This window comes from Micromonospora yongxingensis, assembly GCF_052601155.1.
This window is the reverse complement of the sequence record NZ_JBQXEO010000012.1, coordinates 1-56532: the sequence shown is the minus strand read 5'-3', so window position 1 is coordinate 56532 and position 56532 is coordinate 1. Positions and strand designations below refer to the sequence as shown.

The window sequence follows — 56532 nt, the reverse complement described above, 5'->3', positions numbered from 1 at the left end:
CAGTACGCCGAGTTCGGCGCGATGCTGCGCGGTCACCTCTCCGCCCGGTTCGGCCGTGAGGTGCTGTTCCTGCACGGCGGGCTCGGCAAGGCCGAGCGGGACGCCATGGTGCAGCGGTTCCAGTCCGGGGACGGGCCGTCGCTGTTCGTGCTCTCGCTCAAGGCCGGCGGCACCGGGCTCACCCTGACCGCCGCCAACCACGTGGTGCACGTGGACCGCTGGTGGAACCCGGCGGTGGAGGACCAGGCCACCGACCGGGCGTTCCGGATCGGGCAGCGCAGACGGGTGCAGGTACGCAAGTTCGTCTGCGCCGGCACGGTGGAGGAGAAGGTGGCCGCACTGATCGCCGACAAGCGCAACCTCGCCGAGCGGGTGGTCGGCACCGGCGAGCAGTGGATCACCGAGCTGTCCACCGGGCAGCTGCGTGAGCTGTTCACCCTGGAGGCCGGGGCGGTGGTGGAGTGAGTCAGCCGACCGGTGACCGGTTCGCCGACTACGGCCGGCCCCGCCGGGTCGACGGCGGTCTGCGGGCGCGCAGCGCCCGGGGCGCGATCGGGCGGTCCTGGTGGTCCCGGCGCTTCCTGGAGGTGCTGGAGTCGTTCGCCCTGGGCACCCGGCTGACCCGTGGCCGCTCGTACGCGCGGGCCGGGCAGGTGCTCCGGCTCGACATCGCACCGGGACTGGTCAGCGCCGTGGTCCAGGGGTCGCGGCCGCAGCCGTACCAGGTCTCCATCGCGCTGGCGCCGTTCCCGGCCGAGCTCTGGTCCCGGATCGAGGCGGAGCTGGCCGGGCAGGCGTTCTTCAGCGCCCGACTGCTCGCCGGGGACCTCCCCGACGAGCTGGAGGAGCTGTTCGTCGCCGCCGGCGCGCCGCTCTTCCCGGCCGGCGTGGACGAGCTGACCCAGCGGTGCAGCTGCCCCGATTTCGCGGTGCCGTGCAAGCACCTCGCGGCCACCTTCTACCTGCTGGCCGAGGCGTTCGACGCGGACCCGTTCGAGCTGCTGCACTGGCGTGGCCGGTCCCGCGCGGAGCTGCTCGACCGGCTCCGCGCCCGGCGTGCCGAGGCCACCGGCGGACCGGTCACCACATCACCAGACGAATCCGACCTGGTGTCCGATCAGGACGGAGACGGGTCCGAACTGGATCCCGTTCCGCCCCCGGCCGGCGCGGCCCGCGCGCTCGCCGGGCTGTCGGCGACCCCGCTGGCGGAGACGGCGGACCGGTTCTGGCTGCCGCCGGTGCCCCTGCCCGACCGGCCACCCCGGCTGGCGACCGGGCCGGACCTGCTGCTGCGCCAGCTCGGCCCGCCAGCGCCGGCCATCGGCGGGCCGGGACTGCTGGAACGGCTGCGCCGGGCGTACCGGGCGCTCGGCCCGGACGACCGGTGAGCCGTCACGTCCAACGGCGGCGGAACCGCCACATGATGGCCGCGTTCGCCACCAGCACCACCGCGCAGATCGCGCCGGCGAGCCGGCCGGCGAACACGGTCATCGCCGGCAGCGACGCCCACAGCACGATGGTCAACAACATCAGGTACCGGCCCCTGCGGGCCCGGACCCGGTGGTCCAGCCGCTTGAAGAAAGCCGGGTCACTCTCCCGGAGCTGACGGGTGATCTGGTCGAACCTGCGCTGATCCTCTTTGCTGAGCATGGCGCTGCCTTCCCCTCACGCGTTCAGCGGTTCGGCGGCATACCCGCTGCGGTGGCGGCTCACGCTCACGCTGTTGTTACTTTTCCTCGACTCCGAGACCACCTCACGTCCGGCTTATCCGAACCTTAAGTTTCGCTGTGGTGGTGAACGGCGCGGAAAGTGTCGCGTACGGCGGCGCGGTCCGATCCGTACCCGACTGCCGTACGTCCGCCCTGCTGGGAAGGTCCGACCCCGATCCCGCTGTGCGACCCGCCGCCAACGCGGCGCTGAGGGCTGTCTTAAGTGCCCTCACGAGGGCGTTCAGCCCGCCTTGAAGGCACCTGAGGGCTTGGTTACCTTGCCGTAGCAACCCCCTCAGGCAACAGTCGCCGCACCTGCCGCACCTGCCCGGTCGCAGCTTCCGGCGCTCATCAGAAATCGGGATTGGTACATGGCCGACCAGAATGTGCCACCACGTCGACCGCGGGACGACCGCGGCTGGGACGGACGCCAGCACCACACCTCGGACGCGTACGGCGACCACAGCGCGTCCGCGTCCTACGGGTACGACTCGCCACACACCTACCAGGCCGACTACCCGGCGCAGGATGACCCGCGCGGGCAGTACGCCGACGGGTACGCCCACGCCGGGCACCCCGCCCCCGCCCCGCGCGGGCCGCAGTGGGTCGGCCCGGAGGGCCTGGGGCGCCCGGCCCCGGCCCGGCCTGCCGGCGCCGGACTGCCCACCTTGGACGATGACGGCGAGCCGGACCGCAAGGTCGGCCGGCGCAAGGCCATGGTGGCGCTCGGCGGCACCGCCGCCGTCGTCGCCGGTGGCGCGGCGCTCGCCATGACCCCGCAGTTCCGCGGCCTCTTCGGCGACGAGGCGGTGGCCGGCGACGCGACCGGCAGCACCGTCACCGACGGCACCGCGGCCCGGCCCAGCGGCCAGCAGCCCAGCACGGTGCGCACCTACACCGAGCAGAACGAGAGCTACATGGGCTCCCGGGCCGGTGAGGCGCTGAAGAAGAACGCTCCGGTCGGTGGCCGTACCTTCTCCGGCCCCGCCGCGGCCGCGGCGGAGACCAAGGTGACCGTCAAGACGGTGCTGGCCAAGGACCCGATCCTGCACCTGGCCCGGCGGGCCACCTTCGGTGCGACGCCCGGCGTGGTCGCCGACATCAAGAAGCAGGGCATCGACGGCTGGATCCGCGCCCAGCTCGACCCGGACAAGCTGGAGCCGAGCAAGGCCGAGCTGAAGCTCGCCGAGCTGCCCACCCAGAAGCTCACCGTGCAGCAGTTGCGCGACCAGCGGGACAAGCTCAACGACCAGGGCGCCCAGCCGGAGCGGGAGATGGTCGACGCCACCATCGCGCGGCAGATCTGGTCCAAGCGCCAGCTGTTCGAGGTGATGGTCGACTTCTGGAACGACTTCCTGCACGTCGCCGCGGACTTCGACGGCGGCGAGGTGTACCGCAACTCGTTCGACAAGGACGTGGTGCGGGCGCACGCGCTCGGCAGCTACCCGGAGATGCTGGTCGCCGCGAACAAGCACCCCGCACTGCTGATCTACCTGAACCAGAAGGACTCCCGCAAGGACGCCATCAACGAGAACCTCGCCCGGGAGAACCTGGAGCTGTACTCGGTCGGTGTGGACGGCGGTTACAAGGAGCCGGACGTGCGCCAGGCGGCCATGCTCCAGACCGGCCGTGGCGTCGAGGACGGCAAGTACGTCTTCAAGCCCGAGCAGCACTACGTCGGCAAGGTGAAGATCCTCGGGTTCACGCACGCGAACAACTCGGCGGACCCGAAGAAGGCCGAAGCGGCGATCGACGCGTACATCACCTACATCGCGCTGCACCCGTCGACCGCGAAGTACGTGGCGCAGAGCCTGGCGACCCGGTTCGTCTCGGACACGCCGCCGAAGTCCCTCGTGGACCGGCTGGCCAAGACGTACACCACCAACAACGGCCTGATCAAGCCGGTGTTGATGACGCTGTTCAGCTCCTCGGAGTTCTGGGCGGCGGTGGGCCAGAAGGTGCGCCGGCCGATGGAGTACCTGGTGGCCACGTACCGCACCCTGGGCGTCTCGCCGGATCCGTCGCCGACGCACAACAACGGTGACAACAAGCGCACCCCGTACGCCCGGGGCCTGCGGCAGATCCACGACAAGCTGCGCGAGCTGGGCCACTACCCGATGGGCCAGCCCACCCCGGACGGCTACCCGGACGTGTACGTCGCCTGGACCTCGGCCGGCACCATGGTCAACGGCTGGAACGAGGCCGGTGAGCTCGTCGCCGGCTACCGCACGGTCTTCACGTACACGGCGCCGGAGAAGCTGGTCGCCAAGCCGCCGGCCACCGCCGGGGCGTACGTGGACGCGCTCTCGCTGCGCCTGGTCGGCCAGAAGCTCAGCGCCCGCGAGAAGGGCCTGATCCTCGGCGTGGCCGGTGTGCCGGCGACCGCCAAGGTCGACGCCACGTTCAACGGGGCCATCACCGCCGTCGCGCGGGCGATCCTCGCTTCCCCCCAGCACCACCTCCGGTGAGGCACCCGATGGAGAAGACTGTGTACAACTCTTTCCCCCTGCACCCCGAATGCCCCGACCTGCGGCGGCTGGCGGACAACCCGGCCGAGGCGCTGCTGCGCGCGGAGGCCGACCTCGTCGCCGCCGAGAACGCCGCCGAGGCCGACCGCTACCGCACCCTGGAGAACCTGGAGGAGGCCCAGCAGGACGGTCGCGGAGTCACCCGACGGACCTTCGTCGCCGGTGCCGCCGCCACCGCCACCGCGCTGGCGACCGCCCAGTTCGTCACCACCTCGGCGTCGTTCGCGGCGACGAAGACCGGCACCCTGATCCACGTCTTCCTCTACGGCGGGCTGGACGGGCTGAGCCTGATCGCGCCGGACAACGACCCGGTGCTCGCCAAGGCCCGCCCCGACCTGCTGCTCGGCAACGACTCGCTGGCCCTGGGCCGCGGCTTCAAGCTGACCAGCGCCTTCAAGCCGTTGGAGAAGTGGCTCGGCGCAGGCCAGTTGGGCTTCATCCCGGCGGTCTCGGACGAGCGGCTGTCCCGCAGCCACTTCCAGGCCGCGGACGCCTGCAACCTGGGCGGGCTGCCCAACGAGACCGGCGGCCGGGGCTGGCTGGACGGCCTCGTCGACAACCTCGGCAAGGGCACGGCGTTCCGCAGCGTCGGCATCGGCAGCACCCTGCCCCGCTCACTGGTCGGCAACAACGGCGCGCTCTCGCTGAACAACGTCGGCTCGCTGCGGCTCAACGGCGACGAGCGGTTCCGGGCCGCCACCGAGAAGGCCATCAAGGGGCTCTTCACCGGGATCAACCACCCGGTCGAGGAGGCCGTGCAGGAGGGCATGGGCGCGCTGGCCACCGCCCAGAAGCTCGCCGCCAAGCCGTACCAGCCGGCCGAGGGCGTCACCTACGAGGGCGTCGGCAACGCTTTCAAGCAGCTCGCCCAGCTGATCAAGGGCGGCGCCAACGTCCGGGTCGCCACCGTCGGCATGGGCGGCTACGACACCCACGAGAACCAGGGCACCCGCGAGGGCGGCCAGTTGCACCGCCGGCTGAACGAGCTGGCCAGCGCCATGGCCGCGTTCTTCACCGACCTCGGCCCGCAGGCCGCCGACGTGACGATCATGGTCTCCAGCGAGTTCGGGCGCCGGGTCGGCTCCAACAGCGGCGGCACCGACCACGGGCACGGCGGCGTGGTCACCCTGCTCTCCGGCAAGAAGCTTGCCGGCTCCCTGCTCGGTACCTGGAACGGCCTGGACAAGCTCGACTCCGGTGACGTGCCGGAGTACAACAACATGTTCAACGTCTACGGCGCGGTGGCGCAGGGCCGGTTCGGGCTCACCAACGCGGAGGTGGACAAGGTCTTCCCCCGCCAGAAGTACGCCCCGATGAAGCTGTACGCGTGACGCGTCCGCACACCCACGCCGCCGGCCGCCGTACCGGGACCACGTCCCGGCACGGCGGCCGGACGGCTGAACCCGTACCCCCGCAGATCCCGGCCCGACGCGGACCCGGCGGCCGGCGGCTGCTGGCCGCGCTGCTCCTGGTCGGCCTGCTCGCCAGCGTGCTGCCGTGGTGGCTGGGCACCCCCGCCGGCTCACTCAGGACCACCGCGGCCACCGTGACCGCCGCCGGCCGGATCACCGGTCTGGTCGCCGGTTACCTGCTGCTGGTGCAGGTGCTGATGATGAGCCGGCTTCCGGTGCTGGAACGGTGGATCGGCGGCGAGCAACTGGGCCGCTGGCACCGCGACGTCGGGGCGACCCTGCTGGTCGCCGTGCTGGCGCACCTGTCGCTGATCCTGGTCGGTTACGCGGACCTGCGTAACCACTCCGTCCTCGCCGAGGTCGGCACGCTGCTCGGCGACTACGAGGACATGCTCTCGGCGTTCGTCGCGACCGGCATCATGATGCTGGTCGGGTTCAGCAGCGTGCGGGCGATCCGGCGGGCGCTGCCCTACGAGCTGTGGCACCTGCTGCACCGGTCGAGCTACCTGGTGCTGCTGCTCGGTTTCGGGCACCAGTTCAGCCACGGCGCACAGCTGTACAAGCCCGGCCCGGTACGCACCGGGTGGATCGCCCTCTACCTGCTGGTGGTCGCCGCCCTGCTCTGGGGCCGGGTGATCGCGCCGCTGGCGTTCAACCTGCGGCACCGGCTGCGGGTCGCCGACGTGGTCGCGGAGAGCCCGGACACCATCTCCATCTATCTCACCGGGGAACGGCTGGACCGGCTGGAGATGCTCGGCGGGCAGCACTTCCGCTGGCGCTTCCTCACCCGGGGCTGCTGGTGGCAGTCGCACCCGTTCTCCGTCTCCGCCGCGGCCAACGGCCGCTGGCTGCGCCTCACCGTGAAGGTGGTCGGCGCGCACACCGCCGACCTGCGCGACCTGGATCCCGGCATTCGGGTCTGGGCGCAGGGTCCGTCGGGGACGTTCACCGCCGCGCACCGGCTGCGTGACCGGGCGCTGTTGATCGCCGGCGGCAGCGGCATCACCCCGATCCGCGCCATGCTGGAGGAGCTGCCGCCGGGCGCCGCTCTGATCTACCGCGCCCGTACCCCGGCCGACGTCCTGCTCAGCCGCGAGCTGGACTGGCTGGCCCAGGCGCGGGACACCTCGATCTGGTACGTCATCGGCTCCCGCGACGACCCCGGCCCCCGCCAACTGATGAGCCCCGACGGCCTGCTCCAGCTCGTGCCCGACATGACCCACCGCGACGTCTACCTGTGCGGGCCGCCCGGGCTGGTCGAGCAGTCGGTGCGCGCGCTGCGCCGGGCCGGCGTGCCCCGCCGGCAGATCCACCTGGCCACCTTCGAGTTGTAGGAAGGGCAATCCATGCGTCGCGCGTTCCTCGCGATCACCGGTCTGGCCGCCAGCACCACCGCGCTGGTGGTGCTCAAGGGCTCACCGGGGACCTCTCAGGTCGCCCAGGACCTGCCGGCCGCCCAGCCGGTCAGTCCCACCCCGCAGGGCGTCGACCCGAGCGTCGCCCCGGACGCCGGCCCGGCCGGCGCGACCCCGAAGCCGTCGGTGAGCGCCGGCGCGCCGTCGTCGCCGAAGCCGAGCAGGAGCACGGCCCGCCCGTCCGGCACCCGCACCACCGCGAAGGCCCCCACCGCACCGCGGACAACCACCAAGGCGCCCCAGCCGACCACCCGCCGGGTCACCGGCCCGGGCGTGGACAACGAGTACGGGTACGTGCAGGTGCAGATCGTCGTCTCCGGCAACCGGATCGTCGAGGCCGTCGCGCTGTCGCTGCCCAGCGGAGGCGAGTCCGACATCCACAGCGGCGACGTCCGGGACAGGTACAACGGCACCGGCGGCGAGGTGGTGCAGAAGCAGAGCGCGAACCTCAACACCGTCTCCGGCGCCACCGAGACCAGCAACTCCTACAAGCAGTCGCTGCGGGGCGCGATCGAGCAGGCGTTCTGACGTGCCGGCGGCGATGACCCGACCCGGGCTGTGCCGGGTCGAGCAGATCATGGGTACGGCCATCACCCTGGACCTCGCCGACGACCTGCCGCCGGAGCGCCTGCGTGAGCTGGCCGACCAGGTGTTCGCCTGGATGCGCGAGGTGGACGGGCGGTTCAGCACGTACCGGGCCGACAGCGAGGTGAGCCGCTTCGACCGGGGCGAGGTGCTGCTCTCCGAGGCGTCGGCGGACCTGCGGTTCGTGCTGGAGGCCTGCGCCGACCTGTGGGGTGCCACGGACGGTTTCTTCGACGCGTACGCCACCGGCCGGCTCGACCCGTCCGGGTTCGTGAAGGGCTGGGCGGCGCAGGTCGCCTCGGACCGCCTCCTCGCCGCCGGCGCGGCGAACCACTGCGTGAACGCCGGCGGCGACGTGCGGGTGCGGGGCTTCTCCCCGTCGGGCGAGCCGTGGCGGATCGGCATCCGGCATCCGTGGGACCCGATGGCGACCTGCCTGGTGGTCGCCGGGACCGACCTGGCCGTGGCCACGTCCGGGGTGTACGAGCGGGGCCGGCACGTGCTCGACCCGCGCCGGGGCGCGCCGGCCGGGGGACTGCGCTCGGTGACCGTGGTCGGGACCGACCTCGGGGTGTCCGACGCCTACGCCACCGCGGCCCTGGCCATGGGGGCCGCCGGGATCGGCTGGCTGGACCGCCTCCGCGACCACACCCACGCCGTCATCACCGACGACGCCCGCCAGTTCCTGTCCACCAGCCTGCCCCTGACGGACTAGCGGAGCGGGCGGTGGGTGCCGGCGGGACGGGAGCCCGTCGGGCGGGGACGGCCGGGTCGGGAGCCGGACGGGCGGGTGCCGGCCCACCGGTGCCGTGGGTGGCTGCGCCGGGGCGGCTCGGTGCCGCCGGGATGAGGCGCTCTGTCGTCGGTGGACATCGTTCCCCCGTTCGTGGCGCGCGTTCGCGCCGTCCCCCTGTCAACGAGCACCGACGCCCCGGCGACGCTGTCGGCGAGCGGATCGAATCGCCCGGCGCGGCCGGTTCACCTGCCCCGCCGGGGCAGCGGCAGGTGGCCAGGGAGCAGCTCGGGGGCGAGCGTCACGCCGGTGGCGCGCAGCGCCTCGATCAGGGTGTTCTGCACGAGGTAGGAATCCGGAAGTTGCCAGCGGGCCTGTTCCGGGGCGACCGCCCAGCGGACCGGCCCCTCCGGCAGCCGGGTGGGCGGCGCGGGGATCCACGATCCCGGCCCGTGCCGGACGACGTGGAAGCAGTGCTCCAACTCCGGCCGGAGCGGATCGCCCGGGCGCACCAGGAACATCCACCGCCCGGTGGGGGTGGCCAGCACCGGCCCGCGTACGCCGGTGCCGGCCGGGTGGGTCCGCACCGCGTCGAGCACGTGCCGGCCGAGGTGGGCGGGCACCTCCAGCACGTCGAAGGACCGGCCGGTGGGCAGCAGCACCCCGTGTGGGCGGCTCCGCCACCAGGTGGCCACCCGGGCCGGGTCGGCGCTGGCGGCCAGCTCCCAGTTCTCCAGGGCGGGATGGCAGCCCACGGTGGGGCAGCCGGCCCGGCCGCAGACGAACCGGCTGCGGGCCAGGCAGGCGCCCGGCGTGACCTCCCAGCCGTGTGCGGCGTACCGCACGGCGACCCGGCGGAGCCGCACTCGTTCCAACGGCGACAGTTCGGCGACGCGCGGTCCGACGTTCCCCCACATGTGTGCCATCTCCCATCGTCGGGCCCGGCGAACGCCAGGTCGCATGTCGAGCACCGTCACTGCCGTAACCCACGATCGTTGAGGTTGACGAACGGCTCGTGCAACTTGCACGAAAAGTACGAGGACTGGCTGTACGGCTGACGCACTGGCTGTGCGACCAGCGAAAACCTGAAGATGAACGAGTATCGCCGCGCCCGCGGACATCGTTCCGGCCCGATGGGCCGGGGCGGCAGGGGGAGGGATGGGGAGATGGACGAGCTACCCATAGGGCGGCGAGTGGCCTACTGGCGGGGGCGACGCAAGATGTCGCAGCAGGTCTTCGCGGACCGGTTGGGCAAGTCGAAGAGCTGGGTGGACAAGGTCGAGCGGGGCGTCCGTCGGTTGGACAAGTTCTCGGTCCTCTACGAGATCGCCGACATCCTCCAGGTGGACGTGCAGCTGCTGATGGGCAAGGACCCGGAGCGGCGCACCGACGCGCTGAACTGCATCGACCAGGTCGAGGTGCAGGAGATCCGGGCGGCGCTGGAGCGGTACGACTCGATGAGCGCGTACTTCGACGCCGCGCCGTACCCGCCGCCGCTGGACGACATGCGCAAGGCCGTCAACCACGCCTGGCTCACCTACCAGTACGGCCGCTACGGGATGCTCACCCGCGCGCTGCCGAAGCTGCTGCGCGACGCCCAGGCGGCCGACGCCGGCTACGCCGGTGAGCAGGCCCCGGAGGCCGCTCACCTGCTCGGGCAGGTCTACCAGATCGCCTCCTCGGTGCTGCGCAAGCTCGGCGAGTGCGAGCTGGCCTGGCTGGCCGCGGACCGGTCGATGGCGGTGGCCCAGCGGGCCGACGACCCGCTGCTGGCCGGCATCGCCACCACCCGCGTCTGCAACGCCCTGGTCGCGATGGGTCGGGCCCGTCCGGCGCTGGAGCTGAACGTCAGCATCGCCAACCGGCTCGCACCCGGGGGCGGCAACGACGCCACCCCGGCCCGGCTCTCCGTCTACGGCATGCTGCTGCTCCAGGGCGCGATGGCCGCTTCCCGGATCGGTGACTCGGCCACCGTCGACGACCTGATCAACGGCGCCGAGGAGGCCGCCACCCTGCTCGGCGGCGACCAGAACCACTACTGGACCTCGTTCGGCCCGACCAACGTCGAGCTGCACCGGGCCGCCGCCGCGGTGGAGCTGGGCGACGGGGGAAGGGCCGTGGAGGTGCACCAGCTGCGCATCGTGGAGCCCTCCTTCAACGCGTTGCTGCCCGAGCGTCGCGCGCACCACCTGCTCGACATCGCCCGTGGCTTCGCCCAGATCGGTGACGTGGCGAACGCCGGCGAGATGCTGCTGCGCGGCGACCGGCTCGCCCCGTCCGAGATCCGCTGCCGGCCGATCGCCCACGAGGTGATGTCGGACATCCTGCGTCGCACACGTGGTGCGCCGCCTTCTCCGGTAGCGGAGTTGGCTGAGCACATGGGAGTAGGGGTATGAGCGCGGAGCCGGTCTGATGACCGGTCCGCAACACATCAGCGGGCACCGTGAGGTGCTCTATGTCATCGCCTGCGGTTCGCCGCTGGCCCGGCACGTCGGGCGCCTGGTCGACCTGGCCCAGCAGGACGGGTGGGAGGTCTGCGTGGTCGTCACACCGGACGGCGCCAAGTTCGTCGACAAGCCCGCCCTGGCCCGGCAGACCGGCCACCCGGTGCGGACGCACTACAAGAACCCGGGTGACCCGGACGTGCTGCCGCCCGCCGACGCCATGATCGTCTGCCCGGCCACCGTGAACACGGTGAACAAGTGGGCGGCCGGGATCGCCGACACCCTGGCGCTCGGGCTGCTGGTCGAGGCGCAGGGCAAGGGGCTTCCGATCGTGGCGGTGCCGTACACCAACGCCGCGATGGCCGCCCACCCGGCGTTCCGGGCCGGCATCGCCCGGTTGAGCGAGTGGGGTGTCACGGTGCTCTTCGGTGACCACGTGGTCGCCCTGCACCCGCCGGGAACCGGCGAGCAACACCTGCACTCGTTCCCCTGGCCGATGCCGCTGGCCACGCTGCGCGCCGCCTCCTGGAGCGCCGCCTAGCGGTCGGATCGCCCGCCCGCCGCGCCACCTGACCGGCGCGGCCGGGCCGGGCGTCGCCGCCCGACGGCTCCCGCGCCGGTAAGCTGGCCCGCCGTGAGCGTATGCGCATCCACCCCCACGGTGACCGACGTGGTGGCCGAGCTGGAACGGCGCTACCCGCCGGTCTGGGCGGAGGAGTGGGACCGGGTGGGCCTGGTGCTCGGCGAGCCGACCGCCCCGGTCCGCCGGGTGCTCTGCGTGGTCGACGTGGTGCCGGAGACGGTCGCCGAGGCGCTGGCGGCCGACGCCGACATGATCGTCGCGCATCACCCGCTGCTGCTGCGCGGGGTCTCCTCGGTCGCCCCGACGACGTTCAAGGGGCGGATCGTCCACCAGCTCATCCGGGCCGGGGTGGCGCTCTACGTGGCGCACACCAACGCCGACGTGGCGTCCCCGGGGGTCTCCGACGCCCTCGCCGCCCGGTTCGGGCTCACCGGCCTGCGCCCGCTGCACCGGCCCGCGCCCTCCTCGCCCGCGTACGGCGACGACCGGGGCATCGGTCGCATCGGCGAGCTGCCCCGCCCGATGACCCTCGCCGAGCTGACCCGGCACGCCGCCGCCGTGCTCCCCGTCACGTCCTGGGGAGTTCGCGCCGCGGGGGATCCCGGGCGTATGGTTCGTACCCTCGCCGTCAGCGGAGGGTCGGGGGACAGCTTCCTCGGCGCCGCGACCGCCGCCGGGGTGGACGCGTTCCTCACCGCCGATCTGCGGCACCACCCGGCAAGCGAGCACCTCGCCGCCGATGGGCCCGCCCTGATCGACGCCGCCCACTGGGCGACCGAACGACCGTGGCTGGACGATCTGGCAGCTCTCCTGCGGGAGGCGCCGGGCGTCGAGACGCTGGTGTCCGACCTGGACACCGACCCGTGGACCGTACACGCCGCCGCACCCGTTGTGGACGACAAGGAGCCCGACCGTGAAGGCTGACCCCCAGGTGCAGCGCCGCCTGCTCGACCTCCAGGCGATCGACACCAACCTCGCCCAGCTCGCCCACCGCCGGCGTTCGCTGCCCGAGCGGGCCGAGCTGGAGGCGCTGGCCCGGGAGCTGTCGTCGCTGGAGGACGAGCGGGTCCGCGCCCAGGTGGCGGTCGACGACCTGGACCGGGACATCGCCCGCCTGGAGAAGGACGTCGAGCAGGTCCGGGCCCGCAAGGAGAAGGACCAGAACCGGCTGGCCGCCGGCACCGGCCCGGCCCGGGAGCTGGAGGCACTCCAGCACGAGCTGGTCTCGCTGAACCGGCGCCAGGGCGACCTGGAGGACGCCGAGCTGGAGCTGATGGAGCAGCGGGAGACCGCGCAGGGCGTGCTGGACGGCGTGGAGCAGCGGCTGGCCGACACCCGGGAGAAGCGGGCCGCCACCGAGCAGCGCCGGGACGACGCGCTGGCCGAGATCGCCAAGGAGGAGGAGTTCAAGCGGGGGGCCCGTCAGCCGCTCGCCGCCGACCTCCCGGCCGAGCTGGTCACCCTCTACGAGAAGATCCGCCAGGACACGGGTCTGGGTGCCGCGCTGCTCACCGCCGGCCGGTGCGGCGGCTGCCGGTTGGAGCTCTCCGGGGCCGACCTGGCCCGGATCCGCAAGGCCGCCCCGGACGACGTGATCCGCTGCGAGGACTGCCGACGGATCATGGTCCGTACCAACGAGTCGGGCCTGTAGGTCGTGGCGCCGCGCGTGGTCGTCGTCGAGGCCGACGGCGGGTCCCGGGGCAACCCCGGCCCGGCCGGCTACGGCGCGGTGGTGCGTGACCCGGGGACCGGCGAGGTGCTCGCCGAGCGCTCCGAGTCGCTCGGTACGGCGACCAACAACGTCGCCGAGTACCAGGGGCTGATCGCCGGGCTGGCGGCCGCCGCGGAGCTGGGTGTCGCCGAGGTGGACGTCCGGATGGACTCCAAGCTGGTGGTCGAGCAGATGTGCGGCCGGTGGCAGATCAAGCATCCCGGTCTGCGACCGCTCGCCGCCCAGGCGGCCGGGCTGGTGGGTCGGTTCGCCGCGGTCCGGTTCACCTGGATCCCGCGTGAGCAGAACCGGCACGCCGACGCGCTGGCCAACGCCGCCATGGACGCCGCCGCCGGCCGGCCCGCGACGCCCACCACCGCCCGACCCGCCGCGGCGACGCCCGCCACCGCCCCGATCGTCGGCAGCGACCCGGCGACCGCGCCGGCGTCCTGGGAGCCGCGACCGAGCTTCACCGCCACCCGGCTGATCCTGGTCCGGCACGGCGAGACGCCGTACACCGAGCAGCGCCGCTACTCCGGGCGCGGCGACGTGCCGCTCTCCGAGCGCGGCCGGGCCCAGGCCCAGGCCACCGCCGCCCGGGTGGCCGCGCTGGCCCCGTCCGTCGCGGCCGTGCTCAGCTCACCGCTGTCCCGGTGTACGCAGACCGCGGCGGCGATCGCCGGAGCGCTCGGCGACGTGCCGGTCCGCACCGAGGACGACCTGATCGAGTGCGACTTCGGTGACTGGGAGGGGCGCACGTTCGCCGAGGTGCGCGCGCAGTGGCCGGGGGAGATGGACGCCTGGCTCGCGTCGCCCCGGGTCGCCCCGCCGGGTGGCGAGTCGTTCACCCACGTCGCCGAGCGCTGCCAGCGGGTCATCGCCGGGCTGCTCACGGCGTACCCCGGTGAGACCGTGGTGGTCGTCTCGCACGTCTCGCCGATCAAGCTGGTGCTGCGCGACGCGCTCGCCGCCGGTGACGGTTTCCTGCACCGGCTCTTCCTGGACGCGGCCGGCATCTCGGTGCTCGACCTGTGGCCCGACGGCGGCGTCGCGGTGCGCACGGTCAACGACACCGCGCACCTCGCCAAGATCGACTAATTCCCATCTGTCGGGAGGGTTTTAGCTCGGCGGCACCAACCGGTGAGGAACTGTTGACAGTGGATGGCGCCCGATTCACGATCGGTTTCGTGCGAAGCGTTCACCTGACGAAGCGGGGTCACATCGACCTCCTGCGCGTCGCCAGCGCCGCCTGTCGACGCTCCATCTGACGCCGGGTTTCCTTCCTTCCTCGCACGCTGCAGGCGCGATCCCACCACCGTTGGTCTCCGGCCCCGCGGCGCGTCCGCCTGCGCGTACCTCCCCGACAGGAGTCCTGTCCATGTTGTCCGCAAGACGTCCACCCCGGCTCACCGTGACCGTATTGAGCGCCGCGCTGCTCGCCACCGTGGCCCTCACCGGGCCGGCGTCCGCCACCGCGCTACCTACAGTGCCGCCGCGTGCCGTCGACATCTCCGACATCCGCGGCTACCCCCGGCAGAGCACCCTCCCGCTCTGGCCGGACAACCCGGCCGACGCGTCCATCCCGATCGGCGTCCTCCCGTACGACGAGATCGCGCCGAAGCTGAACGCCCTCCAGCGGGCCAGCGACCGGGTCTCCGCCCGGGTCGCCGGAAGGTCCGCCGGCGGCTACGACCTGTACGCGGTCACCGTGACCGCGCCGGAGAGCCGCACCGAGGCCCGGCAGCAGGAGACCTGGAAGCGGCTCATCGAGGACGAACCGGCCCGGGCGCAGCGGGACCGGAAGCTGCTCGCCGGCTACAAGACCCCGCTCTTCGTCAACGCCAACATCCACGGCAACGAGTGGGAGGGCACCGACGCCGCGCTGCGGGTCATCGAGGACCTCGCCACCAACCGCAGCCCCGAGGTGGCCGCGCTGCTGAGGCGCAACCGGCTTGTCTTCAACATCACGTCCAACCCGGACGGGCGGGTGGCCGGCACCCGGGCCAACGCGGCGGGCTACGACCTGAACCGCGACCTGACCATCGTCGCGCAACCCGAGACCAACCTCATCCGCGACCTGATCATCGACACCAAGCCGATCATCACGCTGGACCTGCACGGGTACGTCAACCCGACCCTGCTGCACCCCAGCACCCCGCCGCACAACGTCAACAACGAGTACGACCTGTACATCAAGCACGGCCTGCCGAACGCGCTGGCGATCGAGGAGGGCCTGCGCGGCCTCGGGTACGCCGAGACCCAGCGGGCGCGGATCCCGTTCCGCGACGACGAGCCGGGCGTGTGGGACGACTTCCCGCCGATCTACGTGCCGTCGTTCGCCATGCTGCAGAGCAGCATCCCGTACACCATCGAGGCGCCGCTGAACCCGCGCGGCAGCACGCTCACTCCCGCCGAGCGGGTCCGTCGCTCCGGCATCAACACCGACGTGCACGAGGTGGCGATCCGCACCTCGCTGCGCTACATCCAGGACCACCGGGCCGAGGTGCTGCACGACCAGGCCGAGGTCTACCGCCGGGGCCTGGCCGGTGAGCCGCTGCGCGACATCCCCGACGGCTACGTGCCGGGCTGGGGGCCGGAGGACAACTACAACACCACCTTCCCCCGGTCCTACGTCATCCCGACCGGCACCGGGCAGCGCTCCGAGCCGGCTGCGGCTCGCCTGGTCGACCTGCTGATCGGCAGCGGTGGCCGCGTGTGGCGGGCGAAGAAGGCGTTCACCGCCGGTGGCAAGAGCTACCGGGCCGGCTCGTACGTCGTCGACATGCACCAGCCGAAGCGCGGCCTGGTCAACTCACTGCTCGAACCGGGCGCGGACATCACCGACCGGGTGGGCGACCTGTACGCCGGCCCGGCCGCCTGGAGTCAGGGGCTGACCTGGGGCGCCACCGTCGACGTCCTGTGGAACACCCTGCCCGGGGTACACCTGGAGCGGACCTACGACGGGCGGGCCGAGGGCACGCTGCCCGCCGGCCGGTCCGACCTGCGCCTGGATCTGCGGGACGCCGCCGATCTGCTCGCGGTCAACTCGCTGCTGGCCAAGGGCGTCGCCGTCTACCGGCTCGAGGACGGGTCGGTGGTCGTCCCCGGCACCCCGGCCAACCGTAAGCTGGCCGGCGCCGAGGTGAAGGCCCGCGCGGTCAGCTTCGAACCGGCGCCCAGGGGCTGGCGGGGCACCCCGCTGGACCGGGTCGTGGTCGGCTACATCGGCACGGTCGAGGAGCGGGACACCCTCGCCGACCTGGGCTTCGAGGCGCGGGCGGTGACCGCCGCGACGCTGGCGGGCACGCTGACCGAGGACGTCGACGTGCTGCTGGTCGCCGACAACGTCGACCTGGCGAACCTGACCGCCGAGAACCGGGCCGCCCTCGAGGGTTTCCTCGCCCGGGGCGGCGGAGTGGTCGGCCTGGGCACCGCCGGGGCGTCCTTCAGCAACGCCGCCGCGCTGCTCACCGTGACCGCCACCGCGGCGGCGAGCCTGGCCAGCGGGGTGGCCAACATCGTGAACAACGGGGGCCCCGTCACCACGTCGGCCATCCCGCACACGTTTATCAGCCAGCCCGTCTGGTTCACGCACCTGGGCGCCAACGTCGAGGTCGAGCAGTCGTACGCCGCTGACCCGCTGCTCTCCGGCTGGTGGGCCACCGACGGTGCCAATGGACAGGCTGCGGCGGCCAACCAGGCCAGCATCGTGCGGGGTGTCTCCGTCGCCGGAAACGGCGTGGTGCTGTTCGGCACCGACCCGACGTTCCGCCTGCACCCCAAGGGTCTTCAGTCGCAGCTTGGCCGTGCCGTGCTCTGGGCGACCCGGCGGTGACCCCGACCGGCTGAGCCGACGACCGGCGATGTGGGGCCCGGGTGCCGACCGCACCCGGGCCCCACGCCGTCGCCGGGCCCGTCCCGTCGTCCGTCACCGGGCACGCCGGCCGATGCCGCTCGGCGCACTACGGATGCCGTTCGGCGCAGCGCCCTCGACTGGTTGAGCGTGACGGCGCTCACAGGGTCGTAGCCTCCGGCCGTTACATGGCTAGCTACGACTTCCCGGAGGTGTGTCAGATGGCTGCACCCGAACCGGAGGCGACCACCACGGCGCCAGTCAGGGCGAAGGACCACAGCCCCTGGAACTGGTTGCTCTTCATCCCCATCGTGGTGCCGCTGATCCCGGCTTTCTTCAACGGCGACTCACCCCGGATCTTCGGGTTTCCTCGGTACTACTGGCTGCAGTTGGCGTGGATCCTGCTCGGCGTCTCCACCACGACGCTGGTCTACCAGTTGACGAAGAAGCGGGGTGAGCGCTGATGTGGCGCGATCATCTCACCGAGATCATCGTCTTCTCGCTGCTGTTCCTGCTGGTCAGCGTGATGGGCTTCGTGGCCGCCCGCTGGCGTGCGCCGAAGGACATGGCGCACCTCGACGAGTGGGGCCTGGGCGGGCGTAACTTCGGCGGCTGGATCACCTGGTTCCTGGTCGGCGGTGACCTCTACACCGCGTACACCTTCGTGGCGGTGCCGGCACTGATGTTCGGGGCCGGGGCGGCCGGGTTCTTCGCCGTGCCGTACACGATCGTCGTCTACCCGCTGGTCTTCCTGGTGCTGATCCGGCTCTGGTCGGTCTCGCACCGGCACGGCTTCGTCACCCCGGCCGACTTCGTCCGCACCCGGTTCGACTCGCCGGTGCTGGCGCTGCTGGTCGCGATCACCGGCATCGTGGCCACGATGCCCTACATCGCGCTGCAACTGGTCGGCATCGAGGCGGTCCTCAAGACCATGGGCGTGACCGGGGAGAGCACCCTCGCCCGGCACCTGCCGATCATCATCGCGTTCGCCATCCTGGCCGCGTACACCTACCAGTCCGGGCTCCGCGCGCCGGCGTTGATCGCGTTCGTCAAGGACAGCCTGATCTACGTCGTGATCCTGGTGGCCGTCATCTACCTGCCCTACAAGCTCGGTGGGTGGGGCGACATCTTCGACGCGGCGGACGCCAAGTTCCAGGCGTCACCGAACCCGAACGACGGTGTCCTGCTCAACGGCAACAACCAGCTCCAGTACGTCACGCTGGCGTTCGGTTCGGCGTTGGCGCTGTTCCTGTACCCGCACAGCATCACCGGTGTGCTGGCCAGCCGGAACCGGAACGTGATCAAGCGGAACATGTCGGCGCTGCCGGCGTACAGCCTGCTGCTCGGCCTGATCGCGCTGCTCGGCTACATGGCCATCGCGGCCGGGGTGAAGCCGCTGCCGGGTGCGTCGGCGGGCAGTGTGGACAACAACACCATCGTGCCGTTGCTCTTCGACCAGCAGTTCCCGGACTGGTTCGCCGGGGTCGCGTACGCGGCCATCGGCATCGGGGCGCTGGTGCCCGCGGCGATCATGTCGATCGCGGCGGCGAACCTGTTCACCCGCAACATCTACAAGGAGTACCTGAAGCGGGACGCCAGCCCGGCGCAGGAGGCGAACGTCTCGAAGATCACCTCGCTGGTGGTCAAGGTCGGCGCGGTGGCCTGCATCGTGTTCCTGGACCCGCAGTTCTCCATCGACCTGCAGCTCATCGGCGGCGTGATCATCCTCCAGACGCTGCCGGCGGTGGCGTTGGGTCTCTACACGCGCTGGTTCCACCGGACCGCGCTGGTCGTCGGCTGGGTCGCCGGCATGGGGCTCGGCATGTGGATGCTCTACCAGGTGGCCAGCCCGACCCGGAAGCACTTCGGCGGCTCGGCCTTCCCGCTGGAGAAGTTCGGCTTCGACACGCCCAAGACGATCTACGTCGGCATCGTGGCGGTGCTGGTCAACCTGGCGGTCGCGGCGCTGCTGACGCTGGTCCTGCGGGCCGCCAAGGCCGACGAGGGTGTCGACGGCACCGTCGGAGACGACTACTTCGCCGACGAGGGCGACCCCCGGGTCACCCCGGGCACCGAGCGCGACGCCGACTCGGCCCGCGAACCGGTCGCCTAGCGCACAGGAAGGGCCGCTTCTCGACGCGTGGCGTCGGGAGGCGGCCCTTCGGTGTCAGGGAGGTTCATCTTCCCCGGTTGCGGGACACCAGGGCCTCGTTGAGGCGGTGCAACATCCGCGCCAGGGTCTCCCGGTCCTCGGCGGGCCAGTCGGCGAGCATGTCGCCGTAGAGGCGGGTCCGCGCGGCCCGCACCGCCGCCATCCGTTGCAGGCCCGCCGCGGTGGGGGAGATGACCGTGCCCCGCCCGTCGGACGGGTCGGGGGCGCGGGTGATCAGACCGTCGCGCTGGAGCGCGGACACCTGCCGGGTCACGGTCGAGCCGTCCAGGTTGAGCCGGGCGGCGAGCGCGGAGACGTTCTGCGGGCCGGCGGCGTCCAGGTGCCGCAGGATCACGTACGCCGCCCGGTCGAGCACCCGGTGCTCGGCGGTGCCGGTGGCCCGCCGGGTCGCCTCGCCGAAGCGCATCAGCAGGGCCACCTCGGTCTCGATCCGGCCGAGCGTGACCTCGTGGTCGTCGGCGTCGGCATCGGTGTCCCGGTAGGGGTCGTCGCTCATAGCTGTATGATACAAGGTAAGTACCTGTACGATACAGCTAATTGGGGGAGTCGGAGTGGATCGGCGTTCCGAACCGAACCGCAGTGCCATCTACGCCACCACACTGGTGGCCTTCCTCGCGATCGCCGGCATCGCCGTCGTCGACCCGATCCTGCCGGCCATCGGCGACGCCATCGGGGTCACCGCCTGGCAGGTCGAGCTGCTGTTCACCGCGTACATCGCGGTGATGGCCCTCGGCATGATCCCGGCGACGCTGGCCAGCGGGCGGTTCGGCTTCAAGCCGGTGCTGATCACCGGCGTCTCCGTGGTCGGCGTGGCCGCGATCCTCGCCTCGTTCAGCGACAGCATCGTGCAGCTGTCCGTGCTGCGCGGCGTCTGGGGACTGGGCAACGCGATGTTCTTCGCCACCGCCATGGTGGTGCTGGTCAACCTCGCCGTCGACCGGGAGTGGGTGGTCGGCCTCTTCGAGACCGCCCTCGGTCTCGGCTTCGCCGTCGGCCCGCTGATCGGCGGCCTGCTCGGCGAGGTCAGCTGGCGACTGCCGTTCTTCGTGTGCGGCGTCTTCATGGTCCTGGCGCTCGGCGTGGCCGCCCGCAAGCTGCGCGAGCCGACCAACCGGCAGGCCCCGGTGCGGGTCCGCCAGATCTTCGCCACCTACCGCCGCCCGGCGTTCATCGCGCTCTGCGTGGTGACCGGCACGTACAACTTCGTCTTCTTCGTGGTGCTCGGCTACACGCCGCTCTTCCTCGGCCTGGACGTCATCCCGCTGGGGCTGGCCTTCACCGGCTGGGGCCTCGGCCTGGCCGCCGGCATCCTGGTGGTCGGCCACCGGCTGGCCCACCGGATCGGCGCGGTGCAGACCGTCGGCGTGGCCATCGCCGGCCTGCTGGTCTGCATGGTCCTCTTCGCCACCTCGACCAGCACCGCCGAGGCGCTGGTGGTGCTGGTGCTCTCCGGGCTCTGCATGGGGCTCGCCAACGCCAACCTCACCGACCTGGCGCTCGGCCTCGGCTCCAGCGACCGCCGGGTGGCCACCGGCGCGTTCAACCTGGTCCGCTGGGGCGCCGCCGCGCCGGCACCGATCATCTCCGGCAAGCTCGCCGAGCACTCGCTGTCGCTGCCGTACTGGGTCGGCTTCGGCGTCCTCGCCGTCGGCGTGCTGGTCTACCTCGCCTTCGCGCACCTGATGGCCGCCGGCTACGGAGAGCGGGTGCTCTGGTCCCGCTGGAACCGGGCCGCCGCCGGCACCGAGCACGCGCCGGAAGAGCCGGTCGGCGAGGCGTACTGACCGCCGTCCCCCACCGTCAAGATCCGCGCACTTTCGGGGAACCTGCTGCCTCGGCTCCTGTCGAGGCAGCACTTTCCCGGAAGCTGCGCGGGTCTTGGCGTCGGAGTGGCGGTCGACGGGGCGGGGCGGCGTTGGGCCGAGGTCAGGTGAGGGCGCGCCAGAGCAGGTAGAGCCCGATCACCGTCCCGAACACCACGATCATCGTCTTGAGCAGCACCGGTGGCAGCCTGCGGACCAGCCGGGCGCCGGCGTACCCCCCGATCAGGGTCGCCGGGGCGACCACCGCGACTGCGGCCCAGTTCACCGGGCCGAACAGGGCGAACACCACCAGCGTGGTGAAGCCCACCACCGCGGAGAGCAGATTCTTGATCGCGCTGACCCGGGCGAGCGTCGCGTCCAGCACCAGGGCCAACCCGGCGACCAGCATCACTCCGAGCGCCGCGCCGAAGTACCCCCCGTACACCGCGCCGAGCGCCACCATCGTCTGCACCGCGACCGTGCGCTGACGCGGCGACAGGTCCCGGGGGTGACCGACCAGCCGGCGCAGCGGGTCCTGGAAGGCGAGCACCGCGGTCGCGCCGAGCACCAGAAATGGCACGACCAGCTCGAACGCGCGGGCCGGGGTGGCCAGCAGCAGCAACGCCCCGAGGATCGTGCCGACGACCGTCGTGGGCACCAGCGTCGCCAGCGCCCGGCCACGCGGCAGATCGACCCGGCTGCCCGCCACGCTGGCCGCGTACCCGGGGAACACCGCGACGGAGTTGCTGACGTTCGCCGGCACCGGGGGCAGCCCCACCGCGATCATCGCCGGAAAGGTGATCAGCGAACCGCCACCGGCCACCGCGTTGATCGTGCCAGCGGCGAGACCGGCGGCGAGCAGCAGCGCGGCGTGGGAGAGATCCATAGCCTGACGAGGTTAGCCCCCACCCGGTCGGGCGGGTACGCCGGACTCCCGCCGCCGATCCACCCCGACCGCCCTCTGACCTGCACGATCGTGCCCAGGCGGGGTGGCAATACCGGCGGGCCGCCCGTCGTTAGGATGAGAGCGCGACGGACGAGTCGACCGGGCGGCCGCGTCGGCGGGCTCTGGCCCGCCGCCGAGGAACGTCCGGACTCCACAGGGCAGGGTGGTTGTTAACGGCAACCCGGGGCGACCCGCGGGAAAGTGCCACAGAAAACAGACCGCCGACCCCAACGGGGACGGTAAGGGTGAAACGGTGGGGTAAGAGCCCACCAGCACCCCGGGTGACCGGGGTGGCTCGGTAAACCCCACCCGGAGCAAGGCCAAGTAAGGGCCGTCACCGCAAGATGACGACCCCGCGCAGACGCTTGAGGGCTGCCCGCCCGATGTCTGCGGGTAGGCCGCTGGAGCCTGCCGGCAACGGTAGGCCGAGATGGATGGCCGCCGCCGGCGCTGACCCCTCGGGGTACGCGCCGCGCACAGAATCCGGCGTACAGGTCGACTCGTCCGTCGCCCATCTGCTGCTTCTGGTTGTCCGTGCTCAGGGTGATGCGCCGGACCGTCGGTGAATGCGCGGACGTCAGCCGAGGGGAATGGGAAGAGGCACTTCCCCCTTGATCGCCTTCTCGGCCAACTCGAAGCGCCGGGGGTGGAGGATGTTGCCGTGTAGTGGGTGGCCGGGAACGTTGATGCACCGTTGGCCCGGCACGGCCTCACAGACCGGACATTGGAGGAACAGTCCGCCGTTTGGCACCAGTTCGACGCCCTGAGCCAGGGCTGCCCTGCCAATCTTGACAATGGCCCTGTACAGATCGTAGTCCTGGTGTTTCCTGGCGGCAGTGGCTATCTCCTGCATCCCTTCCCAGAACCGTTCGGCGGCATTCGGCTCGTCTATGTCGATGTGCACGGTCGCGCATCCCCGCCTTCCGGACTGCCAAACCGCCCGCAAACCCACTCGCGGGCAGGTTTGCTGAAGGGGGACTCGGGCACACGGCCGGGATCGCAGCAGGGCTGAAGTGCAAGGAAATCCGTCGGAGGCAGCGATGCGCCACCCACCACCCCGCCGCCGCGACAACCCGGCCGAGGCGAGAGTGACGATAGAGCGCGGGATCGCGGACGTCTTCAACGTCTACCGTGACTTCCACAACCTGCCCCGCTTCCTGGGCGACGTCATGGCCAGTGAACAGATCGGGCCGACGACGTTCCGATGGACGATTCGGGGACCACTCGGCGTCAGACTGCGCTCCACGGTACGGCTCACCGAGGAGCGCACGAACCAGTTGCTCCGGTACGAGACCACCGCCGTGCCTGGGATGAGGACTCAGTGGACAGTCCGGTTCGCGCCTGGACCTGACCCGGGCCGGACCGAGGTTCACGAGGTGCTGAAGACACCCTTCGGAAGGCTGGGCCGCATCGCGCTGACCCTGGCCGGTAAGCCGCCCGCGGGCGAGGTGGCGGCGAACCTGCGCAGGCTGAAACAACTCCTGGAAACGGGAGAAGTAACCGACACCGAGCACGCGGTCGCTGGAAAGTTCGAGCGGAGATCCGTCGGACCATCGCGACCCTGAGGGACCAGGGCCGTTGCGACCCAATGCCCCTGTACGGGCGCCGGGAATGGGATTGTCCGGGTCTTGCACTGGCCCTTCTCGCAGGGCGCGGTACGCGGACTGCTCGTATGCCCGCGGTCAAGGGGCGAGGCGTTCTAGGCTTCGACATATGGCGGCGGCGCGCCTGTGAACTGGCGGACAAGGCCGGGCGGCGCCTCGAACCGAAGTGACCCTCGCGAGGCACGAGTCGGGCCGTCCCGTTTGTGCAGTCAAGAGAGCAGAAATGCCCGCTCGACCTCCAGTGAACTCAGATGAGAGGGAGCACGCATGGCTGTCAAGACCGAAGCGCGCCCAGGCACCGCGGAGATCCGGCCGTTCACAATAGAAGTGCCGGAATCGGATCTGAAGGCGTTGCGGGCGCGTATCGCGGCCACCCGTTGGCCCGAGAAGGAAACCGTCCCGGATCAGTCGCAGGGCGTACCGCTCGCGACGATGCAGGCGCTCGCACGTTACTGGGAGAAGGACTACGACTGGCGCAAGGTCGAGGCGAGACTGAACGCCCTGCCGCAGTTCATCACCCAGATCGACGGGCTGGACATCCACTTCATCCACGTCCGTTCGAAGCACGAAGACGCCCTGCCGCTCCTCATCACGCACGGATGGCCCGGCTCGGTGATCGAACAGCTGAAGATCATCGACCCGCTCACGAATCCCACCGCCCATGGCGCGAGTGCCTCGGACGCCTTCCATCTGGTGATCCCGTCGATGCCCGGCTATGGCTTCTCGGGCAAGCCGAGCATGCCCGGCTGGGACCCGCAACACATCGCGACCGCCTGGATCGAGTTGATGAAGCGCCTGGGCTACACGCGGTACGTGGCGCAGGGCGGCGACTGGGGTGCGCTCATCACCGAGTTGATGGGTGTGCAGGCGCCCCAGGAACTGATCGGCATTCACACCAACATGCCCGGCGTGTACCCACCCGACATCGACGCGCTGCTCCAGTCCGGGATCACCGGTGCGAACACCCCGCTCGACTCGCTGCCGTCCAATCTCTCCGACGAGGAGAGGCGTGCGTGCGAGCAGGCGGACTTCTTCTGGAAGCACTCCGGCTACGCCATCGAGATGGGGCGTGCCCAGACGCTGACCGGGTTGGCGGATTCGCCCGTCGCCCTGGCGGCGTACATGCTCGACCATGACGTGGCCAGCCTGAAGCTCATCACCGAGTCGGTCGCCGGGCAGCCCCGAGGCATCACGCCGGAGGACCTCCTCGACAACATCACGCTCTACTGGCTGACGAACACCGGGGTCTCCGCGGCCCGTCTGTACGCGGAGAACCAGCTCTCCTTCTTCGCAACCAAGGGGGTCACCATCCCGGTCGCCGTGAGCGTGTTCCCCGACGAGCTGTACCAGGCTCCGAAGAGTTGGGCCGAGCAGGCGTATCCCAATCTCATCCACTACAACAGGCTCGACAGGGGCGGGCACTTCGCGGCCTGGGAACAGCCGCAGATCTTCACGGAGGAGATGCGTGCCGCCTTCCGGTCGCTCCGCTAGATGACCGTGTCCGGCCGTCCGCACCTGCCCACGTTCGACGGGGCGACCGAGTGGCTCAACTCCGAGCCGCTCGGCCCCGCCGAGCTGCGCGGCCGCGTCGTCCTCGTGAACTTCTGGACGCTGACCTGCATCAACTGGCTGCGCCAGGAGCCGTACGTCCGCGCGTGGTCGCAGGCATACCGCGACGACGGGCTGGTCGTCGTCGGAGTCCACACGCCGGAGTTCTCGTTCGAGCACGAGACCGGCTGGGTGCGACAGGCGATCACGGCGCGCGGGATCGACTACCCGGTCGCGGTCGACAACGACTACGGGGTCTGGAGCGCCTTCGACAACCACTACTGGCCTGCGCTCTACTTCGTCGACACGGACGGCGTCATCCGCGACAACCACTTCGGCGAGGGGCGCTACGAGCAGTCCGAGCGCGTCATCCAGCAACTGCTCGGCATCGAGCGCGACCTCGTCGGGGTCGAAGGGCGCGGCGTGGAGGCCGAGGCTGACTGGGCTCACCTGCGTACGCCCGAGACGTACCTCGGTTTCCAGCGCGGCGAACACTTCGCGTCGCCGAACGGCGCCGCGCTCGACGAGCGCCGCGCCTACGAGGTCCCCGAGAGCCTGGCCCTCAACCAGTGGGCCCTCGCGGGGGAGTGGACGATCGGCTCCGAGAACGCCGTGCTGGGCCAGGCCGGCGGGAGCATCGCCTTCCGGTTCCACGCACGCGACGCGCATCTCGTGCTGTCTCCCGGAGCTGGTGAGGCGATCCCGTTCCGGGTGCTCCTCGACGGCGAACCTCCGGGCCCGTCACACGGCGTAGACGTCGACGAGGACGGCAACGGTCTGCTCCGGGAAGGTCGCCTCCACCAGCTCGTACGCCAGCACGACACGGTCCGCGAACGGACCCTGGAGATCACGTTCGGCGAACCCGGCGCCGAGGCGTACGCGTTGACGTTCGGCTGAGCCGACCCGCTGACGCGGTGGACGGCCGTGTCCCGCGACGCCCGTCCCACCACCCGCCGGTGACCGATAGCATCGCCTGCTGTGACAGCACCTGAGATCACGGTCGCCACCCCAGCGGACCGTGACGCGGTTGTCGGCTCTCTGGTCGCCGCGTTCGCCACCGATCCCGTCCTGCGTTACCTGTTCCCGGCCGAGGAGACCTATCCGCGGTACGCCGCCGCCTTCTTCGGGTACCTCTTCGACAAGCGGGTGCACAGGGAGACGATCTGGACGGTCGGGCGCGGCGCCTCGGTCGCCATCTGGGAACCCCCGGCAGCCTCTCCCGAATCGCGCGAGGCCCCCCTTGCCGCTCATCTCCCCGCCGACGTGCTGGCCCGCGTCGTCGCCTACGACGAGGCCGTGCACGCCGCACTGCCGGACGCCCCCTTCTGGTACCTCGGTGTCCTGGGCACCCACCCGGACAACGCCGGTCGTCGGTGGGGCCGCGCCGTCATGGGTGCCGGGCTGCGCCGCGCCGCGGCGGACGGTCTGCCGGCGATCCTCGAAACCAGCAACCCCGCCAACGTCGAGCTGTACCGCCGCGCCGGCTGGGAGGTGGCGGACTCCTTCTCCGAGCCGCTGCCCACCTGGATCATGCAACAGTCGGCGCGCTGACCGTCCTCCGTCCGCTCGACTACCCTTCGGTCGCCTCTGAGGCGGCGAAGAGGCGCCCGTAGATCTCGTCGATGACGGCGTTCTTCGCCAGGCTGTAGTCGCCGGGTCGGTGCGCGGTGTCCCGCGCGAGGCGCCGCTTGGTCGTGGCGTACAGCTCGCGGTCGTCGGGATGCGACCGCAGCCAGTCGCGGAAGAGCCGGTGCCGGACGGGTTCGGGCGCGTCGTGCGGCCAGACGTGCACGTTGACGTCCTCGGCGGCGCTGAGGAACATCCGGTGCCCGTGCCACCACGGTTCCCGAAGGACGAGCCGGTACCCGATCCGCTCCAGGGCGGGGAGATAGCGGGACTCGTCGGTCGTGTCCTCGATGAGGAGGTCGATGTCGATGACGGGCTTGGCCGCCAGGCCCGGCACGGATGTGGACCCGACGTGCTCCACACCGATGATCAGACCACCCAGCGCCCCGGTCAGCGACGAGCGAGCGGCAACGAACCGGTCCGCCCAGACCGGGTCGTAGTCCTCGATGACGATGGACCGCCACGTCCGTGGAGGCTCGCCGACCAGAGCGGCGGCCATCTGCTCGGTGGTGCCGTGAAAGCGCCGCACGACGTCCTGCGGGTACCCGGCCACGTAACCTCCCACAAAATCAAAGTCCGCCAGAGTACGACACCCGAGGCCGGGCGGGACACTAGAGCGGGGCACGCCAGCGGAGTCGGTTGTCGCTGGAGGTCGTTCGGCACACCATCAGCTTGCCCGAGCTGGTCCGGCCGAGTGCGCCAGCGGGTTTGCAGAACGCCCCCGGGCGTACCCCGGTGCGCACGATCGGCTCCGCGGGCTCGGTGGTCCGAGGCGTGCCGGTGGTGAGCTTCGGCGTCGGCTTGGGGCTGCTCCGGGTCGGGGTCGGCCTCGGGCTGGTCCGGGTGGGGTTCGGCTGCGGCGATGGGCTCGCCGTGCGCGTCGGCACGAGAGGGCTGGGCGACGGAACGTCCGGTTCGGTGGCGGACGACGGCTCCTCGACCAGTTGCCCACGGGCGGTGGTCGCCGTCGCGGCGGGTCGATCGTCGCCGGAGTTGGTCAGGGTGGCGACGATGCCGCCTCCGCAGCAGCAGAGGACGGCCAGGCCGAGGAATCCGATGAGGACCTTCCGGCCTCGGCTGACGGGCTTGCGACCATCCGTCGGTGCGCCGTCCGCCCCGGGCGCGGGCATCGTGGACGCTGGCTGGCCGTACGGCGGCAGCACGGGAAGCTGTTGGGTCGGTGGCTCCGACGGCGGCTGCCGGGCCTGCTGCCACGGGTCCTGCGGCGGGGGATACGTCACCCGTGCGAGTCTGCCGGCACCGCTTGGACGCTCATACCGGTCGATCAGTCGGTCCGCGGAGGGCCGTTCCGGCGGGCCGCCACCCCCGGAGACCGACCCGACCGTTGCGGGCACCGGTTGTCGGGTGGGCGACCTGCCCCGCCGCCTAGCGTGATTGTTCGAGAGGGAAGGAGACCCGGGTGCTGGAGCGGCTCAACGAGGCGATGGCGCACATCGAGCGTCACCTCGACCAACGAATCGAGGTGGCCGACCTGGCGCGGATCGCGCTGACGTCGGAGTACCACTTCCGGCGGTTGTTCTCCGCGCTGGCCGGCATCCCGCTGTCGGAGTACATCCGGCGGCGTCGGCTCACCGTCGCCGGCGCGGACGTGCTTGCGGGGGAGCGGACGCTGCTCGACATCGCGGTGCACTACGGCTACGGCTCGGCGGAGGCGTTCGCCCGGGCGTTCCACGGCGTGCACGGCGTGGGGCCCGGCGAGGCCAGGCGTACGGGCGCCGCGCTGCGCTCCCAGCCCCGGATGTCCTTCCGACTGACCGTCGAAGGGAGCGGCAGCATGGAGTATCGAATCGTCGACAAGGACGCGTTCGCCCTGGTGGGGCGCAGGGCGCGGGTTCCGCTGGTGCACGAGGGGATGAACCCGGCGATCGTCGCGTTCATCCGCGGCATCGACCGGGAGACGGTGGAACGGATCGAGGCGCTCTCGGACCAGGAGCCGGCCGGGATCGTCAACGTCAGCGACAACCTCGCCGACAGTCGTGCGGAGGGCACCGAGCTGGACTACTGGCACGGGGTCGTGACCGGTGCCACGGCGCCGGCTGACCTGGACGCACTGCCTGTGCAGGCCGGGACGTGGGCGGTGTTCACGACGTCCGGCGCGTTCCCGCAGGCGGTGCAGTTCCTGTGGCGGGACGTGTTCACCCAGTGGTTCCCGTCCAACCCGTACCGCAGCCGGCCCGGCCCGGAGATCTCGCGGGTGCGCGTGTCGCCGGACGGCGGCCACGCGGACGCGGAGCTGTGGATCCCCGTCGAACGGGTCCCCACCCCTATGTAGAGTTCCGATACAGTGGTCGGATGCGGATCACCATTCCGGTCGCCAAGGTGCTGGCGGCGTTGCTCGCCGAGCCCGACGCGGAGCGGTACGGGCTGGACCTGATGCGAATGACGGGCCTGCCCAGCGGCACCCTCTATCCGGTGCTGCACCGCCTGCGGGCGGCCGGTTGGTTGGCCGCCGACTGGGAGGCCATCGATCCGGTGGCGGCGGGCCGACCAGCCCGCCGCTACTACCGGCTCACCGCCGAAGGGGTGGCCGAAGCCCGTCGGACGCTCGCCGACCTGCGCGCCGCCATTCCCGACGGTCGTCCCTCCTGGGGCGGCGCCGGTCCCAGCGAGGCGCCGGCATGGTGACCCGCCGGGCCGCCGAGATGTTGCTGGCGATCGCCGCGCGACGCTGGCCGGCCGACCTCCGCGACGATCTGCACCGCGAGTGGGACGCCGAGGTGCACGTGCTCGCCGCGAGCGGGCGCCGAACGAGGATGCTGGGCTTCGCCGTGAGTCTCGCCGTCAGCCGGGCGGGCTCCCCGCTGGTCGATCGCGCCCTGATGCACCGACGGGCCCGCCGTACGGCAGCGGCGTTGCTGCTGGCCCCGCTCGCCTGCATCGGGATCGTGGTCGTCAGCGCGGTCCTGATGAACGTGGTCTTCAACTGGCTGCTGCTGCCGCAGGTGCAGTTGCCGCTCTGGTCGGCCCTGACCGCCGGGCTGGCGGTGCTGCTGGCGGTCTCGGCCACCCGCTGGGCACGGCACACCGTGCTCGGCGGCCCGCTGCGCATCGCCCTCGGCGTGGTGCTGCCCATCGGCGCGGCCCTGGCCCTGGCCGGATACGTCCTTCCCGCCGACGGCCTGGCCCGCACCGTGCCCGGTCTGCTGCTCTGGCTGGCCGGCCTGACGCTGGTTCTCTGGGCGGTGGCGGCCCTCGCCGCGCGGGGACGCGTCCGGGCGGCCTGGTGGCTCGGACTCCTCGGCGCACTCGTCGTCGCCGACCTCGCCGTGATCCTCTTCGTGGTCGGAAACATCCCCGGCTCCGGTGCCGTGGCGGCGGGATCACCGCCGGACACCGTCGACCGGATCTCGGCGCCGCTGTGGCTCTTCGCCTGCTGGACCGACTGGAACTTCGGCCTGCCCCGGCCCACACGGTGGGAGATCTTCCTGATCACCGACCAGCTGCTGGTGGAGCCCATGCTCTACCTGGCCTGCACGCCGTACGCGCTCGCGTACACCATCCGGGCGGCCCGGTCGGAACCCACCGCGCCGGTCGCCCTCGCGCCGGCCCCCTCACCGGTCTGACCCGCGGGCTCAGGCGGGCACGTCGTCCCAGGTGGTGCCCGGCGGCAGGAAACCAGCCGTCTGGTTGTCGCGCAGCGCGTAGGCGATGACCAGCAGGGCGTGGGCGTCCAGCTCGGGCAGCCGGTCCATCGGGAACCACCGCACGGCCAGCGACTCGTCGTCGTTGACCCGGGCGGTCCCGGCGACCACCCGGCACAGGAAGCCCAGGTTGAGGTATTCGCAGCGGTCCCCGTTGGGGTAGGTGTGCGGGTGCGAGACGGCGCTGGACAGCCGCACCGGCGCCACGTCCAGACCCGTCTCCTCCCGCACCTCGCGCACGAGCGCGGCGGCCGGCTGCTCGCCCGGCTCGACGAACCCGCTGATCACCGACCAGCGCCCGTCGTCGGCGCGCTGACCGAGCAGCAGCTCACCGGCGTCGTTGCGGACCACCGCGCTGACGCTGGGCAGCCAGAGCAGGTCGTGACCGACGTGCTTGCGCATCCGCAGGATGTAGTCCGGTACCGCCATCCGGCGATCATAGGCCGCGACCCCGCGGCCGCCGCTGTGGCGCGACGGCACGTCCGGCGTCAGGCCGACCAGCTGACGGTACGGCGGAAGCGCTCGTACTCCCGGGCCAGTTCGGCGTCGATGCGCTCCAGCCGGGCCTCGGTGAGCACCACCGCCGGGTCCTGCCACGGCCGGCCGGCGAGCATCCGGCGGCGCAGCCCGGTCGGCGGGTGGGCGGCGAACAGCGACGCCTCGTCGCGGACGGACAGTTGGCGCAGCAGCGGCAGCCGATCGGCGCTCGCCGCGCGAGCCTCGGCCAGCGCGGAACGCCACCGGTCCGGGCCGTGTCCCGCCCTGGTCTCCCGGCGCACCGCGAGTGCCAGCGATTCGCCCGCGAGCAGGGCGTCGAGGACGTTGGTCGCGCCCGTCGTGCCGGCCGCCTTGGCGGCCAGTTCGTCGGCGAGGTACTCGGCGCGCTGGCTGTCCCGCAACGCCACGCTCACCAGCAGCAGGTGGGCGACGAACAGCGCCCGGGACATCATCCACTGGAACGCACGGCCGATCGCGTCGCCCAGCATCTCCACCAACCCGGCTCCGACACTGGTGCGCACCGGTCGGAACAGGTCGGCCGCCGAGCCGAGCATGGTGAACGCGGGCTGGGTGAGCAGCCCTCGGCGCGGGTCGCCGTTGACGAAGTGGCCGAGTTCGTGGCCGAGCAACGCCACCCGCTCGCCGGCGGTGAGCGAGCCCCACAGCGGCAGCCCGAGACCCAGCACCTTCCGGCGCCGCAACCCGACCACGGTCGCGTACGCGTTGATGTCGTCGTCGACGCCGACCACGTCCGGCACCGGTGCCCCGATCGCCGCCGCCACCTCGCCGATCAGCGCGAACAGCTCCGGTGCCCGGTCCGGGGAGAGCACCTCCAACTCGGGGTCGAGCCGGCCGAACCGGGGCCGCAGCGCGACCGCCAGACCGACCATCGCCACCCCGGGCAGGATCGCCAGGTTGGGAAAGGGGAAGGCCACGATCAACCACACACCGGTGACCGCGAGCGCGAGCACCGCGGCGACCAGCACCAGTGACGCCACCGCCGTCAGCGTCCGGGCACCGCTGGAACCATTGGCACCCAGCGGCCGCCCGACCAACCGGGTGAACTGCTGCCCGGTCGCCCGGAACGCCATCCGGTAGGTCCACCGGTCGACCCAGGTCCAGCCGAACTCGCGTGCACGCCGCACCGGGTCGTACGTGTCCAGATTCCACTCGCAGCGGGGGCACCAGGGCACCGCGTCGCGTACGGACGCCGTGCTGGCCCCACACCCCGGGCACGCCCCCGTGCCGGTCACCGTGTTGATCACGGGGACCGATCCTGCCCCAGCCGCGTGTACGCGGGAACTGGCCGTTCAGCCGACGACCGGCGGCGCGAAGTGTCCCGGCCTGCGCATCTTTTCGCTGTTCCGGCCCGGGGCGCCGGGACCGGCTCTACTGTGGAGAAGGTCGGCGACTTGCGTGATCCGGTGGCGGCTGGTCAGTTCGCGGTGCACAGTGATTCCCATGAGCGACAGCGGACGTGGTGGGCAGTTCTACTGGTGCATCCGGCACCACCGGGTCGAGACGGACGCCGACGTGTGCCCGGCGAAGCACGTCCTCGGCCCGTACGACTCGGCGGCCGACGCGGAGAACGCCCTGCAGCGCGTGCAGGAGCGTAACGAGGCGTGGGAGGCCGAGGACGCCCGTTGGGCCGGGGAGGACAGGTAGACGGCGCGGGACGGCCCGTGCCGAGGTACTCCGTGCTCCGCGAGGAGACACGCGAGAGCACGTCCCCAAGGAGGGAACCGAGATGGCCGAAGCACAGCAGGCCACCACCCGCCCGGCCGCCCGACGTACCACCGCGAAGAAGACCGCCGCGGCGGAGCGGAACACGGGAGCGAGCCGGACCACCCCCGTGCGCAAGTCCACCGCGGGTGCGGCGGCGGCGAAGGCACCGGCCAGGAAGGCAGCCGGCGGGGCGGGGCGTGCCCCGGCCAAGAAGACCACCACGGCCGCGAAGGCCCCCGCGAAGAAGGCCACGACCAAGGCCTCCACCGCCGCCAAGAAGGCCCCGGCGAAGACCTCGGCCACCACCCGCAAGACGACCGCCGCCGCGAAGCGGACCCCGGCGTCCGCGGCGAAGAAGACCACCGGCGCGGCGAAGAAGACGACCGCCGCGGCGAAGAAGACCACCGGCGCCGCGAAGAAGACGACCAGCGCCGCGGCGAAGCGGACCACCGCCGCGGCGAAGAAGACGACCACCGCGGCGACGGCGCCGGCGCGGAAGACCGCGACCAAGGCGTCCACCGCGAAGAAGACGGTCGCCAAGAAGACCGCGGCGAAGAAGACGACGGCCACGAAGGCGCCAGCGAAGAAGGCGCCAGCGAAGAAGACCGCATCCACCCGCCCGAGCGGCGGCGCCCGCAAGGCCCCGGCGAAGAAGGCCCCGGCCGCGAAGGCGACCGGCACGTCGTCGACCGCCACCCGCAAGGCGGCGGCGAAGAAGGCACCGGCGAAGAAGACCGTCGCGGCCAAGGCGCCAGCTCGCAAGGTGACCGCCCGCAAGTCGCCGGCCCGTCCGGCCGCCGCGCGCGCCGCCGCCCCTCGCGGTACGCGGACCACCGCACGGAAGGCGACCGGCTGACCCTGTCCGGGCATCGGTTCGTTCAGCGGGCCGGAGGTAGTTGCTCCGGTGTGCCGGTCGGATATCTCGGCCGGTCACCGGAAGCGGATCACCGGCGGCACTGTCAGGATTGACCCGTGGTCATCCGACGCGTACTCGCGCCCCGCATCGACTTCGGCGCGCTGCGCCGCGAGCTCGGCCTGCCCGAGGGCTTCCCGGCCGACGCCCAACGGGAGGCCGACGAGGCCGCCGCCGCGCCGCCGCGGCCGCCCGTCGACCGCACCGACGTACCGTTCGTCACGGTCGACCCCGCCACGTCGCGGGACCTGGACCAGGCGATGCACCTCGCCCGCCGTCCGGGTGGCGGCTACCGCGTGCGGTACGCGATCGCGGACGTCGCCGCCCACGTCGACCCCGGCGGCGCGCTGGAGGCGGAGACCTGGCGACGGGGGCAGACCGTCTACCTACCGGACGGCCACGTGCCGTTGCACCCGCTGACGCTCAGCGAAGGCGCGGCCAGCCTGCTGCCCGACGACGACCGGGCCGCCGTGGTGTGGACCATCGACCTGGACGCCGACGGCGGCACCGTGGCCGTCGAGTTGGAACGCGCCCTGGTCCGCAGCCGGGCCAAACTCGACTACTCGGGTGTGCAGGCGTCAGCCGACGCCGGGCGACTTCCCGACCCGATCGCGCTGCTGCCCGAGATCGGCGACCGGCTGACCGCTCGGGGCCTGCGGCGTGGCGCGATCAACCTGCCCCTGCCCGAGCAGGACGTCGAGCCCGACGGCGACGGTTGGCGGCTGGTGCTGCGTGGCCCGGTGCCCATGGAGGAGCACAACGCGCAGATCTCCCTGCTGACCGGGATGGCCGCCGCCGACATCATGCTGGCCGGCCGGGTCGGCCTGCTGCGCACCATGCCCGCGCCGAAGCCGGAGGCCGTGCAACGGCTGCGGGCAGCCGCCGCGCCGCTGGGCGTGCACTGGCCGGACGGCGCGGGCCCGGGCGAGGTGATCGCCGGGCTGGACCCCGCCCAGCCGCGTGCCGCCGCGTTCATCGACCAGGCTGCCGAGCTGATGCGCGGCGCCGCGTACACGGCGTTCGACGGGACGGTGCCGGAGCAGCCGGAGCACGGCGGGGTGGCCGCCGCGTACGCCCACGTCACGGCGCCGCTGCGGCGCCTGGCCGACCGGTACGCCACCGAGGTCTGCCTGGCCCTGCACGCGGGCCGCCCGGTGCCCGACTGGGCACGCGCCGCGCTGCCCCGGCTGCCCGAGGTGATGGCCACGACCGACCGGACCGCCTCAGCGGCCAGCCGGGGCGCGGTCGAGCTGGCCGAGGCGGTGCTGCTGGCGGACCGGGTGGGGGAGACCTTCGACGCGGCCGTACTGGATGTGGACCCCCCGCCCAACGGCCGGTCCCGCCCCCGCCCGCCCGGCGGCACGGTCGCCCTTGACTCCCCACCGGTACGCGGCCGCTGCCTCGGCCAACTACCGCTCGGCGAACGGGTCCGGGTCCGGCTGGTCACCGCCGACCCGGCTGCCCGCACGATCCAGTTCGAGCTGGCCTGAACCGTCCGCCACGCCGTTCTGGTCCGACGCTGGCCTGGCCGGGCTGCCGGCAGGCACGTGTTCGAGCTGCCCGGGTCGGCGGGCAGGTGGCAGCGGGGATTCTCACAGCGGCTGACGCTGCTGCCGGACCGGGCGGTTTGCGAGGATGAGCCCATGGCATACGACGCGAGCACGCTGCCCGACGTGTCCGGGCTGACGGTCGGCATCATCGGTGGCACCGGCGACCAGGGGCGCGGTCTCGCCTACCGCCTCGCCCGGGCCGGGCAGACGGTGCTCATCGGTTCCCGCTCCGCGGAACGGGCCGCCGAGTCCGCCGCCGAGATCGCCGCGCTGCCCCGGATGCCCGCCGACGCCGACATCACCGGTGCGGCCAACGACGAGGTGGCCCGCCGCAGCGACGTGGTGATCATCGCGGTGCCGTGGGAAGGGCACGCCGCCACCGTCGCCTCCCTCGCCGAGCCGCTCGCCGGCACGATCGTCGTCGACTGCGTCAACCCGCTCGGCTTCGACAAGCAGGGCCCGTACGCGCTGACCGTCGCCGAGGGCAGCGCCGTGCAGCAGGCCGCCGCGCTCCTGCCCGACTCCCGGGTCTGCGCGGCGTTCAACCACGTCAGCGCCCCGCTGCTGGCCGACCCCGAGGTCGAGACCATCGACCTGGACGTGCTGATCTGCACCGAGGACCGCGAGCTGGTCGACGTGGTCGGTGCGCTCGCCGCCCGGATCCCCGGAATGCGGGGCATCTACGCCGGCCGGCTGCGCAACGCCCACCAGATCGAGGCGTTCACGGCCAACCTGATCGCCATCAACAAGCGCTACAAGGCCCACGCCGGCATCCGCGTCACCGACCTCTGAGCCCACCGGCGCTGCTGAGGACCAGCCTGCCACGCGGCGAGCCTGCCCTTGCAAGCCTTGCGCACGGCGAGCATCGTGCACCGACGAGCCAGCCGGCGATGGGCGCGCTTGAAGGTGAGCCGGGTTTTGGACGACTCGGTCGGTCCGGTCGCGGGGCTGCCCTTCGACGAGCGGTGGCCGAAGTGTTGGCCCGCGAGGGTGTGAGCGTTCTGAGCGGCTGTGCTCACGTTCGCCGGTGGTACTGGTTGCGGCGGGGGAGTCGGTCGGGGTCGAGCCAGGCCGGCGGCACGAACTCCGGGCGACCGTCGCCGTCCAAGCGGACGGTCCAGTCGCCGTGGTGGATGTGCCGGTGGTGGTGTGCGCAGAGCAGCACCGCGTTTCCCAGGCTGGTGTCGCCGCCGTCCGCCCAGTGTCGGATGTGGTGGGCGTCGCACCAGCGGGGCGGGCGGTCGCAACCTGGGAAGGCGCAGCCGCGGTCGCGCAGGACCAGAGCGCGCCGTAGCGGCCCGGTGATGAGGCGGCGTTGCCGGCCCACGTCGAGCAGTTGACCGGCACCGCCGAGGACGGCGGGCAGGATGGCCGCGTCACAGGAGAGCCGGCGGACCGTTTCGGGGGTGAGTCGGACGCCGGTGTCCAGGGTTCCGGCGTCGAGCTGCCGGAGCAGGCCGTCGTAGCTGGTGGTGACGACGATCTGGGCGGGCTCGCCGCCATGCTCGGGTAGCTGCCCGGTGCGCAGGGTGAGCCGACAGAGGTCGGCGAGCGCGTCGTGTCGGCGTTGCCCGGGGGTGCGCGGATCGTCCGGGCCCGATGGTGCCGTCAACGGGTCGATCGCGGCGCGGAGCAGGCCGGCCGTCTCGGCGTCCAGGCTGCCGGTCAGCCGGAGGCGGCCATCGTGCAGCTCGGACAGGGTGACGTGACGGTCTCGGGCGGAGCGGTGGGCCTCGGCCTCCAACGCTGCCCGGGCGGCGGCCTCGGCGATGTCCGGGGCGACGTGGTCGAGGATCCGCGTGCCCAGCCTGCGCAGCAGAGCGGGATCGAACTGCCCGGCCCACTCGACCAGGACGCCGACGGCCTTCTCGGCGGCCTCGGCGCCGGCGGCGGTATGCACGGTGCTCGCAGTGTCGCCGATGACGCGGGCCTGTTCCACGGTGATGTCACCGTCGGCCAGAGCGCGGCGTACCGCCGGGCTGCCGGCGTCCAGTGTGCTGGCGAGGTTCACCAGCCGACGTGCGGCAGGAACGGTCAGCCGCAGCCGGTCGCGGAGCCAGACCGCAGTCGAGGACGCGCCCTGTGCGACGGCGGTGCCCCGGCCGTCCAGCTCGCGCACCAGGGCCAGCTGCACCGCCGCCAGGCGCTGCTCGAGTCGGTGCGCGGCGTCGAGCGCTGCGACGAGGTCATGCTCCCCAAGCGCCCAGGTCGCCGCGTCGGCGCACGCGGCGACTACCGTCTCCGCCTGCGCCAATTCCTCGACCACGACCCAACACTAGAACAGGTGTACGACAAAACTCAGTCGTGGTAATCGATTGGATAGCCAGCGACTCGGCGTTGTCGGGTAATGGTGCGGCAGGACGGCCGGCAGGCTGAAAGCCTGCCGGCCGTCCCCCCGCCGCATACCGTGCGAGCCGCATACCGTGCGAGCCGTACCGTTCGAGCGGTGGAACGGCAGCTACGCACCGTCCGAGCCGCGGATCGTCCTAGAAGGTGTGCTCGGTGGACGGGAACTCGCCGCCACGGACCTCGTCGGCGAACCGGCGGGTGGCGTCGGTCAGTGCGCCGGCCAGGTCCGCGTACCGCTTCACGAAGCGCGGTGCCTTCCCGGTACGGAGGCCAGCCATGTCCTGCCAGACCAGCACCTGCGCGTCGGTGTCCGGCCCGGCCCCGATGCCGACGGTGGGGATCGACAGCTCGTGGGTGATCCGCTTGGCCACCTCACCCGGCACCATCTCCAGCACCACCGCGAACGCGCCCGCCTCGGCCACCGCGCGGGCGTCGGCCAGCACCTCGTCGGCGGCGTCGCCCCGGCCCTGTACCCGGTAGCCGCCCAGGGTGTGCTCGCTCTGCGGGGTGAAGCCGATGTGTGCCATCACCGGAATGCCGGCGCCGACGATCGCGGCGATCTGTGCGGCGCAGCGGCGGCCGCCCTCCAGCTTCACCGCGTGGCAGCCGCCCTCCTTCATAAACCGCACGGCGGTGCGCAGCGCCTGGGTCGGGCCCTCCTCGTACGAGCCGAACGGCAGGTCACCGACGATCAGTGACTGCCGGGTGGCCCGCACGACGGCCCGTACCAGGGGGAGCAGTTCGTCGGCGGTGACCGGCAGGGTGGTCTCGTAGCCGAACACGTTGTTCGCGGCCGAGTCGCCGACCAGCAGCACCGGGACGCCGGCCTGGTCGAAGATTCCCGCGGTGTACTGGTCGTACGAGGTGAGCATCGGCCACCGTTCGCCGCGCTCCTTGGCGGCGATCAGGTCACGGGTGCGGACCCGTCGGGTGGCCGGTCCGCCGTACAGCGCGGTCACCTCGTTGGGAGTGGACTCCACCATCACTGTCTCCTTCCTCGAGGCCGCCTGCGCGGTCCCCGGGTTCCTCGCGATCGTCGCACCGCGGGACGGGATGGCGGCAGGGCGCAGTGGAAGATGTCACTCCACCGCGGCGATGCGCCGGACCTGGTCGGGCGCCCGGCGCCCGGTCGGACGGCTCAGCCGTCCTCCCGCCACCGGTTGGTGATCGGCAGCCGGCGGTCCCGGCCGAACGCCTTCATCGAGATCTTCGTGCCCGGCGCCGACTGCCGTCGCTTGTACTCGGCGGTATCCACCAGCCGCAGCACCTTGTCCACCACCGCCGGGTCGTGGCCCGACTCGATCAGCCCGTTGCGGCCGAGGTCGCCGTCGACGTAGCCGATCAGGATCGGGTCCAGCACGTCGTAGTCGGGCAGGCTGTCGCTGTCGAGCTGGCCGGGGCTCAGCTCGGCGCTCGGCGGCTTGCCGATCGAGTTCTCCGGGATCGGGGCGGTCTCGCCCCGCCGGGCCGCGTCCGCGTTGCGCCACTTCGCCAGCCGCCAGATCAGCGTCTTCCACACGTCCTTGACCGGGTTGAAGCCGCCCACCGAGTCGCCGTACAGCGTGGAGTAGCCGACCGCCAGCTCGCTCTTGTTGCCGGTGGTCAGCACCAGGTGGCCCTCCTGGTTCGACAGCGCCATGAGGATCACGCCGCGTACGCGGGCCTGGAGGTTCTCCACCGCCACCCCGGACAGCGACAGGTTGGCCAGGAAGCCGTCCACCATCGGCTGGATCGGCTCGACGCGGTAGTCCAGCCCGGTGCGCTTGGCCAGGTCGGCGGCGTCCTCCCGGGAGTGCTCCGACGAGTGCTGGCTGGGCAGCGACACTCCCACCACCCGGTCGGGGCCGAGCGCGTCGACGGCCAGCGCGGCCACCACCGCCGAGTCGATGCCGCCGGAGAGCCCGAGCACCACCGACGGGAACCGGTTCTTGTTGACGTAGTCGCGCAGGCCGAGGACCAGTGCGTGCCACACCTCGGCCTCGTCGGCCACCGGCTCGATCAGCCCGCCGGTGACGGCCGGGCCGGACGGCGTGGGCGGGATGCCGTCCAGCGTGCTGTGCACCACCCGCATGCCGTCCGCGACGGTTTCCTGCGCGGGGGGCGCGCCGGCGGCCGGCAGTTCGATGTCGTGCACGAGCAGGTGCTCGACGAACTGCGGGGCGCGGGCGAGCAGTTCACCGTCGGCGGCCACGATCATCGAGTCGCCCTCGAAGACGAGCTCGTCCTGCCCGCCGATCATGTTGACGTACGCGATGGCGGCGTTCGCCTCGGCGGCCCGCCGGCGGACCAGCGGCAGCCGGATGTCGTCCTTGTTCAGCTCGTACGGCGAGCCGTTGATGTTGACGACCAGGCCGACCCCGGCCTGCCGGGCGGCGGCGAACGGGCCACCGGCCTGCCACAGGTCCTCGCAGATGGTCAGGGCGACGTCCACCCCGCCGATCCGCACCACGGTCAGCATGTCGCCGGAGACGAAGTAGCGGTCCTCGTCGAAGACGCCGTAGTTGGGCAGGTGGTGCTTGAAGTAGCGGGCGGCCACCGTGCCCCGGTGCAGCAGCGCGGCGGCGTTGCGGGCGCCCCGGCCCTGCTCGGCGTCCCCGCTGACCTGGGGTGGCCCGTCGGCGTCCAGGTAACCGACCACCACCGGCAGTTCACCGAGGCCGTCGGCGGCGAGGTCGGCGGCGAGCTGCTCCAGGGCGGCGCGGGACGCGGCGACGAACGAGCGCCGGAAGACCAGGTCCTCGACCGGGTACCCGGTCAGCATCATCTCCGGGAAGAGCACCAGTTGGGCGCCGGCGGCGGAGGCCTGGCGGGTCCAGCTGCGGACCAGGTCGGCGTTGCCGGCGAGGTCGCCGACGCTCGGATTGACCTGGGACAGGGCGAGACGCAGGGTGGGCATGTCCTCATTTTGCCCCAGCCCGTCGGGGCGGACACGGTGCCGGCGGGAGACGGCGGCCACGCGCGCGGCCCGGGGCGCCGCCCCTCGATCGGCCAGCGCTCACGGCCGGGGCGCCGCCCGCCCGTGGACACCTCGGCGGGCGCGGCGGGACGGCGGCCGGGCGTTGGCGTAACGTCGGCGTAACCAGGCCCGTGGAGACTGGTCGGTCAGGCCCGGCCGGCCCGGCAGGCGATGGCAAACAGGTGTTGCGAGGGGTGGAAGTGGACCGTCAGCAGGAGTTCGTCCTCCGTACGCTGGAAGAGCGGGACATCCGGTTCGTCCGGCTGTGGTTCACCGACGTGCTGGGCACGCTCAAGAGCGTCTCGGTGGCGCCCGCGGAGCTGGAGGCAGCCTTCGAGGAGGGCATCGGCTTCGACGGCTCGGCGATCGAGGGCTTCGCCCGGGTCTTCGAATCGGACATGGTGGCCATGCCCGACCCGACGACCTTCCAGGTCTTCCCCTTCGAGGGCGGGGTCAGCGGCGAGAGCGCCCGGATGTTCTGCGACATCCTCCTGCCCGACGGCGGGCCGTCCTGGGCCGATCCGCGGCACGTGCTGCGCCGCGCGCTGTCCAAGGCCGCCGAGAAGGGCTTCACCTTCTACACCCACCCGGAGATCGAGTTCTTCCTGCTGGAGAACGGCCCGCAGGACGGCTCGGTGCCCACTCCGGTGGACACCGGCGGCTACTTCGAGCACACCACGCACGCCGTGGCTCGGGACTTCCGCCGGCAGGGCGTCCTGGCGCTGGAGCGGATCGGCATCTCGGTGGAGTTCAGCCACCACGAGGTCGCCCCCGGCCAGCAGGAGATCGACCTGAGGTACGCCGACGCGCTCACCACCGCCGACAACATCATGACCTTCCGGCACGTGGTCAAGGAGGTGGCGCTCTCCACCGGCGTGCAGGCCAGCTTCATGCCGAAGCCGTTCACCGACCAGCCGGGCAGTGGCATGCACACCCACCTGTCGCTGTTCGAGGGGGAGCGCAACGCCTTCCACGACGGCGGCGACCCGATGAAGCTCTCCAAGGTGGCGAAGTCGTTCATCGCCGGCCTGCTGGTGCACGCCCGTGAGTACACGGCGGTCACCAACCAGTGGGTCAACTCGTACAAGCGGCTCTTCCCGCAGCACCTGCCGGACCGGATCACCGAGAGCCCGGCGTACGTCTGCTGGGGTCACCTGAACCGGTCCGCGCTGGTCCGGGTGCCCGCGTACGGCAAGCCCAACTCGGCCCGCGTCGAGGTCCGCTCGCCGGACTCGGCGGCCAACCCGTACCTCGCCTTCGCGGTGCTGCTGGGCGCCGGCCTGAAGGGCATCGAGGAGGGCTACGAGCTGCCGCCGGGCGCCGAGGACGACGTCTGGTCGCTGACCAGCGCCGAGCGGCGCGCGATGGGGTACGAGGCGCTGCCGGAGAACCTCGCCGAGGCGATCGACGTGATGGCCGGGTCCGAGCTGGTCGCCGAGGTGCTCGGTGAGCACGTGTTCGACTTCTTCCTGCGCAACAAGCGGGCCGAGTGGGAGCAGTACCGCCGCGAGGTCACCCCGTACGAGCGGCAGCGCTACCTGGCGCTGTAGCCGCGCGGGGCTGACGCCGTTGCGCGCTGCCGCTATCGTCTCGATCACCGTGCCGGTACCCCTCCGGGCGGAGAGTCGGGAGGCAGTCGGTGCTGGAGGACCTGCTCAGCGGTGCCTGGCAGAGCGTCGTGTTCGGGATCGTCGGCGTGGGGCTGATGGCGGCCGGCTTCGTGCTGGTCGACCTGCTCACCCCGGGCCGGCTGCGGGAGCTGATCTGGGTGCACCGCAACGCCAACGCGGGGCTGCTGCTGGCCGCCAACCAGCTCGGCATCGCCGGGATCGTGTTCACCGCGATCCTCACCAGCTACAGCGACTTCGGCAAGGGGCTCGCCTCCACGGTGGTGTTCGGGCTCGTCGGGCTGGCCATCATGGCGCTGGCCTTCTTCGTGCTCGACCTGCTCACCCCGGGCAAGCTCGGCGAGATCATCTGCTCGGACGAGCCGCACCCGGCCGCCCGGGTCAGCGCCGCCACCCACTTCGGTGCGGCGCTGATCGTCTGCGCCTGCATCGCCTGAGCGCGGTCGTCGTACCCCGGTCGTAGCGTGCGGGGCATGAACCGCACGGATCGCCTCTACGCACTCGTCGAGGAGTTGCGCGCGGTCTCGCCACGGCCGCGCAGCGCCCGTTGGCTGGCCGCGCGTTTCGAGGTCAGCAGCCGGACCATCGAGCGTGACATCGGCGCGCTCCAGGAGGCCGGGGTGCCGATCTGGGCGGAGGCGGGGCGCACCGGCGGCTACGTGCTGGACCGCGCCCGCACCCTGCCCCCGGTCAACCTGACGCCGGGCGAGGCGGTGGCGATGGCCGTCGCGTTGCACCGGGTCGCCGGCACACCGTTCGCCGGGCCGGGCGCCACCGCGCTGCGCAAGCTGATGGCGGTGCTGCCGGCCGCCGACGCGGCCGAGGCCCACCGGCTCGCCGGCCGGGTGCACCTGGTCGGTGACGGGCCGGCAACGCCCGTCCCGGCCATCGTCGCCGACGCGGTCACCGCACGGCGGGTGCTGCGCATCCGGTACGCCGACCGGGGCGGCAGCGATTCGGTACGCGAGGTCGAGCCCCTCGGCTACCTGGGCAACTCCCGACACTGGTATCTGCTGGCCTGGTGCCGGCTGCGCGACGAGCTGCGTTGCTTCCGCACCGACCGCATCGGGAGCGTCCGGGCGCTGGCCGAGGTGGTGGCCCGGGAGCTTCGCCCGACGGATCTCGACATCCCACGCGAGCGGGTCCGACGGCTGAGCCTGGTCTGAGACCGACCGTGCGGCCCCCGTCGGGTGATGCGGAAACACCGACAGGACGGTGTCGCGGACGCCCCCGAGACTGCTCCTGACGACGGCCGAACGGCCGGCACGAAACTGGAGGCAGCAGATGTCCACGACGCCCATCACCTGGTTCGAGATCGGCACCGACCGGCCGGAGGAGGCCGAGCGCTTCTACGGCGAGCTGTTCGGTTGGACCTTCGAGGAGCAGGGCGGGGCCAACGGAGGGTCCTACCGCGTGACCGAAGCCGGTGGCGACATCGGAATCGGCGGGGCGATCCGGGCGACCGACGGGACGTCGCCGAACTACGCCGTGTTCTACGCCGAGGTCGCCGACGTGGCGCAGACCTGCCGGCAGGCCGAGGCGGCCGGCGGCAAGGTGCTGGTGCCGGCGCGTACGGTGCCGAGCGGGCTCACCCTCGCCCACCTGCTCGACCCGGCTGGCAATCACCTCGGCGTGTTCACGCCCCCGCCGGCCGCCGTCGACTGATCGCCTGTTTCGGTGGCGGCCCCGCCCCGCGTGGGGCGGGGCCGCCAACGGTCACTTGCCGGCCGTACCGCCGGGGCCACCCTGACCGCCGTGGCCGCCCGGTCCACGGTGGCCGCCCGGGCCGGGGAAGACCTCGGCCTCGACGGCCTTGGTGATCGCGTCGGCCTGCTCCTGGGTGAGCTTGCCGTCCTTGACGGCCTGGTCCAGCCGCTCCTTGAGCGCGGCCTGCCGGTCCTCGGTGGACGGTCGCTCCGGCCGGTCGGCGCGCTGCTGCTCGCGGACCTTCTCCAGCGCGGCGGTCACCTTGTCGGTGGAGACGCCCAGCTCCTTGGCGAGAGCCTCTGCGAACTCGCCCTGCCGGTCGGCCTTCGAGGTGCCCGAGCCGTCGGCGGAGCTGCTGGCGCTCGGCGTCGGCGTACCGGCGTCGGCGGCGAACGCCATCGTCGGGGCCGCGACGCCCACGCCGAGGACGCCGGCGGTGGCCAGACCGGCCAGCAGGTGCTTCTTGCGGATCGTGCGGGACATGCTCTCCTCCAGATGCTGGGTGGTGCTGCGATGTCATCACCGACAGTGACCAGCCCGCCTGGGTGGAACCCATGCCGAAGCTGTCCGCCAGCTGGCAAACCGGCCGCGGAGCCGGACAAACCGGTTGCCTGGGTACGTCGGGTGGGCGAGGGTGACTACTCGCCGTGCCTCGCCCGGTGAGCCGGCCGAGCGGGTACCCATCGACGGAAGGCAGGCCTCGTGACGTCCACCCCGATCCGGGAGCTCCCGATCACCGGCCCGCAGGCCGGGCCGTACGCCATCACCACCGGCCCCGACGCGGCGCTCTGGCTGACCCTGGTCCACGCCGGTGCGATCGCCCGGGTCGACGCGGACGGCTCGGTGCGCCGCTGGCCGGCGGGCGGGCCGGGCAGCCGGCCACTGATCATCACGCCCGGCCCGGACGGCGCGCTCTGGTTCACCCGCTCCGGCGACGACCGGATCGGCCGGATCACGACCGACGGCGAGCAGACCGACGTCGTCCTGCCGACCGGCACCGGCCCGTGCGGCATCGCGGCAGGACCGGACGGCGCCCTCTGGTACGCCGGGATGAACTCCGACACCGTCGGCCGGGTGAGCACCGACGGCGCGGTCACCCACGTGCGTCTGCCGGTCTCCGGGGCGTTCGCCTCGATGGTGGCGGCCGGGCCGGACGACGCTGTCTGGTGCACGCTCAACCAGGCGAACGCGATCGCCCGGGTGGGCATGGACGGGGCGGTACGCGTGCACCCGTTGCCCACCGAGGGCGCCGCGCCGGTCGGTATCACCGCTGGCGTGGACGGGGCGCTCTGGTTCGTGGAGATCGCCGCCGGGCAGGTCGGCCGGATCAGCCCCGACGGCCGGATCGAGGAGTACCCGTTGCCGGACCGGACGGCCCGGCCGCACGCCATCGTCGCCGACCCGGCCGGTGGCGCCTGGTTCACCGAGTGGGCCGGCAACCGGATCGGCCACGTCGACCCGGCGGGCCGGATCGACACCTACGACCTGCCGACCCCGGGTTCGGAACCACACGGCATCACGGTCACCCCCGACGGCACCGTCCACGCCGCCCTGGAAACGGGCCACCTGGCCTACCTGACCCCCTGACCCGGGCCCCACCCGGCTGGGGCTGGCTGGGCCGCAGGTCAGGTGACGGCTGGTTGGACGGTGAGGGTTGCGGTTTCGGTGTCGAGGGTGGCTCGGGTGCCGACGGGGACGGTGAGCTGGTTGGGGCCGTGGCCGATCGGCAGCCCGCCGAGCACCGGGACGCCGAGGTCACCGAGCCGTTCGGTCAGCACGTCGGCGATCGTGGTCTCCCAACCGTCGGCGCAGTCGGTGAACTGCCCGACCGCGACCCCGGCCAGCCCGTCCAGCGCGCCGGCGCGGCGCAGCTGGGTGAGCATCCGGTCGACCTTGTACGGGGGTTCCTGCACGTCCTCGATCAACAGCACGGCCCCGGTCAGGTCGGGCAGGTCCGGTGTGCCGATCGACGCGGTGATCATGCACAGGTTGCCGCCGAGCAGGGTGCCCGTGGCGCGGCCCCGGACGCGTACCGGATAGGTGTCCTCGCCCGGCACGGCGGTGACCGTCACCGGCTCGGTCGTCATCAGCGCGGCGTGCAGCGACTCGGCCGAGCGCAGCGGGGTGCGCTCGTCGCGCCAGGCGGCACCCGGGCCGTGCACCCCGGCCAGCCGGGCGCCGCGCCAGAGCGCGAACTGCAGCGCGGTGATGTCGGAGAAGCCCGCCACCACCTTCGGGTCGCGGCGGACGGCGTCCATGTCGATGGCGTCGACCACCCGCTGGGCGCCGTACCCACCGCGCGTGCAGATCACCCCGCGCACCCGGGGGTCGGCGAAGGCCGCGTTCAGGTCGGCGGCACGCAGCTCGTCCCCGCCGGCCAGGTAACCCCGCCGGGCGTACGCGTTCGGCGCGGGCACCGGCCGCAGGCCCCAGCCGGTGAGCAACTCCATGCCGCGGGCCACCCGCTCGGGCGACGTCGGCCCGGACGGCGACACCAGCAGCACCGTGTCACCCGGGCGGAGCACGGGCGGGCGAACGGTGGTGCGCTCCTCGCTGATCACCCGCCGAGCCTAACGACCAACGCCGCGCTGCCGGCCCGCGTCCGGTGCCGGCGGGATGGGCGGCGCGGGCGGGATGGGTGGCGCGGGGCGTGGCGCCGCACGGTGCACCGGCTAGCCTCGACGGGTGGCAACCGCGCTGGTGATCGAGAACGACCCGACGGACGACCTGCGCCGACTGGGTGAGTGGCTGACCGAGGCCGGGCTGGACCTGTGGGTGGTCCGCCCGCACGCCGGCGACGAACTCCCCACCGACCTGGAGGGGTACGCGGCGCTGGTGGTGCTCGGCGGCGAACAGCAGGCGTACCCGCTGCCGGACGGCTCGCCCGGCGCACCCTGGTTCCCGGCGGTGGAAGGGCTGCTGCGCAAGGCCGTGCGGTACCGCGTGCCCACCCTGGCCGTCTGCCTGGGCGCCCAACTGCTCGCCACCGCACACGCCGGGCTGGTCGAGCGGAGCCCGTCCGGGCCGGAGGTTGGCCCCGGCGTGGTCGGCAGGCGGGACGCCGCCGAGGGCGATCCGCTGTTCCGGTACGTGCCGCTGATCCCGGACGTGCTCCAGTGGCACTCCGACGAGATCACCGAGCTGCCCCGGGGCGCCACCCTGCTGGCCGCCTCCACCCGCTACCCGAACCAGGCGTTCCGTCTCGGTGACCGGGCCTGGGGGTTGCAGTTCCACATCGAGTGCGACACGGCCATGATCGCCGACTGGGCCGCCGACTCGACCCTCCTCGCCGAGCTGGGCTACGACCCGGAGCTGGTGGTCGCGGCCTGCGCGTCGGTGCTGCCCGACGTCGAGGAGGTCTGGCAACCGTTCGCCGCCCGGTTCGCCGCGCTGGCCCTCGGCGAGCTCGACGACAGCACGACGCGGCGTGGCCTGCCGCTGCTCGGGCACTGATGAGCCGGCCGACCAGGGCGCCGGGCCGGCTCGCCCGGTACGGCTTCGGCACCGCCGAGGGCGACGGCGGTGCGCGCGCCGCCGACCTGCTCGGCCCGGACGGACTGCGGCTGTGGCAGCCGGTCGAGCAGGAGCCGGTCGACGAGCAGGCCGCGGACCTGCTCGCGGCCCTGTCCCGGGCCGCCGACCCCGACCTGGCGCTGCGTCAGCTGCACCGCATCGTGGAGGCCGAACGCCGGGAGAACGGCGGCACAGCAGCGGAGGCGACGGACACGGGGTCACCGCTGCTGGCGGCGCTGCACGCCGACCCCGGGCTGCGGCGGCGGTTGATCGCGGTGCTCGGCGCGTCGTCGGCGCTCGGCGACCACCTGGTGGCCCACCCCGGGCACTACGCCGCGCTGGGCACCGCCTCCGACGGGCTCGCCCCGACCGCCGAAGGCCGGCTGGAACCGGTCGGCGACGGTAACCCGGTGGCGGTGCTGCGCAGCGCGTACCGGCTGGCACTGTTGCGGATCGCGGCGGCGGACCTGACTGGCGGGCGTGGCCTGGAGCAGACCATGGCGGCGCTCTCCGCGCTGGCCGACGCGACGCTGGCCGAGGCGTACGAGATCGCCGTGGCGGAGCTGCCGGAGGGCACGGCGCGGCCCCGGCTGGCCGTGGTGGCGATGGGCAAGTGCGGCGGCGGCGAGCTGAACTACGTCTCCGACGTGGACGTGATCTTCGTGGCGGCCGAGGACAGCGATCTGACCGCCGGCACCACCGTGGCGACCCGGCTGATCCACATCTGTGGGCTGGTCGCCTGGCCGGTGGATGCCGCGCTGCGGCCGGAGGGCAGCCGGGGCCCGCTGGTGCGGACCCTCGCCAGCCATCTGGCCTACTACCGGCGGTGGGCGCGCACGTGGGAGTTCCAGGCGCTGCTCAAGGCCCGCCCGGCCGCCGGTGACCTGCCGCTGGCACAGGAGTGGATCGACCAACTCGCGCCGCTGGTCTGGCGGGCGGCCGAACGGCCCGAGGCGGTCGAGGACGTCCGCGCGATGCGGCGCCGGATCATCGACAACATCCCGCCGAAGGAGTTGGAACGCGAGATCAAGCGCGGCCCCGGCGGTCTGCGCGACATCGAGTTCGCCGTCCAACTGCTGCAACTGGTGCACGGCCGCGGCGACGAGACGCTGCGGGCGCCCGGCACCATCCCGGCGCTGCGCGCGCTGGTCGCGGGCGGCTACGTCGGTCGCGCCGACGGCGAGGCGCTGCTGCGCGGCTACCGCTTCCTGCGCAGCGTCGAGCACCGGCTCCAGTTGCAGGGGCTGCGCCGTACGCACACCGTGCCCACCGAGCCGGCCGCACTGCGCTGGCTCGCCGCAGCGCTGGGCTTCACGGCCACGCCGGGGCGCAGCGCCGTGGAGAGCTTCCGGGCCGAGTGGGTCACCCACGCCGCCGAGGTACGCCGGCTGCACGCCAAGCTGCTCTACCGGCCGCTGCTGGAGTCGGTGGCCCGGGTGCCCGCCGACGGGCTGCGGCTCACCCCCGAGGCGGCCCGGCACCGGCTGGAGATCCTCGGCTTCGCCGATCCGGCCGGGGCGCTGCGCCACCTCCAGGCCCTCACCGGCGGGGTGAGCCGCACCGCGGCCATCCAGCGGACCCTGCTGCCGGTGCTGCTCAGCGAGTTCGCCGACGCGCCCGAGCCGGACCGGGGGCTGCTCAACTACCGGAAGGTCTCCGACCAGCTGGGCAGCACCCCCTGGTACCTGCGGCTGCTGCGCGACGGTGGCCCGGTCGCCCGGCGGCTGGCCCGGGTCCTCGCCCTCTCCCGCTACGTCGCCGACATGCTCGCCCGCGACCCGGAGGCGCTGCGGCTGCTGGCCGAGGAGAACGAGCTGGTGCCGCGCCCGCGAGAGGTGCTCCGGGAGGGGTTCCTCGCGGCGGCGTCCCGGCACGCCGACCCGGTGGAGGCCACCCGGGCCGTGCGCGCGTTGCGCCGCCGGGAGCTGGTCCGGGTGGCCTGCGCCGACCTGCTCTGCCGGGCCGGCGCCCTCGCACCCACACCCACCCGGCCGGAGGGCGGTGCCCGGAAGGCTCCCGGGCTGAGCGACATCACCGGCGTCGGCACCGCGCTCGCCGACGTCACCGACGCCACCCTGGCCGCCGCGCTGCGGGCCGCCCGGGCCAGCCAGCCAGCACCGCCCGGGCTGCGGTTCGCGGTGATCGGCATGGGCCGGCTCGGCGGGTACGAGTCGAACTACCTCTCCGACGCCGACGTCCTCTTCGTCTACGACCCGCCCGCCGGCAGCAGCGAGAGCACCGCCAGCGGCGCCGCGCACGCGATCGCCGAGGAGCTGCGCCGGCTGCTCGGCATGCCCGCGCCCGACCCACCGCTCGGCGTCGACGCCGACCTGCGCCCGGAGGGCCGGCAGGGCCCGCTGGTGCGCAGCCTCGCCGCGTACGCGCAGTACTACGCCCGCTGGTCGCGCGTGTGGGAGGCGCAGGCGCTGCTGCGTGCCCGGTTCGTCTGCGGTGATGCCGACCTGGGTGCCGAGTTCGAGGCGATGGTCGACCCGGTGCGGTACCCGGCCGACGGGCTCTCCCGGGAGCAGACCGTCGAGATCCGCCGCATCAAGGCCCGGGTGGAGACCGAGCGGCTGCCGCGCGGCGCCGACCCGGCCACCCACACCAAGCTGGGCCGCGGCGGGCTGGCCGATGTGGAGTGGGCGGTGCAGCTCGTCCAGCTCCGGCACGCCGGCGCGGTCCCGGCGCTGCGGGGCACGCGTACCCTCGACGCTCTCGCGGCCGCCGCCGAGGCCGGCCTGGTCGACCCGGCGGACGCCGCGGAGATGGCCGCCGGCTGGTCCCTGGCCGCGCAGGTCCGCAACGCGTTGATGCTGGTCCGAGGCCGGGCCGGCGACCAACTGCCCCGGCACGGGGTGGAGTTGGCGGCGGTGGTCCGCCTGCTCGGCCGCGACGACCCGGGGGAGTTCCTCGACGAGTACCTGCGGACCGGCCGGCGCTCCCGCGCCGCCGCCCAGCGCGTGCTGGAGATGTGAGCGGAGGTCAGCTACCGAGGGTGTACTCGCCGGGGCGGGGGACGGTGACGGTGGTCCAGTCCCCGGCGGCGGCGACCGTGGCACCTCCGGAGGCGGCCAGCCACCGGCTGTGCCGGACGCGGATCGCCACCGGCCCGGCGGTCGGGGCGCGGAAGGTCACCGCCGCGCCGTCGACGCCGACCAGTTCGGCGGGGGCGGCGACCAGGGGCGTCGGGTCGGCCACCGCCCAGACCCGCCAGTGCGGGCCGGCCCAGACGGGCCTCAGGTACGGCAGGCCGCCCTCGACCAGCTCCGCCTCGGCCCGCCCCACCCAGGACAGCGGGGCGTCCGGCAGCGCCACGAACTGCACGGCGTTCTCCGACAGCCAGGCCCGGTAGCTGGACGAGGTCAGCGGTACGCCGGTGCCGGCCGCCCCGGGCACGGTGGTGAAGAACAGTGGGTTCCGGTCGATGTCGGCCTGGCGCAGCCAGCCCCGGGCCAGCGGCACCTCGCCCAGCCGGGCCGCCTCCCAGTAGTTGCGCGTCGGTGGCACCTCGACGCGGCCGGTGAGCTGCTGCCCGGCCAGGAACGCGCGCAGCGGCTCGTGGTAGCCCGGCGCGCTGGTCGGGTCGCCGATGCTGCGCAGGTCGGCGGGGACCACCGGTGGCTGCCAGCCGCAGACCGCCACGAGCAGCGCGGCCAGGCCGACCCCGGCCAACAGCCGCGTCCGCCGCGTACCGCCGGACGGCGCGGCGGGGCCGGCGTGCCGGCGGGCCAGCCGGGCGGTGAGCCAGGCCGGCGGCCGGGCGGCGGCGGCCAGCACCGGCAACGCGAACATCGTCACCAGCCGGGTCGCGTTCAACCCCACCGGCGTGTGCACGAGGGCGGCGGTGAGCACCCCGGCGGCGGAGAGCAGCGCGCCGGCCCGCACCGGCCGGTACGCGACCAGCGCGGCCACCACCAGGCTGGTCAGCACCGCGCGCAGCGCGTCGGTGTGGCTGATGTTCATCCAGCCGCCGTCGGAGAAGAGCAGCGCGGTCGCGGCCAGCGGCGCGGCCGCCGCGACCCCGAGCGCCAGGCCGTCGGCGTACCGACGGGTCAACAGCAGCGCGACGCCCGCGAGGCCGACGAAGAGGCCGGCCACCGGGCTGGTCGCCGAGGCCAGCAGCGCCCCGGCCGCCGCGAGCCCGAGCCGCCACCCGGGTTGCCGCCGCCCGATTGGCACGCCTCGGGGCAGCGCGAGCAACGCGGCCAGCCCGAACGCGACGCCGAGGGCGTAGGTGACCCGGCCGGACACCAGGTTGCCGGTCAGCGTGACCACCCCGACCAGGCTGCCCAGCAGGGGCCGGGGCACGCCGCCGCGAACCAGCAGCGCGGCCAGCGCGGCGGCCGACCCCAGCAGGGCCAGCGCCCCGGTCACCCGCACGCCGAGCAGCGCCATCACCGGTTGCGACACCAGGCTGTAGCCGAACTGCTGCACTCCGCCGTACCAGCGCAGGTCCACCGGGGTGGGGCCGTGGGCGGCGAAGAAGTCCGCCCGGGCCACCTGCGCGGCGAGGTCCGAGCCCATCAGGGGCAGGGCCAGCCAGATCGCGCCGAGCACGACGGCGGCACCGGTGGCCACCGCCACCACACGACTGCGCCGCATGCCCACCTCCGTACCGCGACCACCGTACTGGCAGCATGTCGGGCGTGCCTCACCACCTCGCGCGTTGGACCGGACTGGCGGGATCGGCGCTGCTCGCCGTCGCCGCCTACCTGGGCGGCGCCCTGCCCGGCTCACCCCTGCGCGCCACCCCGGTCAGCATCTGGCAGGGGCCGGACGGCCCGCTGGTCATCGCCACCTGGCTGGTCGGCACCGCGCTGCTGGCCGGCGCCTGGTGGGCTCTGCGGGACAGGGTGCCGTCGACCCGCTGGGCGCTCGTCACCGTGGGGCTCTGGCTGCTGCCGCTGCTCGTCGCGCCGCCGCTAGCCAGCCGCGACGTCTACGCGTACGCCTGCCAGGGCGCCAGCTACGCCGCCGGGAACAACCCCTACGAGCAGGGCGTATCCGCGCTGCCCTGTCCCTGGCTGGACACCATCTCCTTCATCTGGCGGGACACCCCGGCGCCGTACGGGCCGCTGTTCGTGGTGCTCTCCGGCGCGGTGGTCAAGGCCACCGGGTCGCTCACCGCGGCGATCGTGGCGTTCCGACTGATCGCGGTGGCCGGGGTGGCGCTCACCGCGGTGAGCCTGCCGGTGCTGGCCCGCCGGGTCGGCGTACCGGCCGGTCGGGCGGTCTGGCTGACGCTGGCGTGCCCGCTGGTCGCCGTGCACCTGGTATCCGGCGCCCACAACGACGCCCTGATGGTCGGCCTGCTGGTCGCCGGGCTGGCCGTGATCGCCTCCCGGCCGGGCCGCCCCGGCCCGCTGCTCGCCGGCGGAGTCCTGCTCGGGCTCGCCGCCGCGATCAAGGTGACCGCGCTGGTCGTGGTGCCGTTCGCCGCGCTGGCCGCGATCGTCGGCGGGTACTCCATCCGGGCGCTGATCCGGCACGGCGGCTGGGTGGTCGGCGGCGCGGTCGCCGTCGTGGTCGCGGTGACCTTCGCCGCCGGGCTGGACTTCGGCTGGGTCGGCGGGCTGGCCCGCGGCGGCGACGTCATCGCCTGGACCTCGCCGTCCACGGCTGTCGGGCAGACCGTCGGTTACCTGGCGGTGCCGTTCGGTGGGCATATCGACGCCCTGCCGGTCACCCGGGCCATCGGCATGGCGGTGCTGGCGGTGCTGCTGGTCTGGCTCTGGTGGCGGGCCCGCACCCGGGAGCCGCTGTGGCACGCCGGCCTGGCGCTGGCCGCCACGGTCGCCCTGGCGCCGCTGTTCCACCCCTGGTACTGGATCTGGCCGCTGGCCGTGCTGGCGGCGACCGCCCGGCGGACCGGATGGTTCGCCGTCGTCGCCCTGGTGTCGTCGTTCCTGGTGCTGCCGGACGGCACCGGGCTGCCCCGGTTCACCAAGTCGGTCGGGGCTCCGCTGATGACGCTGTTGGTGATCGTGCTGGTCATCCGGTTGGTACGGTCGGCTCGGGCGGCCCGTCAGCCGGTCGCCACCGACTGAGGGAAGGTGCGCCGGTGACCGGACCCGGCGCCGCGCCCGCCCTGCCGCGATCCGCCGCCGCACCCCGTTCGCTCACGCCGCGCGCCGTCCGGTACGTCGGCCTGACCGGCGCGGTCCTGCTCACCGTGGCCGGGTACCTCGGCGGGGCGCGGCCCGACATCCCGCTGGGCGCGACACCGGTGTCGATCTGGCGGTCCCCGGGCGGGCCGGCGACGCTGACCTGCTGGCTGCTCGGCACGGCCCTGCTGGTCGGGGCGTGGTGGTCCCTGCGCGAGGGTGCCCCGTCGAGCCGGTGGGCGTACGTCACCGCCGGACTCTGGTCGTTGCCGCTGCTGGTCGCGCCGCCACTGGGCAGCCGGGACGTCTACTCGTACGCCTGCCAGGGCTGGGCGTACGCGCACGGCGTCGACCCGTACGCCGTGGGGGTGGCCGCGGCGGGTTGCCCGTGGCTGGAGACGGTGGCGCCGATCTGGCGGGACACCGCCGCGCCGTACGGGCCGGTGTTCGTGCTGCTCGCGGCGCTCGCGGTGAAACTCGGCGGCGGCCTCACCGGCACGATCGTCCTGCTGCGGGTGGTCGCCGTGGCGGGACTGCTGCTGGCCGCGCTGTGCCTGCCTGCGCTGGCCCGGGCGGCCGAGCTGCCGACCCGGCGGGCCGCCTGGCTGGCACTGGCCGCCCCGCTGATCGGGGTTCACCTGGTGGCCGGGGCGCACAACGACGCGGTGATGCTGGGCCTGCTCCTGTGCGGGCTGCTGGTGGTGATCCGTCGACCGGGCCGGCCCCCGGCGCTGCTGCTCGCCGGTGCGCTGCTCGGGCTGGCCGTGACCGTGAAGGCCAGCGCCGTCGTGGTGGTGCCGTTCGCCGCGCTGGCCGCCGTGCACGGGCGGTACAGCGTACGGGCGTTGCTGCGCGACGGCGGCTGGCTGGCCGGTGGGCTGCTGGCCGCGCTGGCGGTCACCTCGGCGCTGTCCGGCCTGGGGTTCGGCTGGGTGGTTGGGCTGACCCGCAGCGGGGACTCCGAGCAGTGGACCTCGCCACCGACCGCGGTGGGCTTCGTGGTGGACTACGCCGGAGAACTGCTCGGCCGGCAGCCGGACGCGGTCCCGGTGGCCCGGGCGGTGGCGCTGCTGCTGCTCGCGGTCCTGCTCGTGACGCTCTGGTGGCGGGCCTGGCGGGCCCTGCGCGGGCTGGACGACCCACGGCAGTCGGTGGCCGGGCCGGCCGTGGCCCGCCTCCGGGTGGCGCTCCACGGCGCCGGCCTGGCCCTGGCCGCCGCGGTGGTGCTGTCCCCGGTCTTCCATCCCTGGTACGCGACCTGGCCGCTGGCGTTGCTCGCGGTCGCCGCGACCCGGACCACCTGGTTCGTGCTGCCGGCCGCGGTCGCCGCCTTCCTCACCCTGCCCGACGGCACCAACCTGGCCCGTTTCACGAAGGCCCCCGGCGCTCTCGCGATGACCGCCCTGCTCCTGACCCTGACCCTGACCCACCTGCCGAGGGGTCCCCGGCCGCGCTGATCATGAGGTTGGCGTGCCTGTCGATCTTCGAAAGGCACGCCAACCTCGTGATCACCTGGGGAGGCGGCCGGGGTGGGGTCGGGGGCGCAGGGTGCGCAGGGCGAGCGCCAGCGGTAGCAGTGCGGGGCCGACCAGCGTGACCAGGAAGGCCGTCGCGGCGAGCGCCGTCCAGCTCGGGATGACCTCGCTCGGCATGCCGTCCAGCGCACCCGCCAGCGGTTGCAGGGCCAGCAGGCCCAACGGGGTGAGCAGCATCAGGAGGGCCCAGACGCCCCGGTGGTCGCCGCGCAGCGCCAGCCCCGCGCCGAGCAGCCCCACCACGGCGAGCACCACCATGGCGGCGCTCGGCAGGACCGGGACCACCGTCCAGGTGTAGTAGCTCGAGGCGAACACGTTCGGGGGCAACAGAATCGTCCCCGCGAGGCCGGCCGTGCCGGCGGCGACCAGCGGCACCGCCCGCAGCGGCGCCGGCAGCCCGTCGGATGCGCCCAGTGCGACCAGGCCCAACGCGATGTGCGGTAGCAGCACGAACATCGGCGGGCGCGGCAGGCCGGTGAGCGCGGCGGCGGGGACGAGTGCGACCGTGAAGAGCAGCGCGAGCGCCACAGCGCGCCGCGTCCACCGACCGGGTGCCAGGGCCGGAACCACCGCGGCGAGCAGCCAGGCGGTCCACGCCACGATGCCGAGCGAGACGAACGGCCCGGCGGATGGCTCGCCGAAGCCGGGCGGAGCGGGGCGTAGCTCCAGCACCGTCCAGAGCCCGGCGAGCGGGGCGGCGGTGAGGAGGGCCAGGACGGCCGCGAGGCGTACGCCCGGCACCAGGTCGGCCGCGCCGGCGGCGCGTACCCGCTGGCGGAGCCCGCCGCGCAGGAGGTCCATGGCGTCCGCGGGGGAGGGCCAGCGGCGATCCGGCGCGGCCAGGTCCAGGTAGGTGCCGACGATCTCGGCGCCACGGGCGCGCCGGTAGTCGGCGGGGTACGCGGACAGCAGCCGCAGGTAACGGCGCTCGAGGTCGGTCATGCCAGGCCCCCGGCCACGCGCGGGGTGATCGGCCGGGCGACGCGGGCCCGCTTGGCCAGCCGACTGGTGGCGGCCTCGACGTTGCGACGTAGCCGCTCGGTCTCGGCAGTCAGCGTGGCGTCGCCGGCGCGGGAGAGCCGGTAGTAGCGGCGTAGCCGGCCGTCCACCACCTCCTCCCGGTCGACCTCGACGAGGCCGGCGTCGACCAGCCGGTCGAGCGCCCCGTAGAGCGTCCCGGGGCGGAGGGAGACCTGGTTGTCGGAGAGGGCGGCGACCTCGCCGATCAGCCCGTAGCCGTGCATCGGCTCGACGGCGAGTGCGGTGAGGATCAGGAACGTGGGTTCGCGCAGGGGTGTGTCCACCGCCTGAATATATCGGAGACGAAGATATATCGGGGGGCGTTATAAAGCGGCTGGGCCGGCTCCGCCATCGCGGAGCCGGCCCAGCCGGTGATCGAGCTACTGCTCAGCAGCCGTAGGCAGCTCAGCAGTCGTAGTACATGGCGAATTCGTGCGGGGTCGGGCGCAGACGCACCGGGTCGACCTCGTTGGCCCGCTTCCACTCCACCCACGTGGAGATCAGGTCCGGCGTGAAGACGCCGCCGTCGAGCAGGTAGTCGTGGTCGGCCTCCAGGGAGTCCAGCACCGCCGGCAGCGAGCCCGGCACCTGCTTGACGTCGCCCCACTCCTCCGGGGGGAGGTCGTAGAGGTCCTTGTCGATCGGCGTCGGGGGCTCGATCTTGCTCTTGATGCCGTCGAGGCCGGCCATCATCATG

General features: G+C 72.9%; 53 protein-coding genes, 1 other RNA gene and 2 pseudogenes (1 of these 56 only partly in view). 38 read left to right on the top strand and 18 right to left on the bottom strand.

Translation table 11 applies throughout. The annotated features are described in order from the left end of the window. Positions 1–465: pseudogene (locus ACTWLT_RS16495) on the top strand (DEAD/DEAH box helicase); its annotated part reaches 1701 nt to the left of the window's first position; the annotation flags it as partial. Continuing rightward, positions 462–1388, top strand: a complete 927-nt coding sequence (locus ACTWLT_RS16490; RefSeq protein WP_445319142.1) for an SWIM zinc finger family protein — start codon at positions 462–464, stop codon at positions 1386–1388. The pseudogene ACTWLT_RS16495 and the gene ACTWLT_RS16490, both read left to right, overlap by 4 nt. Positions 1389–1392: 4 nt before the next feature. Here the strand turns inward: ACTWLT_RS16490 and ACTWLT_RS16485 are convergent, their stop codons facing one another. Next, the gene (locus tag ACTWLT_RS16485) at positions 1393–1650 is read right to left on the bottom strand and encodes a DUF3040 domain-containing protein (RefSeq protein WP_252417778.1); all 258 of its coding nucleotides are present in this window, start codon (positions 1648–1650) and stop codon (positions 1393–1395) included. A gap of 430 nt (positions 1651–2080) precedes the next feature. Here ACTWLT_RS16485 and ACTWLT_RS16480 point away from each other — a divergent pair, with 430 nt between their 5' ends. Genes ACTWLT_RS16480 through ACTWLT_RS16460 form a run of 5 tightly spaced genes read left to right on the top strand, consistent with a single transcriptional unit; the run spans position 2081 to position 8364 of the window. After that, positions 2081–4177, top strand: coding sequence for a DUF1800 domain-containing protein (locus ACTWLT_RS16480; RefSeq protein ID WP_445319141.1), 2097 nt, complete (start codon positions 2081–2083; stop codon positions 4175–4177). Positions 4178–4185: 8 nt separating this feature from the next. Beyond that, positions 4186–5568, top strand: coding sequence for a DUF1501 domain-containing protein (locus tag ACTWLT_RS16475; protein WP_445319140.1), 1383 nt, complete (start codon positions 4186–4188; stop codon positions 5566–5568). Then, positions 5565–6983: a ferredoxin reductase family protein gene (locus ACTWLT_RS16470; protein WP_445319139.1), complete on the top strand. Its 1419-nt coding sequence runs from the start codon at positions 5565–5567 to the stop codon at positions 6981–6983. The genes ACTWLT_RS16475 and ACTWLT_RS16470 overlap by 4 nt, the downstream gene beginning before the upstream one ends. A gap of 12 nt (positions 6984–6995) precedes the next feature. After that, on the top strand, positions 6996–7592 hold the full coding sequence (locus ACTWLT_RS16465; RefSeq protein ID WP_445319138.1) for an FMN-binding protein: 597 nt from the start codon (positions 6996–6998) through the stop codon (positions 7590–7592). A 49-nt stretch (positions 7593–7641) separates the two neighbouring features. Continuing rightward, positions 7642–8364, top strand: a complete 723-nt coding sequence (locus ACTWLT_RS16460; protein WP_445319244.1) for an FAD:protein FMN transferase — start codon at positions 7642–7644, stop codon at positions 8362–8364. Positions 8365–8627: 263 nt separating this feature from the next. On the opposite strand, the gene ACTWLT_RS16455 is transcribed toward ACTWLT_RS16460, so the two are convergent. After that, entirely contained in the window at positions 8628–9299 is a 672-nt protein-coding gene (locus ACTWLT_RS16455) for a bifunctional DNA primase/polymerase (protein ID WP_445319137.1), read from the bottom strand. Between the two features lie 249 nt (positions 9300–9548). Here ACTWLT_RS16455 and ACTWLT_RS16450 point away from each other — a divergent pair, with 249 nt between their 5' ends. The 9 genes from ACTWLT_RS16450 to mctP all read left to right on the top strand — a co-directional run bounded on the left by ACTWLT_RS16450 (position 9549) and on the right by mctP (position 19086). After that, on the top strand, positions 9549–10778 hold the full coding sequence (locus tag ACTWLT_RS16450) for a helix-turn-helix domain-containing protein (protein WP_445319136.1): 1230 nt from the start codon (positions 9549–9551) through the stop codon (positions 10776–10778). Positions 10779–10794: 16 nt separating this feature from the next. After that, entirely contained in the window at positions 10795–11367 is a 573-nt protein-coding gene (locus tag ACTWLT_RS16445) for a flavoprotein (protein ID WP_252417771.1), read from the top strand. 129 nt (positions 11368–11496) lie between these two features. Beyond that, a complete protein-coding gene (locus tag ACTWLT_RS16440) occupies positions 11497–12333 on the top strand; it encodes a Nif3-like dinuclear metal center hexameric protein (RefSeq protein WP_445319243.1) in 837 nt (278 codons plus the stop codon). After that, positions 12323–13060 (top strand): zinc ribbon domain-containing protein, encoded by a 738-nt coding sequence (locus tag ACTWLT_RS16435; RefSeq protein ID WP_445319135.1) that lies wholly within the window; start codon positions 12323–12325, stop codon positions 13058–13060. The genes ACTWLT_RS16440 and ACTWLT_RS16435 overlap by 11 nt, the downstream gene beginning before the upstream one ends. A gap of 3 nt (positions 13061–13063) precedes the next feature. Next, positions 13064–14218: a bifunctional RNase H/acid phosphatase gene (locus ACTWLT_RS16430; RefSeq protein WP_445319134.1), complete on the top strand. Its 1155-nt coding sequence runs from the start codon at positions 13064–13066 to the stop codon at positions 14216–14218. Further along, positions 14152–14388 (top strand): putative leader peptide, encoded by a 237-nt coding sequence (locus ACTWLT_RS16425; RefSeq protein WP_445319133.1) that lies wholly within the window; start codon positions 14152–14154, stop codon positions 14386–14388. The genes ACTWLT_RS16430 and ACTWLT_RS16425 overlap by 67 nt, the downstream gene beginning before the upstream one ends. Positions 14389–14531: 143 nt before the next feature. Continuing rightward, positions 14532–16955, top strand: coding sequence for a M14 family zinc carboxypeptidase (locus ACTWLT_RS16420; RefSeq protein WP_445319132.1), 2424 nt, complete (start codon positions 14532–14534; stop codon positions 16953–16955). Between the two features lie 239 nt (positions 16956–17194). Further along, positions 17195–17437 (top strand): DUF3311 domain-containing protein, encoded by a 243-nt coding sequence (locus ACTWLT_RS16415; RefSeq protein ID WP_252417767.1) that lies wholly within the window; start codon positions 17195–17197, stop codon positions 17435–17437. Further along, entirely contained in the window at positions 17437–19086 is a 1650-nt protein-coding gene (mctP, locus tag ACTWLT_RS16410) for a monocarboxylate uptake permease MctP (RefSeq protein ID WP_252417766.1), read from the top strand. Before ACTWLT_RS16415 ends, mctP begins: the two co-directional genes overlap by 1 nt. A 64-nt stretch (positions 19087–19150) precedes the next feature. Here mctP and ACTWLT_RS16405 read toward each other — a convergent pair whose 3' ends face one another. Next, positions 19151–19642, bottom strand: coding sequence for a MarR family winged helix-turn-helix transcriptional regulator (locus ACTWLT_RS16405; RefSeq protein ID WP_252417765.1), 492 nt, complete (start codon positions 19640–19642; stop codon positions 19151–19153). A 55-nt stretch (positions 19643–19697) separates the two neighbouring features. Here ACTWLT_RS16405 and ACTWLT_RS16400 point away from each other — a divergent pair, with 55 nt between their 5' ends. After that, positions 19698–20930 (top strand): MFS transporter, encoded by a 1233-nt coding sequence (locus ACTWLT_RS16400; protein ID WP_445319131.1) that lies wholly within the window; start codon positions 19698–19700, stop codon positions 20928–20930. 142 nt (positions 20931–21072) lie between these two features. Here ACTWLT_RS16400 and ACTWLT_RS16395 read toward each other — a convergent pair whose 3' ends face one another. Further along, positions 21073–21834 (bottom strand): sulfite exporter TauE/SafE family protein, encoded by a 762-nt coding sequence (locus tag ACTWLT_RS16395; RefSeq protein ID WP_445319130.1) that lies wholly within the window; start codon positions 21832–21834, stop codon positions 21073–21075. Positions 21835–21985: 151 nt separating this feature from the next. Here ACTWLT_RS16395 and rnpB point away from each other — a divergent pair. Continuing rightward, positions 21986–22401: RNase P RNA component class A (gene rnpB / locus ACTWLT_RS16390), an RNA gene on the top strand. A 70-nt stretch (positions 22402–22471) separates the two neighbouring features. Here the strand turns inward: rnpB and ACTWLT_RS16385 are convergent. Continuing rightward, positions 22472–22798, bottom strand: a complete 327-nt coding sequence (locus ACTWLT_RS16385; protein ID WP_445319129.1) for a zinc finger domain-containing protein — start codon at positions 22796–22798, stop codon at positions 22472–22474. Positions 22799–22934: 136 nt separating this feature from the next. On the opposite strand from ACTWLT_RS16385, the gene ACTWLT_RS16380 reads away from it, so the two are divergent. The 4 genes from ACTWLT_RS16380 to ACTWLT_RS16365 all read left to right on the top strand — a co-directional run bounded on the left by ACTWLT_RS16380 (position 22935) and on the right by ACTWLT_RS16365 (position 26597). After that, entirely contained in the window at positions 22935–23459 is a 525-nt protein-coding gene (locus tag ACTWLT_RS16380; RefSeq protein ID WP_445319128.1) for an SRPBCC family protein, read from the top strand. A gap of 306 nt (positions 23460–23765) precedes the next feature. Further along, positions 23766–24989 (top strand): epoxide hydrolase family protein, encoded by a 1224-nt coding sequence (locus ACTWLT_RS16375; protein ID WP_445319127.1) that lies wholly within the window; start codon positions 23766–23768, stop codon positions 24987–24989. 6 nt (positions 24990–24995) lie between these two features. After that, the gene (locus ACTWLT_RS16370; RefSeq protein ID WP_445319126.1) at positions 24996–25943 is read left to right on the top strand and encodes a redoxin family protein; all 948 of its coding nucleotides are present in this window, start codon (positions 24996–24998) and stop codon (positions 25941–25943) included. An 81-nt stretch (positions 25944–26024) separates the two neighbouring features. Continuing rightward, positions 26025–26597 (top strand): GNAT family N-acetyltransferase, encoded by a 573-nt coding sequence (locus ACTWLT_RS16365; RefSeq protein WP_445319125.1) that lies wholly within the window; start codon positions 26025–26027, stop codon positions 26595–26597. 19 nt (positions 26598–26616) lie between these two features. On the opposite strand, the gene ACTWLT_RS16360 is transcribed toward ACTWLT_RS16365, so the two are convergent. Continuing rightward, positions 26617–27225, bottom strand: coding sequence for a GrpB family protein (locus ACTWLT_RS16360; protein ID WP_445319124.1), 609 nt, complete (start codon positions 27223–27225; stop codon positions 26617–26619). Positions 27226–27283: 58 nt separating this feature from the next. Further along, positions 27284–27913: a superantigen-like protein SSL4 gene (locus ACTWLT_RS16355; protein ID WP_445319123.1), complete on the bottom strand. Its 630-nt coding sequence runs from the start codon at positions 27911–27913 to the stop codon at positions 27284–27286. A 179-nt stretch (positions 27914–28092) separates the two neighbouring features. Here ACTWLT_RS16355 and ACTWLT_RS16350 point away from each other — a divergent pair, with 179 nt between their 5' ends. Genes ACTWLT_RS16350 through ACTWLT_RS16340 form a run of 3 tightly spaced genes read left to right on the top strand, consistent with a single transcriptional unit; the run spans position 28093 to position 30256 of the window. Beyond that, positions 28093–28965, top strand: a complete 873-nt coding sequence (locus ACTWLT_RS16350; protein ID WP_445319122.1) for an AraC family transcriptional regulator — start codon at positions 28093–28095, stop codon at positions 28963–28965. A 20-nt stretch (positions 28966–28985) separates the two neighbouring features. After that, a complete protein-coding gene (locus tag ACTWLT_RS16345) occupies positions 28986–29318 on the top strand; it encodes a PadR family transcriptional regulator (protein WP_252417754.1) in 333 nt (110 codons plus the stop codon). After that, positions 29312–30256 carry a hypothetical protein gene (locus ACTWLT_RS16340; protein WP_445319121.1) on the top strand — a complete coding sequence of 315 codons (945 nt, stop codon included), beginning with the start codon at positions 29312–29314 and terminating at the stop codon, positions 30254–30256. The genes ACTWLT_RS16345 and ACTWLT_RS16340 overlap by 7 nt, the downstream gene beginning before the upstream one ends. A gap of 9 nt (positions 30257–30265) precedes the next feature. Here ACTWLT_RS16340 and ACTWLT_RS16335 read toward each other — a convergent pair whose 3' ends face one another. Both ACTWLT_RS16335 and ACTWLT_RS16330 read right to left on the bottom strand, forming a co-directional pair. After that, positions 30266–30763: an NUDIX hydrolase gene (locus tag ACTWLT_RS16335; protein WP_445319120.1), complete on the bottom strand. Its 498-nt coding sequence runs from the start codon at positions 30761–30763 to the stop codon at positions 30266–30268. A gap of 59 nt (positions 30764–30822) precedes the next feature. After that, positions 30823–32097, bottom strand: a complete 1275-nt coding sequence (locus tag ACTWLT_RS16330; RefSeq protein ID WP_445319119.1) for a M48 family metallopeptidase — start codon at positions 32095–32097, stop codon at positions 30823–30825. 196 nt (positions 32098–32293) lie between these two features. On the opposite strand from ACTWLT_RS16330, the gene ACTWLT_RS16325 reads away from it, so the two are divergent. The 4 genes from ACTWLT_RS16325 to npdG all read left to right on the top strand — a co-directional run bounded on the left by ACTWLT_RS16325 (position 32294) and on the right by npdG (position 35812). Beyond that, the gene (locus ACTWLT_RS16325; protein WP_445319118.1) at positions 32294–32497 is read left to right on the top strand and encodes a hypothetical protein; all 204 of its coding nucleotides are present in this window, start codon (positions 32294–32296) and stop codon (positions 32495–32497) included. A gap of 82 nt (positions 32498–32579) precedes the next feature. Further along, complete coding sequence (locus ACTWLT_RS16320; RefSeq protein WP_445319117.1) at positions 32580–33413, top strand: histone; 834 nt, start codon at positions 32580–32582, stop codon at positions 33411–33413. A gap of 116 nt (positions 33414–33529) precedes the next feature. Next, a complete protein-coding gene (locus ACTWLT_RS16315; protein WP_445319116.1) occupies positions 33530–34960 on the top strand; it encodes an RNB domain-containing ribonuclease in 1431 nt (476 codons plus the stop codon). A gap of 153 nt (positions 34961–35113) precedes the next feature. Continuing rightward, entirely contained in the window at positions 35114–35812 is a 699-nt protein-coding gene (gene npdG, locus ACTWLT_RS16310) for an NADPH-dependent F420 reductase (RefSeq protein WP_445319115.1), read from the top strand. A 223-nt stretch (positions 35813–36035) separates the two neighbouring features. Here npdG and ACTWLT_RS16305 read toward each other — a convergent pair whose 3' ends face one another. The 3 genes from ACTWLT_RS16305 to ACTWLT_RS16295 all read right to left on the bottom strand — a co-directional run bounded on the left by ACTWLT_RS16305 (position 36036) and on the right by ACTWLT_RS16295 (position 40265). Beyond that, a complete protein-coding gene (locus ACTWLT_RS16305; RefSeq protein WP_445319114.1) occupies positions 36036–37286 on the bottom strand; it encodes an HNH endonuclease signature motif containing protein in 1251 nt (416 codons plus the stop codon). A gap of 220 nt (positions 37287–37506) precedes the next feature. Beyond that, on the bottom strand, positions 37507–38352 hold the full coding sequence (gene panB / locus ACTWLT_RS16300; protein ID WP_252417745.1) for a 3-methyl-2-oxobutanoate hydroxymethyltransferase: 846 nt from the start codon (positions 38350–38352) through the stop codon (positions 37507–37509). Positions 38353–38507: 155 nt separating this feature from the next. Further along, positions 38508–40265, bottom strand: a complete 1758-nt coding sequence (locus tag ACTWLT_RS16295) for an NAD+ synthase (protein ID WP_445319113.1) — start codon at positions 40263–40265, stop codon at positions 38508–38510. Between the two features lie 260 nt (positions 40266–40525). Between ACTWLT_RS16295 and glnA the strand changes: the two genes are divergently transcribed. The 4 genes from glnA to ACTWLT_RS16275 all read left to right on the top strand — a co-directional run bounded on the left by glnA (position 40526) and on the right by ACTWLT_RS16275 (position 43618). Next, positions 40526–41875 carry a type I glutamate--ammonia ligase gene (gene glnA / locus ACTWLT_RS16290; RefSeq protein WP_252417743.1) on the top strand — a complete coding sequence of 450 codons (1350 nt, stop codon included), beginning with the start codon at positions 40526–40528 and terminating at the stop codon, positions 41873–41875. 89 nt (positions 41876–41964) lie between these two features. Next, positions 41965–42390: a DUF350 domain-containing protein gene (locus ACTWLT_RS16285; RefSeq protein WP_252417742.1), complete on the top strand. Its 426-nt coding sequence runs from the start codon at positions 41965–41967 to the stop codon at positions 42388–42390. A 36-nt stretch (positions 42391–42426) separates the two neighbouring features. Continuing rightward, positions 42427–43119 (top strand): helix-turn-helix transcriptional regulator, encoded by a 693-nt coding sequence (locus ACTWLT_RS16280; protein ID WP_445319112.1) that lies wholly within the window; start codon positions 42427–42429, stop codon positions 43117–43119. A gap of 118 nt (positions 43120–43237) precedes the next feature. Further along, entirely contained in the window at positions 43238–43618 is a 381-nt protein-coding gene (locus ACTWLT_RS16275; protein WP_252417740.1) for a VOC family protein, read from the top strand. Positions 43619–43669: 51 nt separating this feature from the next. On the opposite strand, the gene ACTWLT_RS16270 is transcribed toward ACTWLT_RS16275, so the two are convergent. Next, positions 43670–44143 carry a hypothetical protein gene (locus ACTWLT_RS16270; protein WP_445319111.1) on the bottom strand — a complete coding sequence of 158 codons (474 nt, stop codon included), beginning with the start codon at positions 44141–44143 and terminating at the stop codon, positions 43670–43672. A 219-nt stretch (positions 44144–44362) separates the two neighbouring features. Here ACTWLT_RS16270 and ACTWLT_RS16265 point away from each other — a divergent pair, with 219 nt between their 5' ends. Then, positions 44363–45247: a Vgb family protein gene (locus ACTWLT_RS16265; RefSeq protein ID WP_445319110.1), complete on the top strand. Its 885-nt coding sequence runs from the start codon at positions 44363–44365 to the stop codon at positions 45245–45247. Positions 45248–45285: 38 nt separating this feature from the next. On the opposite strand, the gene ACTWLT_RS16260 is transcribed toward ACTWLT_RS16265, so the two are convergent. Continuing rightward, complete coding sequence (locus ACTWLT_RS16260) at positions 45286–46221, bottom strand: S66 peptidase family protein (RefSeq protein ID WP_445319109.1); 936 nt, start codon at positions 46219–46221, stop codon at positions 45286–45288. 124 nt (positions 46222–46345) lie between these two features. Between ACTWLT_RS16260 and ACTWLT_RS16255 the strand changes: the two genes are divergently transcribed. Both ACTWLT_RS16255 and ACTWLT_RS16250 read left to right on the top strand, forming a co-directional pair. Next, complete coding sequence (locus ACTWLT_RS16255) at positions 46346–47113, top strand: type 1 glutamine amidotransferase (RefSeq protein ID WP_445319108.1); 768 nt, start codon at positions 46346–46348, stop codon at positions 47111–47113. Continuing rightward, complete coding sequence (locus ACTWLT_RS16250; protein WP_445319107.1) at positions 47113–50151, top strand: bifunctional [glutamine synthetase] adenylyltransferase/[glutamine synthetase]-adenylyl-L-tyrosine phosphorylase; 3039 nt, start codon at positions 47113–47115, stop codon at positions 50149–50151. Before ACTWLT_RS16255 ends, ACTWLT_RS16250 begins: the two co-directional genes overlap by 1 nt. A gap of 7 nt (positions 50152–50158) precedes the next feature. Here ACTWLT_RS16250 and ACTWLT_RS16245 read toward each other — a convergent pair whose 3' ends face one another. After that, positions 50159–51778, bottom strand: coding sequence for a hypothetical protein (locus tag ACTWLT_RS16245; RefSeq protein WP_445319106.1), 1620 nt, complete (start codon positions 51776–51778; stop codon positions 50159–50161). Positions 51779–51822: 44 nt separating this feature from the next. Here ACTWLT_RS16245 and mptB (ACTWLT_RS16240) point away from each other — a divergent pair, with 44 nt between their 5' ends. Next, positions 51823–53223: a polyprenol phosphomannose-dependent alpha 1,6 mannosyltransferase MptB gene (mptB, locus tag ACTWLT_RS16240; protein WP_445319105.1), complete on the top strand. Its 1401-nt coding sequence runs from the start codon at positions 51823–51825 to the stop codon at positions 53221–53223. A gap of 14 nt (positions 53224–53237) precedes the next feature. Continuing rightward, positions 53238–54737, top strand: coding sequence for a polyprenol phosphomannose-dependent alpha 1,6 mannosyltransferase MptB (mptB, locus tag ACTWLT_RS16235; protein WP_445319104.1), 1500 nt, complete (start codon positions 53238–53240; stop codon positions 54735–54737). A gap of 51 nt (positions 54738–54788) precedes the next feature. Here mptB (ACTWLT_RS16235) and ACTWLT_RS16230 read toward each other — a convergent pair whose 3' ends face one another. The 3 genes and pseudogenes from ACTWLT_RS16230 to ACTWLT_RS16220 form a co-directional block, all read right to left on the bottom strand. Further along, positions 54789–55757, bottom strand: coding sequence for a serine/threonine-protein kinase (locus tag ACTWLT_RS16230; RefSeq protein WP_445319103.1), 969 nt, complete (start codon positions 55755–55757; stop codon positions 54789–54791). Next, on the bottom strand, positions 55754–56119 hold the full coding sequence (locus ACTWLT_RS16225; protein WP_445319102.1) for a PadR family transcriptional regulator: 366 nt from the start codon (positions 56117–56119) through the stop codon (positions 55754–55756). The genes ACTWLT_RS16230 and ACTWLT_RS16225 overlap by 4 nt, the downstream gene beginning before the upstream one ends. Positions 56120–56240: 121 nt before the next feature. Then, positions 56241–56532, bottom strand: a pseudogene (locus ACTWLT_RS16220) (type I glutamate--ammonia ligase); the annotation flags it as partial.

What these genes read in the sequence shown, in the direction of transcription:
- ACTWLT_RS16485 (WP_252417778.1), bottom strand. Translation starts at nt 1,650, where the DNA reads ATGCTCAGCAAAGAGGATCAGCGCAGGTTCGACCAGATCACCCGTCAG.
- ACTWLT_RS16480 (WP_445319141.1), top strand. Translation starts at nt 2,081, where the DNA reads ATGGCCGACCAGAATGTGCCACCACGTCGACCGCGGGACGACCGCGGC.
- ACTWLT_RS16475 (WP_445319140.1), top strand. Translation starts at nt 4,186, where the DNA reads ATGGAGAAGACTGTGTACAACTCTTTCCCCCTGCACCCCGAATGCCCC.
- ACTWLT_RS16465 (WP_445319138.1), top strand. Translation starts at nt 6,996, where the DNA reads ATGCGTCGCGCGTTCCTCGCGATCACCGGTCTGGCCGCCAGCACCACC.
- ACTWLT_RS16460 (WP_445319244.1), top strand. Translation starts at nt 7,642, where the DNA reads ATGGGTACGGCCATCACCCTGGACCTCGCCGACGACCTGCCGCCGGAG.
- ACTWLT_RS16455 (WP_445319137.1), bottom strand. Translation starts at nt 9,299, where the DNA reads ATGTGGGGGAACGTCGGACCGCGCGTCGCCGAACTGTCGCCGTTGGAA.
- ACTWLT_RS16450 (WP_445319136.1), top strand. Translation starts at nt 9,549, where the DNA reads ATGGACGAGCTACCCATAGGGCGGCGAGTGGCCTACTGGCGGGGGCGA.
- ACTWLT_RS16445 (WP_252417771.1), top strand. Translation starts at nt 10,795, where the DNA reads ATGACCGGTCCGCAACACATCAGCGGGCACCGTGAGGTGCTCTATGTC.
- ACTWLT_RS16415 (WP_252417767.1), top strand. Translation starts at nt 17,195, where the DNA reads ATGGCTGCACCCGAACCGGAGGCGACCACCACGGCGCCAGTCAGGGCG.
- mctP (WP_252417766.1), top strand. Translation starts at nt 17,437, where the DNA reads ATGTGGCGCGATCATCTCACCGAGATCATCGTCTTCTCGCTGCTGTTC.
- ACTWLT_RS16405 (WP_252417765.1), bottom strand. Translation starts at nt 19,642, where the DNA reads ATGAGCGACGACCCCTACCGGGACACCGATGCCGACGCCGACGACCAC.
- ACTWLT_RS16395 (WP_445319130.1), bottom strand. Translation starts at nt 21,834, where the DNA reads ATGGATCTCTCCCACGCCGCGCTGCTGCTCGCCGCCGGTCTCGCCGCT.
- ACTWLT_RS16380 (WP_445319128.1), top strand. Translation starts at nt 22,935, where the DNA reads ATGCGCCACCCACCACCCCGCCGCCGCGACAACCCGGCCGAGGCGAGA.
- ACTWLT_RS16375 (WP_445319127.1), top strand. Translation starts at nt 23,766, where the DNA reads ATGGCTGTCAAGACCGAAGCGCGCCCAGGCACCGCGGAGATCCGGCCG.
- ACTWLT_RS16345 (WP_252417754.1), top strand. Translation starts at nt 28,986, where the DNA reads ATGCGGATCACCATTCCGGTCGCCAAGGTGCTGGCGGCGTTGCTCGCC.
- ACTWLT_RS16340 (WP_445319121.1), top strand. Translation starts at nt 29,312, where the DNA reads ATGGTGACCCGCCGGGCCGCCGAGATGTTGCTGGCGATCGCCGCGCGA.
- ACTWLT_RS16335 (WP_445319120.1), bottom strand. Translation starts at nt 30,763, where the DNA reads ATGGCGGTACCGGACTACATCCTGCGGATGCGCAAGCACGTCGGTCAC.
- ACTWLT_RS16325 (WP_445319118.1), top strand. Translation starts at nt 32,294, where the DNA reads ATGAGCGACAGCGGACGTGGTGGGCAGTTCTACTGGTGCATCCGGCAC.
- ACTWLT_RS16320 (WP_445319117.1), top strand. Translation starts at nt 32,580, where the DNA reads ATGGCCGAAGCACAGCAGGCCACCACCCGCCCGGCCGCCCGACGTACC.
- npdG (WP_445319115.1), top strand. Translation starts at nt 35,114, where the DNA reads ATGGCATACGACGCGAGCACGCTGCCCGACGTGTCCGGGCTGACGGTC.
- panB (WP_252417745.1), bottom strand. Translation starts at nt 38,352, where the DNA reads ATGGTGGAGTCCACTCCCAACGAGGTGACCGCGCTGTACGGCGGACCG.
- ACTWLT_RS16295 (WP_445319113.1), bottom strand. Translation starts at nt 40,265, where the DNA reads ATGCCCACCCTGCGTCTCGCCCTGTCCCAGGTCAATCCGAGCGTCGGC.
- ACTWLT_RS16280 (WP_445319112.1), top strand. Translation starts at nt 42,427, where the DNA reads ATGAACCGCACGGATCGCCTCTACGCACTCGTCGAGGAGTTGCGCGCG.
- ACTWLT_RS16275 (WP_252417740.1), top strand. Translation starts at nt 43,238, where the DNA reads ATGTCCACGACGCCCATCACCTGGTTCGAGATCGGCACCGACCGGCCG.
- ACTWLT_RS16270 (WP_445319111.1), bottom strand. Translation starts at nt 44,143, where the DNA reads ATGTCCCGCACGATCCGCAAGAAGCACCTGCTGGCCGGTCTGGCCACC.
- ACTWLT_RS16250 (WP_445319107.1), top strand. Translation starts at nt 47,113, where the DNA reads ATGAGCCGGCCGACCAGGGCGCCGGGCCGGCTCGCCCGGTACGGCTTC.
- ACTWLT_RS16245 (WP_445319106.1), bottom strand. Translation starts at nt 51,778, where the DNA reads ATGCGGCGCAGTCGTGTGGTGGCGGTGGCCACCGGTGCCGCCGTCGTG.
- ACTWLT_RS16230 (WP_445319103.1), bottom strand. Translation starts at nt 55,757, where the DNA reads ATGACCGACCTCGAGCGCCGTTACCTGCGGCTGCTGTCCGCGTACCCC.